This window comes from Peptoniphilus sp. oral taxon 386 str. F0131 (genome assembly GCF_000090945.1).
Taxonomy (GTDB): Bacteria; Bacillota; Clostridia; order Tissierellales; family Peptoniphilaceae; genus Anaerosphaera; species Anaerosphaera mikwangii.
The window spans coordinates 160701-218371 of the sequence record NZ_GL349422.1 but is presented as its reverse complement, the minus strand read 5'-3'; the positions used below and the strand labels follow the sequence as shown (position 1 = coordinate 218371).

Annotated in this window: 54 protein-coding genes, 2 tRNA genes, 1 other RNA gene, 1 pseudogene and 1 riboswitch; of the genes and pseudogenes, 45 read left to right on the top strand and 13 right to left on the bottom strand. The window is 31.2% G+C overall.

Annotation, left to right across the window (positions count from 1 at the left end):
- Positions 1-9: 9 nt before the first annotated feature.
- On the bottom strand, positions 10-1272 hold the full coding sequence (gene hutI, locus HMPREF0629_RS01075; RefSeq protein ID WP_009221527.1) for an imidazolonepropionase: 1263 nt from the start codon (positions 1270-1272) through the stop codon (positions 10-12).
- 236 nt (positions 1273-1508) lie between these two features.
- Between hutI and HMPREF0629_RS01070 the strand changes: the two genes are divergently transcribed.
- The 3 genes from HMPREF0629_RS01070 to HMPREF0629_RS01060 all read left to right on the top strand — a co-directional run bounded on the left by HMPREF0629_RS01070 (position 1509) and on the right by HMPREF0629_RS01060 (position 4987).
- Positions 1509-3536, top strand: a complete 2028-nt coding sequence (locus HMPREF0629_RS01070) for a urocanate hydratase (protein WP_009221526.1) — start codon at positions 1509-1511, stop codon at positions 3534-3536.
- A gap of 143 nt (positions 3537-3679) precedes the next feature.
- Positions 3680-4564 (top strand): DegV family protein, encoded by an 885-nt coding sequence (locus HMPREF0629_RS01065; RefSeq protein WP_009221525.1) that lies wholly within the window; start codon positions 3680-3682, stop codon positions 4562-4564.
- Positions 4565-4987, top strand: coding sequence for a DUF3887 domain-containing protein (locus HMPREF0629_RS01060; RefSeq protein WP_009221524.1), 423 nt, complete (start codon positions 4565-4567; stop codon positions 4985-4987). It begins immediately after the preceding gene.
- A gap of 139 nt (positions 4988-5126) precedes the next feature.
- Here HMPREF0629_RS01060 and HMPREF0629_RS01055 read toward each other — a convergent pair whose 3' ends face one another.
- Complete coding sequence (locus HMPREF0629_RS01055; protein WP_009221523.1) at positions 5127-6311, bottom strand: carboxylate--amine ligase; 1185 nt, start codon at positions 6309-6311, stop codon at positions 5127-5129.
- 156 nt (positions 6312-6467) lie between these two features.
- Here HMPREF0629_RS01055 and HMPREF0629_RS01050 point away from each other — a divergent pair, with 156 nt between their 5' ends.
- From HMPREF0629_RS01050 to HMPREF0629_RS01030, 5 genes are all read left to right on the top strand, one after another.
- On the top strand, positions 6468-7019 hold the full coding sequence (locus HMPREF0629_RS01050; RefSeq protein ID WP_009221522.1) for an isochorismatase family protein: 552 nt from the start codon (positions 6468-6470) through the stop codon (positions 7017-7019).
- Positions 7016-7495 (top strand): 23S rRNA (pseudouridine(1915)-N(3))-methyltransferase RlmH, encoded by a 480-nt coding sequence (rlmH, locus tag HMPREF0629_RS01045; protein WP_009221521.1) that lies wholly within the window; start codon positions 7016-7018, stop codon positions 7493-7495. Before HMPREF0629_RS01050 ends, rlmH begins: the two co-directional genes overlap by 4 nt.
- A 15-nt stretch (positions 7496-7510) precedes the next feature.
- Positions 7511-8020: a hypothetical protein gene (locus HMPREF0629_RS01040; RefSeq protein WP_009221520.1), complete on the top strand. Its 510-nt coding sequence runs from the start codon at positions 7511-7513 to the stop codon at positions 8018-8020.
- A gap of 52 nt (positions 8021-8072) precedes the next feature.
- Entirely contained in the window at positions 8073-8996 is a 924-nt protein-coding gene (locus tag HMPREF0629_RS01035; RefSeq protein ID WP_009221519.1) for a carbon-nitrogen hydrolase family protein, read from the top strand.
- A gap of 176 nt (positions 8997-9172) precedes the next feature.
- Positions 9173-9598 carry an EamA family transporter gene (locus HMPREF0629_RS01030; protein ID WP_009221518.1) on the top strand — a complete coding sequence of 142 codons (426 nt, stop codon included), beginning with the start codon at positions 9173-9175 and terminating at the stop codon, positions 9596-9598.
- Between the two features lie 245 nt (positions 9599-9843).
- Here the strand turns inward: HMPREF0629_RS01030 and HMPREF0629_RS01025 are convergent.
- Positions 9844-9920 (bottom strand) — tRNA-Pro (locus tag HMPREF0629_RS01025).
- 44 nt (positions 9921-9964) lie between these two features.
- Positions 9965-10041, bottom strand: a tRNA-Pro gene (locus tag HMPREF0629_RS01020).
- 217 nt (positions 10042-10258) lie between these two features.
- On the opposite strand from HMPREF0629_RS01020, the gene HMPREF0629_RS01015 reads away from it, so the two are divergent.
- The 11 genes from HMPREF0629_RS01015 to yihA all read left to right on the top strand — a co-directional run bounded on the left by HMPREF0629_RS01015 (position 10259) and on the right by yihA (position 21229).
- Entirely contained in the window at positions 10259-10897 is a 639-nt protein-coding gene (locus tag HMPREF0629_RS01015; protein ID WP_009221517.1) for an HAD family phosphatase, read from the top strand.
- A 20-nt stretch (positions 10898-10917) separates the two neighbouring features.
- On the top strand, positions 10918-11481 hold the full coding sequence (locus tag HMPREF0629_RS01010; RefSeq protein WP_255263786.1) for a VanZ family protein: 564 nt from the start codon (positions 10918-10920) through the stop codon (positions 11479-11481).
- A gap of 102 nt (positions 11482-11583) precedes the next feature.
- Positions 11584-11926, top strand: a transfer-messenger RNA (tmRNA) gene (ssrA, locus tag HMPREF0629_RS07730).
- A gap of 253 nt (positions 11927-12179) precedes the next feature.
- The gene (locus HMPREF0629_RS01005) at positions 12180-12791 is read left to right on the top strand and encodes a glycerol-3-phosphate acyltransferase (protein WP_039856387.1); all 612 of its coding nucleotides are present in this window, start codon (positions 12180-12182) and stop codon (positions 12789-12791) included.
- Between the two features lie 221 nt (positions 12792-13012).
- Positions 13013-14767 carry a proline--tRNA ligase gene (locus tag HMPREF0629_RS01000; RefSeq protein ID WP_009221514.1) on the top strand — a complete coding sequence of 585 codons (1755 nt, stop codon included), beginning with the start codon at positions 13013-13015 and terminating at the stop codon, positions 14765-14767.
- 37 nt (positions 14768-14804) lie between these two features.
- Complete coding sequence (locus HMPREF0629_RS00995; RefSeq protein WP_009221513.1) at positions 14805-15020, top strand: YdbC family protein; 216 nt, start codon at positions 14805-14807, stop codon at positions 15018-15020.
- A 77-nt stretch (positions 15021-15097) separates the two neighbouring features.
- Entirely contained in the window at positions 15098-16402 is a 1305-nt protein-coding gene (gene tig / locus HMPREF0629_RS00990; RefSeq protein ID WP_009221512.1) for a trigger factor, read from the top strand.
- Positions 16403-16441: 39 nt separating this feature from the next.
- Entirely contained in the window at positions 16442-17026 is a 585-nt protein-coding gene (clpP, locus tag HMPREF0629_RS00985) for an ATP-dependent Clp endopeptidase proteolytic subunit ClpP (RefSeq protein WP_009221511.1), read from the top strand.
- A gap of 8 nt (positions 17027-17034) precedes the next feature.
- Positions 17035-18252, top strand: a complete 1218-nt coding sequence (gene clpX / locus HMPREF0629_RS00980) for an ATP-dependent Clp protease ATP-binding subunit ClpX (protein ID WP_009221510.1) — start codon at positions 17035-17037, stop codon at positions 18250-18252.
- Between the two features lie 50 nt (positions 18253-18302).
- Positions 18303-20627, top strand: a complete 2325-nt coding sequence (gene lon / locus HMPREF0629_RS00975; RefSeq protein ID WP_039856385.1) for an endopeptidase La — start codon at positions 18303-18305, stop codon at positions 20625-20627.
- Positions 20624-21229 carry a ribosome biogenesis GTP-binding protein YihA/YsxC gene (gene yihA, locus HMPREF0629_RS00970; protein WP_009221508.1) on the top strand — a complete coding sequence of 202 codons (606 nt, stop codon included), beginning with the start codon at positions 20624-20626 and terminating at the stop codon, positions 21227-21229. Before lon ends, yihA begins: the two co-directional genes overlap by 4 nt.
- A 103-nt stretch (positions 21230-21332) precedes the next feature.
- Here the strand turns inward: yihA and HMPREF0629_RS07615 are convergent, their stop codons facing one another.
- Entirely contained in the window at positions 21333-22601 is a 1269-nt protein-coding gene (locus HMPREF0629_RS07615; RefSeq protein WP_009221507.1) for an S-layer homology domain-containing protein, read from the bottom strand.
- 184 nt (positions 22602-22785) lie between these two features.
- On the opposite strand from HMPREF0629_RS07615, the gene pta reads away from it, so the two are divergent.
- The gene (pta, locus tag HMPREF0629_RS00960) at positions 22786-23757 is read left to right on the top strand and encodes a phosphate acetyltransferase (RefSeq protein WP_009221506.1); all 972 of its coding nucleotides are present in this window, start codon (positions 22786-22788) and stop codon (positions 23755-23757) included.
- A gap of 36 nt (positions 23758-23793) precedes the next feature.
- Here pta and HMPREF0629_RS00955 read toward each other — a convergent pair whose 3' ends face one another.
- Positions 23794-24381, bottom strand: coding sequence for a hypothetical protein (locus HMPREF0629_RS00955; protein ID WP_009221505.1), 588 nt, complete (start codon positions 24379-24381; stop codon positions 23794-23796).
- A gap of 109 nt (positions 24382-24490) precedes the next feature.
- On the opposite strand from HMPREF0629_RS00955, the gene HMPREF0629_RS00950 reads away from it, so the two are divergent.
- Positions 24491-25240: a TIGR02206 family membrane protein gene (locus tag HMPREF0629_RS00950; RefSeq protein WP_009221504.1), complete on the top strand. Its 750-nt coding sequence runs from the start codon at positions 24491-24493 to the stop codon at positions 25238-25240.
- Between the two features lie 201 nt (positions 25241-25441).
- Here HMPREF0629_RS00950 and thiT read toward each other — a convergent pair whose 3' ends face one another.
- Both thiT and HMPREF0629_RS00940 read right to left on the bottom strand, forming a co-directional pair.
- Positions 25442-25960 carry an energy-coupled thiamine transporter ThiT gene (thiT, locus tag HMPREF0629_RS00945; RefSeq protein WP_009221503.1) on the bottom strand — a complete coding sequence of 173 codons (519 nt, stop codon included), beginning with the start codon at positions 25958-25960 and terminating at the stop codon, positions 25442-25444.
- Between the two features lie 26 nt (positions 25961-25986).
- Positions 25987-26083, bottom strand: a riboswitch (TPP riboswitch).
- 60 nt (positions 26084-26143) lie between these two features.
- Positions 26144-29170 carry an AAA family ATPase gene (locus HMPREF0629_RS00940; protein WP_009221502.1) on the bottom strand — a complete coding sequence of 1009 codons (3027 nt, stop codon included), beginning with the start codon at positions 29168-29170 and terminating at the stop codon, positions 26144-26146.
- 631 nt (positions 29171-29801) lie between these two features.
- Between HMPREF0629_RS00940 and hutH the strand changes: the two genes are divergently transcribed.
- The 5 genes from hutH (at position 29802) to HMPREF0629_RS00915 (ending at position 36409) form a co-directional block, all read left to right on the top strand.
- Positions 29802-31340 (top strand): histidine ammonia-lyase, encoded by a 1539-nt coding sequence (gene hutH / locus HMPREF0629_RS00935; protein WP_039856381.1) that lies wholly within the window; start codon positions 29802-29804, stop codon positions 31338-31340.
- Between the two features lie 126 nt (positions 31341-31466).
- Entirely contained in the window at positions 31467-32342 is an 876-nt protein-coding gene (locus tag HMPREF0629_RS00930; RefSeq protein ID WP_009221500.1) for a YitT family protein, read from the top strand.
- An 88-nt stretch (positions 32343-32430) separates the two neighbouring features.
- Positions 32431-32868: a DUF523 domain-containing protein gene (locus HMPREF0629_RS00925; RefSeq protein ID WP_009221499.1), complete on the top strand. Its 438-nt coding sequence runs from the start codon at positions 32431-32433 to the stop codon at positions 32866-32868.
- A gap of 111 nt (positions 32869-32979) precedes the next feature.
- On the top strand, positions 32980-34533 hold the full coding sequence (locus HMPREF0629_RS00920) for an ABC-F family ATP-binding cassette domain-containing protein (RefSeq protein WP_009221498.1): 1554 nt from the start codon (positions 32980-32982) through the stop codon (positions 34531-34533).
- Between the two features lie 85 nt (positions 34534-34618).
- The gene (locus HMPREF0629_RS00915) at positions 34619-36409 is read left to right on the top strand and encodes an LTA synthase family protein (RefSeq protein WP_039856379.1); all 1791 of its coding nucleotides are present in this window, start codon (positions 34619-34621) and stop codon (positions 36407-36409) included.
- A gap of 82 nt (positions 36410-36491) precedes the next feature.
- Here HMPREF0629_RS00915 and HMPREF0629_RS00910 read toward each other — a convergent pair whose 3' ends face one another.
- Positions 36492-36908: a zinc ribbon domain-containing protein gene (locus HMPREF0629_RS00910; RefSeq protein WP_009221496.1), complete on the bottom strand. Its 417-nt coding sequence runs from the start codon at positions 36906-36908 to the stop codon at positions 36492-36494.
- A 390-nt stretch (positions 36909-37298) separates the two neighbouring features.
- On the opposite strand from HMPREF0629_RS00910, the gene HMPREF0629_RS00905 reads away from it, so the two are divergent.
- The 4 genes from HMPREF0629_RS00905 to HMPREF0629_RS00890 all read left to right on the top strand — a co-directional run bounded on the left by HMPREF0629_RS00905 (position 37299) and on the right by HMPREF0629_RS00890 (position 41524).
- Positions 37299-38147 (top strand): tRNA 2-thiocytidine(32) synthetase TtcA, encoded by an 849-nt coding sequence (locus tag HMPREF0629_RS00905; protein ID WP_009221495.1) that lies wholly within the window; start codon positions 37299-37301, stop codon positions 38145-38147.
- Positions 38144-38896, top strand: a complete 753-nt coding sequence (locus tag HMPREF0629_RS00900) for an exodeoxyribonuclease III (RefSeq protein WP_009221494.1) — start codon at positions 38144-38146, stop codon at positions 38894-38896. Before HMPREF0629_RS00905 ends, HMPREF0629_RS00900 begins: the two co-directional genes overlap by 4 nt.
- 10 nt (positions 38897-38906) lie before the next feature.
- A complete protein-coding gene (locus HMPREF0629_RS00895; RefSeq protein ID WP_036730269.1) occupies positions 38907-40124 on the top strand; it encodes an FprA family A-type flavoprotein in 1218 nt (405 codons plus the stop codon).
- 89 nt (positions 40125-40213) lie between these two features.
- Positions 40214-41524, top strand: coding sequence for a D-alanyl-D-alanine carboxypeptidase family protein (locus tag HMPREF0629_RS00890; RefSeq protein ID WP_009221492.1), 1311 nt, complete (start codon positions 40214-40216; stop codon positions 41522-41524).
- A gap of 26 nt (positions 41525-41550) precedes the next feature.
- Here the strand turns inward: HMPREF0629_RS00890 and HMPREF0629_RS00885 are convergent, their stop codons facing one another.
- Entirely contained in the window at positions 41551-42141 is a 591-nt protein-coding gene (locus HMPREF0629_RS00885; protein ID WP_009221491.1) for a hypothetical protein, read from the bottom strand.
- Positions 42138-43178: a tRNA 2-selenouridine(34) synthase MnmH gene (gene mnmH / locus HMPREF0629_RS00880; protein WP_009221490.1), complete on the bottom strand. Its 1041-nt coding sequence runs from the start codon at positions 43176-43178 to the stop codon at positions 42138-42140. Before mnmH ends, HMPREF0629_RS00885 begins: the two co-directional genes overlap by 4 nt.
- Positions 43179-43326: 148 nt before the next feature.
- On the opposite strand from mnmH, the gene selD reads away from it, so the two are divergent.
- From selD to HMPREF0629_RS00835, 9 genes are all read left to right on the top strand, one after another.
- Positions 43327-44376, top strand: coding sequence for a selenide, water dikinase SelD (gene selD / locus HMPREF0629_RS00875; protein ID WP_255263785.1), 1050 nt, complete (start codon positions 43327-43329; stop codon positions 44374-44376).
- A gap of 4 nt (positions 44377-44380) precedes the next feature.
- Positions 44381-44968, top strand: a complete 588-nt coding sequence (gene yedF, locus HMPREF0629_RS00870) for a sulfurtransferase-like selenium metabolism protein YedF (RefSeq protein WP_009221488.1) — start codon at positions 44381-44383, stop codon at positions 44966-44968.
- The gene (locus HMPREF0629_RS00865) at positions 44962-45210 is read left to right on the top strand and encodes a DUF3343 domain-containing protein (protein WP_009221487.1); all 249 of its coding nucleotides are present in this window, start codon (positions 44962-44964) and stop codon (positions 45208-45210) included. Before yedF ends, HMPREF0629_RS00865 begins: the two co-directional genes overlap by 7 nt.
- Positions 45207-46343: an aminotransferase class V-fold PLP-dependent enzyme gene (locus tag HMPREF0629_RS00860; RefSeq protein ID WP_009221486.1), complete on the top strand. Its 1137-nt coding sequence runs from the start codon at positions 45207-45209 to the stop codon at positions 46341-46343. The genes HMPREF0629_RS00865 and HMPREF0629_RS00860 overlap by 4 nt, the downstream gene beginning before the upstream one ends.
- A gap of 168 nt (positions 46344-46511) precedes the next feature.
- A complete protein-coding gene (gene ftcD, locus HMPREF0629_RS00855; protein ID WP_009221485.1) occupies positions 46512-47405 on the top strand; it encodes a glutamate formimidoyltransferase in 894 nt (297 codons plus the stop codon).
- 29 nt (positions 47406-47434) lie between these two features.
- Positions 47435-49114: a formate--tetrahydrofolate ligase gene (locus HMPREF0629_RS00850; RefSeq protein ID WP_009221484.1), complete on the top strand. Its 1680-nt coding sequence runs from the start codon at positions 47435-47437 to the stop codon at positions 49112-49114.
- A gap of 101 nt (positions 49115-49215) precedes the next feature.
- Positions 49216-49842, top strand: coding sequence for a cyclodeaminase/cyclohydrolase family protein (locus tag HMPREF0629_RS00845; protein ID WP_009221483.1), 627 nt, complete (start codon positions 49216-49218; stop codon positions 49840-49842).
- A gap of 278 nt (positions 49843-50120) precedes the next feature.
- Positions 50121-51500 carry a methylaspartate mutase accessory protein GlmL gene (gene glmL, locus HMPREF0629_RS00840; RefSeq protein WP_009221482.1) on the top strand — a complete coding sequence of 460 codons (1380 nt, stop codon included), beginning with the start codon at positions 50121-50123 and terminating at the stop codon, positions 51498-51500.
- A 17-nt stretch (positions 51501-51517) separates the two neighbouring features.
- Positions 51518-52381 carry a hypothetical protein gene (locus HMPREF0629_RS00835; RefSeq protein ID WP_009221481.1) on the top strand — a complete coding sequence of 288 codons (864 nt, stop codon included), beginning with the start codon at positions 51518-51520 and terminating at the stop codon, positions 52379-52381.
- 114 nt (positions 52382-52495) lie between these two features.
- Here the strand turns inward: HMPREF0629_RS00835 and HMPREF0629_RS00830 are convergent, their stop codons facing one another.
- Together HMPREF0629_RS00830 and HMPREF0629_RS00825 are read right to left on the bottom strand one after the other, a co-directional pair.
- Entirely contained in the window at positions 52496-52942 is a 447-nt protein-coding gene (locus HMPREF0629_RS00830; protein ID WP_009221480.1) for a DUF3021 domain-containing protein, read from the bottom strand.
- 9 nt (positions 52943-52951) lie between these two features.
- A complete protein-coding gene (locus HMPREF0629_RS00825; RefSeq protein WP_009221479.1) occupies positions 52952-53392 on the bottom strand; it encodes a LytTR family DNA-binding domain-containing protein in 441 nt (146 codons plus the stop codon).
- A gap of 297 nt (positions 53393-53689) precedes the next feature.
- Here HMPREF0629_RS00825 and HMPREF0629_RS00820 point away from each other — a divergent pair, with 297 nt between their 5' ends.
- The 6 genes and pseudogenes from HMPREF0629_RS00820 (at position 53690) to HMPREF0629_RS00800 (ending at position 57557) form a co-directional block, all read left to right on the top strand.
- A complete protein-coding gene (locus HMPREF0629_RS00820; RefSeq protein WP_009221478.1) occupies positions 53690-54538 on the top strand; it encodes an AraC family transcriptional regulator in 849 nt (282 codons plus the stop codon).
- Between the two features lie 214 nt (positions 54539-54752).
- Positions 54753-54977 (top strand): annotated as a pseudogene (locus tag HMPREF0629_RS07760) (recombinase); the annotation flags it as partial.
- A 102-nt stretch (positions 54978-55079) separates the two neighbouring features.
- Positions 55080-55265: a transposon-encoded TnpW family protein gene (locus HMPREF0629_RS00815; RefSeq protein ID WP_009221476.1), complete on the top strand. Its 186-nt coding sequence runs from the start codon at positions 55080-55082 to the stop codon at positions 55263-55265.
- 99 nt (positions 55266-55364) lie between these two features.
- Positions 55365-56006, top strand: a complete 642-nt coding sequence (locus HMPREF0629_RS00810) for an L-2-amino-thiazoline-4-carboxylic acid hydrolase (protein ID WP_009221475.1) — start codon at positions 55365-55367, stop codon at positions 56004-56006.
- 406 nt (positions 56007-56412) lie between these two features.
- Positions 56413-57111 (top strand): DUF5301 domain-containing protein, encoded by a 699-nt coding sequence (locus tag HMPREF0629_RS07725; protein WP_009221474.1) that lies wholly within the window; start codon positions 56413-56415, stop codon positions 57109-57111.
- A 128-nt stretch (positions 57112-57239) separates the two neighbouring features.
- On the top strand, positions 57240-57557 hold the full coding sequence (locus HMPREF0629_RS00800; protein WP_009221473.1) for a DUF3847 domain-containing protein: 318 nt from the start codon (positions 57240-57242) through the stop codon (positions 57555-57557).
- Positions 57558-57671 lie beyond the last annotated feature (114 nt).

The window sequence follows — 57671 nt, the reverse complement described above, 5'->3', positions numbered from 1 at the left end:
TTTGATTTATTATACTCTTTGTCTGTTTTTAACCACAAGCTGTCCTTTTTTATAAACTTCAGTACATAGATTTGTTGCAAAGAAGTATAGAGTGTAATCAAGATTAGGTGCTTCAAATATTGCAATGTCTGCATATTTTCCGGCATCTAAGCTACCGATTTTATCTGCTCTTGCAACAGAATATGCTGCATTTATTGTAACCGCATTATATACTTCGATAGGTGTAAGTTTCATTGCAAGACAACCTAATTGCATTATGAATTGTAGATTTGCCATCGGGCATGAACCCGGATTTGAGTCTGTAGTTAAAGTGATTGCCATTCCGTTTTCAATCATTTTTCTTGCCGGTGCGAATCTGTCTGCCATTAATGAAAAAGTTGTTCCCGGTAGAAGATTTCCAATTACATTTGCATCTGCAAGTTTTTTGATATCTTCATCGGATATTACCATCAAGTGTTCTGCACTTGTTGTTTTTAAATCTGCCGCAACGTCACATCCGCCTATTGATTCAATTTCATCTGAATGGATTCTTGTTTTCAGTCCATGTTCTGCTGCTGCTTTTAAAAGTTTATAAGATTGTTTTGCCGTAAAGACTCCTTTTTCGCAGAAGACATCACAGAATTCTGCAAGATCTTCTTCTACAACTTTTGGGAGCATGTCGATTACTTCGTCAACAAATACATCTGAATTGTCTTTTAGTTCTTGAGGAATTGCATGTGCCGCCATAAATGTTGAAACTAAATCTATAGGAAGATCTTTGTCAAGTTTTTTAACTACTTCCATTTGTTTTTTTTCAGTTTCCCAATTTAAACCATATCCTGATTTTGCCTCCACTGTTGTAACTCCATGATACATCATGTGATTTAAAAGAGTTTCCGTTTTTTTATACAATTCTTCAAATGAAGAGTTTCTTGTTGCTTTTTGTGTGGATAGTATTCCACCGCCTGCAGCAAGAATTTCAAGGTAAGTTACACCGTTTAATTTTTTTGAGAATTCATTTTCACGACTTCCTCCATAAACAAGGTGTGTATGACAATCTATCAGTCCCGGTGCTGCGATATGACCGCTTAGATCCACCATTTCTGTATTCTCACCTTTTAAGTTTTCCGGTACGTCTCCTTCTCCAACTTCTAAAATTTTTTCGCCTGAAATTGCAATATAACCATTTTTAAGAATTTTGGCTTCATTCATTTCCGCTCCTCTTAGAGGATGACCTAAATCGTTGGGACAGAAGATTTCATTTAAGTTATAAAGTATTTTATCTGCTATCATAGTAAAACCTCCTAATTAATTAAATTAATTTTACGATATTTTAATCTAATTTGTGTCAAATTATCATCAAACTATTTTATATTATATCAATTAATAAATTTTTTAATAAATTTTTTAATAATTTATATATTGACACTTTAAAGACGATAAGCCTGTATAGTTTATTTATAACATAAGGTAAATACGGCATAAAGTAAGTGTTTTTATTTACATAGAATAAAGGAGGAAAAAAACAAATGATAAACAATAATGATATTGCAAATGCAATGAAAATTAAATTGGAATTTGACGAACTGCCTGAAATGCCAAAATTCCAAGAGGGAATTCGTAGAGCACCTGACAGAGGATTCAGATTATCTCAAGAACAAACTGAAATTGCTCTTAAAAATGCTTTAAGATATATTCCGGAAAAATTTCATGAAGAATTAATTCCTGAATTTTTAGAAGAGCTTACTACAACAGGAAGAATCTACGGTTACAGGTTTAGACCTGAAGGAAGAATTTACGGTAAGCCAATTGATGAATATAAGGGAAATTGCCTTGAAGGTAAAGCAATGCAAGTTATGATTGATAACAACCTTGATTTTGAAGTAGCTTTATATCCTTATGAATTAGTTACTTACGGTGAAACAGGTTCTGTATGCCATGACTGGATGCAATACAGATTAATTATGAAATATTTAGAAGAAATGACTGATGAACAAACTCTTGTTATGGAATCAGGACATCCTCTTGGACTTTTCAAATCAAGAAAGAATTCTCCGAGAGTAATAATTTCAAACGGTATAATGGTTGGTCTTTATGACAATCTTGAAGACTGGGAAATTGCTGAAGAAATGGGAGTTGCAAACTATGGTCAAATGACTGCCGGCGGTTGGATGTACATTGGACCTCAAGGTATTGTTCACGGAACATTTAATACAATTCTTAATGCAGGAAGATTAAAACTTGGTATTCCTGCTGAGGGAGATCTTTCAGGAAAATTATTCGTAACATCAGGTCTTGGCGGAATGAGTGGAGCTCAAGGTAAGGCCGGAGAAATTGCAAATGCAGTAGCTATTGTAGCTGAAGTTGATATTTCAAGAATTGAAACAAGACTTGAACAAGGTTGGATTTCTAAATTAGCTAAAACTCCTGAAGAAGCAGTTAAAATTGCTAAAGAATACTTAGAAAAGAAAGAAGCTATGAGTATTGCATATCATGGAAATATCGTAGATCTTCTTCACTATATGAATGAAAACAATATTCATATCGATTTACTTTCTGACCAAACTTCTTGCCATAATGTATATGACGGAGGATATTGCCCTGTAGGAATCAGTTTTGAAGAAAGAACAAGACTTCTTGCAGAAGATCAAGATAAATTTAGAAAACTTGTTGATATAACATTAAAACAACACTTTGAAGTTATAAAGGCTCTTACAGCTAAGGGAACTTATTTCTTTGACTACGGTAACTCATTTATGAAGGCTATCTATGATGCAGGCGTTAAAGAAATTTCTAAGAACGGAAAAGATGATAAAGACGGATTTATTTGGCCGAGCTATGTAGAAGATATCATGGGACCACTTCTATTTGACTATGGATATGGACCATTCAGATGGGTTTGCTTAAGCGGAAAGCATGAAGACTTAGTTGCTACTGACCGTGCAGCTATGGAAGCAATTGATCCTACAAGAAGATATCAAGATAGAGATAATTATAACTGGATAAGAGATGCTGAAAAGAATCAATTAGTAGTTGGTACTGAAGCAAGAATTCTTTATCAAGATGAAGAAGGAAGAGTAAACATTGCTCTTGCATTCAACAAACTTGTAAGAGAAGGAAAAGTAGGTCCTATAATGATGGGACGTGACCACCATGACGTAAGTGGTACTGACTCACCATTTAGAGAAACTTCAAATATAAAAGACGGTTCAAATGTAATGGCGGATATGGCTGTTCAATGTTATGCAGGTAATGCAGCAAGAGGAATGAGCTTAATAGCACTTCACAATGGTGGTGGAGTTGGTATCGGTAAGTCAATCAACGGAGGTTTCGGTTTAGTTCTTGACGGTTCAGAAAGAGTAGATGAAATAATTAAATTATCATTAAGCTGGGACGTTATGGGCGGAGTTGCAAGACGTAACTGGGCTAGAAATGAACATGCTATGGAAACATCTATTGAATTTAACGGAAAGCACGAAGACGGACACATCACAATTCCTTATTTAACAGATGAAAAACTTGTAAAATCAGCAGTAGCTAAAATTTTTAACAAGTAATATATAAATAAAAAGCTATCTTAGAGGATAATTCCTTTAAGATAGCTTTTTTGATGTTATAAATCAAAAAATTTAAAATAAATATTTTGAAAGGTGGAAAAAATTTTTTTATTAATGTAAAATGGAAGGGGTGAGGTAGAAAAATGACAAAAATAATAACAGACAGTGGTTGCGATTTAAGCAGTGATATAATAGAAGAACTTGGAATAGATATTTTAAGTATAATAGTTACAAATAATGGAACTGAATACAGAGATATTGTAGATATAAGTTCCGATAAGATGTTTGAAATGCAAAGAGCAGGAGAAAGTTTCAGTACATCCCAAATTCCATTATATGATTATTTAGTAAAATTTGAAGAATTGGCAAAGAATAATCAGGATTTTATTTACATTTCACTATCTTCCGGAGTTACAGGTTGCTACAATAATTCACTTCTTGCAATAGAAGAACTTGGGAAAAAATATCCAGGTGTAAAAATGAAGTCGGTAGATTCCCGGTGTGCTTCAGTTGGAAGTGGACTTATGAATTACTATGCCGCATTAGCAGCAAAAAATGGAGCAAGTTTCAATCAGATTTTAGAAATCATAGAATATTTAAAAGCTCATATAAAACATATTTTTACAGTTTTTGATATGGAACATCTCTATAGAGGAGGAAGAATTTCAAGAGCAAGTAATTGTGTAGGTAAGATTTTAAATATAAGGCCGTTAATTGAAGTTAGAGATGGGAAACTTGAAGTAAAAGAGCTTGTTAAAGGTAATAAAAAAACTTATAAGAGAATTACTGAAATAATAGAAAAATCTACAAATCGAAATAGTAAAAATGAGACAATATTTATAATTTGCGGAGAAAAATTAGAACCTGCTGAAGAACTTGAAGAAAATCTTGCAGGAAAGATAGATTCAAATATTAAGATGCAAAAGGTCGGTTGCACAATAGGAGCGCACACAGGACCGGATATAATAGGAGCTGCATATCTTGATGCAGATTTGCCGGATGAACTTTTAAAGTATTTGGAGGATTAAATGGATAGGAAAAAAATAATTTTTGCCGTAGTTGCAATAGCCTGTTTAGGTTTTTACTTTATGACAAGGCCGAAAGATAACAGTGTTGAGTTGCCAAACAGTTATGATGCTCAAAAAATAACTCAATTAAGTGATGAAATTGTTACAAGTTTACTTGTAAAAGACTATGAGAAAATTTCGGAATATGCGGAATCATCATTTAAAGATAAATTAAACAGCGATGAAACCGAAAGTGTAAGCAAGATAATTGACAAGGCGGAAAAATTTGAGAGTAAATCACAAGTAGGTATAAAAGGATATAAGAATGACAAAGGTAAAATACTTGCCATGTCGATAACAGAAGCAAAGTTCGAAAAAAAATCTATTGAATTCAGATTGTTTTTTAATGAAAAATATGAATTGGTTGCAATATATGTAAAATAAAGGTGGAAAAGCCACCTTTTTTGTTTACAAATATTTATAAAATTTTGAACTAAATTTTTAGTTTATATTCAGATTTATATGGAAATTCGAAATGCCATTGGAGTGAACAGAAGAATTTTTTATTTTTCAATATATTTTTTCAAATTTCAGCTTTTTTTAGTTTATGACCTATTGCCCATTTGAAAAATTGAATACCCGGTTTCGGGTCATCCCATGCCCAAGTGGAACTTACTTTAGAGAATCTGTAGTCTCTTATAATTTGACCTATTGTCATCTGCTTTGTTTTTAAATATGCTCTTATAGCTGAGATATCTTCATATTTATATTTCCAATATACTTCCATATCTTTTTCCACTTTAACACCGCTATATTCTTCTCCTATTGAGTCTAAAAAGTACATCATAGGAGTGTTCATACCCATGTGGCATTGCAACTCTGTAAAGTTTACAAATCGCACATTTACTTCTACAAGATAGATTGTGTTTGTCCTTTCATCACGTTTAAGTTCAACTTCTGCAAATCCTCTGTATTTTACAGATTTAAAAAGCGGGACACATATGTCATATAGTTCCGGAATATAGTGTTGTTTTGCGTAAGTACTTGCTCCAAAATTTATAGGCCATTGTCTTATTTTGTTTGTTGTCATATAGCTTACCGGATTTTGGTTTTTATCCATATAAACATCAAATGAATAGCAATTTGTTTCAGGACCTTTTACAATTCTCTGAACGAAAACTTCCTGACCGTCTCTTTTACAAAGTTCAATTTTTTCAATCAGCTCTTCTTTTGAATTTATAAAGAACACCTTGGATCTATATTGATTTACGAAAGGCATTGAATCCTTAGGCTTTACTATACAAGGATATCCGAGTTCTTCGGTAACTCTATCATATAAATTTTCGGCATTCATCGGGATAATCTCAGGTGTCTTAATTCCAAGCGGTTCGGTATATTGAAGCAGAGATTGTTTGTCCATAAGGCTTCGATAAAGACCTTTTTGTTCATTTGGCCACAAATAATATTCCTTTAACTTATCAAAGTTATCTTCCATAAATTCTACATATAAATCGGCTGTGGGGAATAACACAGGTTTGTGTGCCTGCTTTTTAGCATATTCAATTAAAAATTCAACACACTTTTCTTCTTCGTTTTTGTAATGCGGAGCAATGAGTCTTTCTTTTACATATTTTGAAACACCATAGTGAGAATTTTCATCATAGTCAACAGTTACAGCTTTAACTCCGCTCCTGCCGAGGTTTCTGACAACGGATAATCCTATGTAGTAATTTGTTCCCAGAACAACAGCTTTATTTTTATATTTCATATTTTTACTCCTAATCAATAATTTAGAATATTATATCATTTTTATTAAAAAAAGTTAATTATTTTGAGCTTTTACATATAGCTGTCTTGATAAAATAATAAAATTAGTGTATGTTGAATATAATAGATTATATGGAGATTTGAAAGGAGAATTATTTTGAAAACATTAATTGTGGTTGATTGTCAGAATGATTTTATTACAGGTACTCTTTCTTGCATAGGTGCAAAAGATGCAATTAAAAATATTGTAAATTTTATAAATTCAAATGAAGTGGGTGAGGTTTGTTATTCCACAGATTATCATAATAAGACTAATAAATCTTTTGAGATAAATGGAGGTATTTGGCCTGTACATTGTATTGCAGGAGAATTTGGAAGTGAAATTTCAAATGATTTTGATGAAGTTCAGAATAAATCGTTTAAACCTCTATCCGAAAATTTATATAGGAAGGGAATAGATGATGAAGTTGAAGAATATTCTGCATACTATGCAAAAAATGAAAATGGAAAAACAATAGCGGATATTGTTTCAGATGAATTTATAGTTTGCGGTCTTGCAAGTGAGTATTGTGTCAGAGAAACTGTTCTTGAATTTTTGAATAACGGTAAAAATGTAAAACTCTTTTTAAATGGTGTCGGATATGTAAATGAAGATGACCATATAAAAAATATAGCAGAACTTAGAAAACTGGGTGTTGAAATTGTATGAACATAAACATTATTGCAGTTGGTCGTGTTAGGGAAAAATATATAAGAGACGGTATAGATGAATTTAAAAAAAGGCTTTCTGCTCATGCGGTTGTAAAAATAGTGGAGGTTTCAGATGAATCTGCTCCGGAAAAACTTTCAGATAATGAGATTAAGCAGATAAAGGAAAAAGAAGCGGAACGAATTTTAAAAAACATAAGAGAAACAGATTACGTAATAACACTTGAAATTAAGGGAGAAAAGGTAAGCTCCGAAAAGTTTGCAGACAAACTTCAAAAAATTCAACTCTCAGGGAATTCAACTATTGATTTTATAATAGGAGGTTCGCTTGGACTTGCAGAAAATATATCGAAGAGAGCAAATTATAAGCTTTCTTTTTCAGATATGACATTTCCTCACCAACTTATGAGATTAATATTGCTTGAACAGATATATCGTGCATTTAGAATAGCAAATGGATTTCCGTATCATAAATAGTTAAGGAGATATGTTATGTATATTAATATGAAAAATGTAAACAAAGCTAGACGTACATCAAAAATAGAAATTACAATTGGTGTAATTATTCTATTATTTTGGTCTGCCGGATGTATAACTACAAGTGATTTAAAAGTAGTTTTGACTATAATACTTATGATGTTGCCGGGAGTTTGGCTGATATATAGCGGAAATAAAAAAAGAGTATTGTGCAATTATGCAAATGAATATTCAAAATATATCAGAGGTGATTCCGATGGGGAAGTTTTAATCTCTACTATGGCAAAAAGCTTTAAAATTGATGATGAAAAACTTATAAAGATAATAAAAAAACTTATACAAAAAGATTATGTAATGAATTTTCATCTTGATCTTAACGAAAAACCGAAACTTATTCTTTATACCGATAATGAAAAAGTTGAGTTTGTAGAAGTGTATTGTACGCATTGCGGCGCGACTAACAAAGTCAAAAAAGGTTTTGTGGGAAATTGCAGTTATTGTAATTCGGTAATAGGTAAAAAATAATATTGTAAAGACATTTGGCATTTTATAAAAAATTGTGTGAGAGGAATTTTTGATGAAGAATTTGAAAGAAATATGCAAAATTGCAGTTGTGCAAGCTGAACCTGCTTTATTTGACAAGAATGCTTGTCTTGATAAAGCTGTAAAATTAATTGAAGAGGCTGCAAAAAAAGAAGCCGAGTTTGTGGTTTTTCCGGAGCTTTTTATTCCGGGTTATCCGTATGGAATGACATTCGGTTTTACAGTTGGGAGTAGAAATGCAGACGGCAGATGTGATTGGAAATTATATTATGACAATTCGATATTGGTTCCGGGCGAGGAAACTGAAATTTTGTCAAAGGTCGCAAAGAGTGCCGGAGTATATTTAAGTATTGGAGTTTCTGAAAGAGATTCCATATCCGATACACTTTATAATTCAAATTTAATTTTTTCTCCTGTGGGAAAGCTCTTATCAGTACATAGAAAGTTAAAGCCTACGGGTTCTGAAAGAGTTGTTTGGGGAGATGCGAACAAGGGATATTTTCCTGTTGCGGGTACTCCTTGGGGACCTGTCGGAAGTATGATATGCTGGGAAAGTTATATGCCGCTTGCAAGAGTTGCACTTTATGAGAAGGGAATAACCATCTATATTTCTCCAAATACAAATGACAACGCGGAATGGCAATCTACAATTCAGCACATTGCAATTGAAGGACATTGCTATTTTATAAATTGCGATATGATAATTAAAAAGTCATCTTATCCGAAGAGTTTAAAATCTCAAGATGAAATTTTAAAGCTTTCAGAAATTGTATGCAGAGGCGGAAGCAGTATAGTAGATCCATATGGACATTATGTAGTGGAACCGGTTTGGGACAGAGAAGAAATTTTATATGCCGATTTGGATATGTCCAAGGTTTCTATGAGCAGAATGGAATTTGATGTATGCGGACATTATTCGAGACCTGATGTTTTAAAATTGAGCGTTGATGACAGGTAGAATATTATTAAAAAAATTATTTACTATAAATAATAAAAAATTAAAGCTGTTTTTACTTCTGCGCAGTATTGATTATAGCATAGCTTTTTGATATAATCATGTTGTGAGAAGTCAGAACGTATAGTTTGAGATTGCCACTTGTATAGTCAAGTGGTTTATTTTTTTAAGGAGTTTATATGTGGACTATGCTATGGCCACTTTTAGTGGTAATTTTATCAAATACGTTTTATAACATAAGTCAGAAATCAATACCTCAAAATGCAAATACATTTGGGACATTGATGATTACTTATATTGTTGCGGCAGTGTGTACGGGCATTGCGTTTATTACAACAACAAAACCGCAAAATGCCATTCCTGAACTCTCCAAAATAAATTGGACGGCATTTGCACTTGGACTTGCGATAGTCGGACTTGAAATAGGATACTTGTTTATATATCGTGCAGGATGGAAGATAAGTACGGCAACTGCAGTGGCAAATATTTTGGTTTCGTGTCTTTTAATTGTTGTAGGTGCAATGATATATAAAGAAGTAATAACACCGAGACAACTTGCCGGAATGGTAGTATGCGTTATAGGAATTGCACTTATAACAAAATAAAAGTAAGCGGATTTATAAAAAAATCTGATTCTAATAAATTGGAAATAAAAAATAAAATTTTAGAGCATCTTATATATTTATTATTTGATATTTAACTCTTAATATATGAGATTTAAAAAGATAATTTATTTTACTTATGATATGAGAATTGATAAGTATAGCATTTGTAGTAAAAAATTGAAATATTGTTGATATTAAAGAAAAAATGGCAGGATCAGTCCTGCCATTTTTATCTATATAAAATTTGGTCGGAGTGAAAGGATTTGAACCTTCGGCCCCGTGGTCCCGAACCACGTGCGCTACCAAACTGCGCTACACCCCGAAACTAAGTTATAAAAAAAGACTAAGCCGATAAAGCTCAGTCTGTGGTCGGGGTGAGAGGATTTGAACCCCCGGCCCCATGGTCCCAAACCACGTGCGCTACCAAACTGCGCTACACCCCGAAATGATTACCAATTAATTATATTGTATAGTATTATAACTTTCAAGATATTTTTATAAGCAAATATATATTAAAAAACATTTTATACACTAAAATTCTTTAAATACTTATTTTTTTATAGTTTATCTCAAATTTACTCTTATTTTCTATTCAATATACTTTAATTGACATAAATTTTCTTAAAATATATAATAGTAAAACGGAATGAGGGAAGAAAAATGAAAGCAGTAATTTTTGATTTAGATGGAACATTAATAGATTCAATGCCTATGTGGAGAGATCTCGGAAGAGATTATTTAGAGAGTCTAAATATAGAATTAGAAGATAAAGTTGCACAAAAGATAGCGACATTAAGCCTTAAAATGAATTCAGTATTTTTGAAGGAATACTATAATTTAAAAGATAGTGCCGAAAAAATTTATGATGACTTTAAAGATTTAGTTATGCATTTTTATCTCAATGAAGTAAAACCAAAGGACGATGCATTTAGAGTTCTTGAGGATTTTAAAAAAAGCGGATATGATATCGTACTGGGTACTGCAACAAGTACTGAATTTATAGAGCCGTTATTTAACAGATTTAATATAAGAGAATATTTTAATTTCGTTCAAACTTGTGACATGGTTGGAATTGCTAAAAATGACAGTGAGTATTTTAAACTTATTTCAAAAAGATTGAATCATTCTCCTGATGAAATATTTCTATTTGATGATGCTCCTTTTGCACTAAAAGCTGCAAAAAAGGCAGGTCTTGTGACAGTTGGAGTATATGAGCAGACTTGCAGCGAGCATTGGGATGAAATAAAAGCAAAAAATGATTATCATATAAATAGCTTTAGAGAGTGGGAAGTAAGATGAAACTCTTGTTATTTTTTTCTATGATAGGAATTTTGGTATTTGTATTTACATTTATATTATTTTCTTTAATACGAACAAACTTTTTCAAGAGTTTAAAGAGAAAATCAAATCCTAAAAGAGAGCTTATACTGAGTATTTTTGTTGCATATATTGCCGTAATGTGCTTACTTTTGTTTTTACCTAATGTATTTATGTCAAATCATGGAATAGATTTGACATCACAAAATTTTGATTTTGTAGGCGATTTTAAAGATAGAATAAGTGCAGGTTCATGGGGAGTTAATATAATACCGTTTAGAACTATGAAAAGTTATATAAAATACTCCGGAGTTTTTCATGTGTTTTTAAATATAGCAGGAAACATTTTAATATTTATTCCGTTCGGAACCATGTTGCCCATGCTATATGATGATATGAGAAAATTTTATAGAGTTGCAGTTTTGTCTGCAACATTTAGCTTTTTAGTTGAAATAGTTCAATTTTTTGTAGGAAGATCTGTTGATATTGACGATTTTATATTAAATACTATAGGTGGAATGATAGGATATTTCGTATTTAAGATGATTCAAAATAAATATAATTAATAAAATGAGGAAAATGCAATATATTACCCTCATTTTTATTAATTAAGGCTTAAGTTTAAAAGAATTGACTGATAAATAAAATTACCATATAATATGTCATATGGGGGCGAAATTGGCTTCGACGGGGGTTTGGAGCTTTTAGTAGCGAGCTGTTGTGAGGAACAACATAAAAAGTCTCAAACAAAATAAACGAAAACAATAATTTAGCTTACGCAGCATAAATAGCGTCATCTGTTTAGAGAACCCCACGGCTTTAAATCAGGTGTCAAATCAGTGGGAAACAAAGCTCTGTAATTTATCATAGCAGAGGGGGTATTTATGATAATATAGTTTAAAAATCCTGTTTGTCGGAGTTTTAGATCGAATAAAAAAAGATAAACTGCGCTCGGAGAATCTAACTGTAAAGAGCTTTCGGACGCGGGTTCAACTCCCGCCGCCTCCACCATAAAAGTGTAGGTACAGTTTTAATCTTACTTAAAAATGATTAATTTTTTTAAAACAGAAAATTTGATTTAATAAATTAAGTTTTGAGAAAAGTTAATATTAATTATGACTATAAAATATAAATTGGAACTTTTAATTGTAAAAGTTCTTTTTTGTTTCAATGAATAAATTATTTATATGCTATACACATATATTATTAGATGGTATAATCTAAAAAATTAAATTATTTATTAGGATATTGATTGGGAGATTTTATGATAGCTTTTTATTTTATAGTAGGATATCTTTTCGGTAATTTTCAAACGGCATATTTAATGTCAAGGTATTTAAAGCATGAAGATATTAGAGAAAAAGGCCACGGTAACAGCGGAGCATCAAATGCTGTTGTAAATTATGGATGGAAATTCGGATTTGTGGTTGCTCTTGTGGATATTTTAAAGGTATATGTTGCGGTTAAATTGTCGAAATATTTAATGGGTGTCTATCTTCCGAGTAGTGAATATATGCTTCATTTATGCGGACTTGGTGTTTTTTTAGGACATAGTCATCCGTTTTATATGGGATTTAGAGGAGGAAAAGGAACAGCCTGCATAGTCGGAATACTTCTTTCTATGGGAACAGTTCCTTTAATAGCAGGAGTTTTCGGGATCTCAATAGTAACATTTTTAACTGATTATATTGTAATAGGAACATTTTTTTTAAATATAATATTCATATTTTTTACAGTTAATTTGGGGTATGGAAATGTTTCTGTGGCAATTTCAGTTTTAATTTTCTCGATAAGTTTGATTTATCATTTAAAAAATTATAGAAGAATTTTAAATGGAACAGAGAAAAGATTAAGCGGCAGTTTAAAGAAAAAATAAGCTGTTACATGCTGAATTGATTTATAAATATAAAAAATAGAAGGTATATTTATCTTCTATTTTTTATTTTAGTAGAGTAGTATTTTTAAGTTTTCTGTATTTTTATCATTATTAGATAAGTTTTAAAGCAAAAAACATATAAATAAGGTAGAATACTTGAAAAATAGAGATTTAAAGATTATAATATTATGGCGAATTGTAATATAAAATTGGAGGAATTTATGAAATTATCTAAATTATATATGCCAACACTTAGAGAAGTGCCGGCAGATGCTGAAATTGCATCTCATCAACTTCTTCTTAGAGGAGCCTTCATCAGAAAATCTGCCAGTGGAATTTATACTTATTTACCTCTTGGATATAAGGTTATAAAAAAGGTGGAAAAAATTGTTCGTGAAGAGATGGATAGAGCAGGCTCTCAAGAAATTTTAATGAGTGCTATTCAGCCAAAAGAAATTTGGGAAGCAAGTGACCGTTGGGATAGATTTGGTCCGGAAATGTTTAAGCTTAGAGATAGAAATGACAGGGAGTTTTGTCTCGGACCTACTGCTGAGGAATATTTTACAACACTTATCAAAGATGAAGTTAAATCTTATAAACAGCTTCCTCTAAATTTATATCAAATCCAAACAAAGTACAGAGATGAAAAAAGACCGCGTTTTGGAATTAACAGAGCAAGAGAATTTTCAATGAAGGATGCTTATTCTTTTGATACAACTCCTGAGACTATGCAAGTTTCTTATATGGAAATGTATAGAGCTTATGAAAAGATTTTTGACAGATTGGGTTTGGATTATAAAATTGTAGAGGGAGATAATGGAGCCATGGGAGGAAAAAAATCTCATGAATTTATAGCTCTTTCTGAAACAGGGGAAGGCGTAATAGCATATTCTCCAACCGGAAAATATGCCGCAACTCAAGAAAAGGCGAAAGTTGTATATGAGCTTCCTGAAAGATGTGAAAGACTTGAGCTTGAAGAGGTATATACTCCTGATTCTACAACAATTGAAGCTGTAGCTTCATTTTTAGGACTTAAATCTCAAAATTGCATCAAAGCTATTGATTTAATGGTTAGCGGAAATCCTGTTATAGTATTCATTCCGGGAGACAGAGAACTTAATATGGCAAAACTTGAAGGATATTTGATGACACCCGAACATGAAATTGAAATGATGAATGATGAACAGATACTATCTATTAATTCGGCACCCGGATATACAGGACCGATAGGGCTTTCGGAAGATGTAAGATTGATTTTTGACAAGTCTATAACTCAAATGGATAATTTAGTTGTAGGAGCTAATAAAGTTGGCTATCATATAAAAAATGCAAATTATGACAGAGATTTTAAAGGTGAAATTTGTGAAGACCTTCTTGAGGTGAGAGAAGGAGATATCATTGAAGGAACTAATGAAAAATTTAAGTTTGCAAGAGGGATTGAAGTAGGAAATATATTCCAGCTCGGAACAAAATATTCAGAGGCTTTAAATGCAACATATCTTGATGAAAACGGAAAAGAACAGCTTATTTGGATGGGTTCCTATGGGGTAGGTGTTACAAGAACCGTAACGGCTATCGTAGAACAAAATTACGATGAGAATGGGATTATTTGGCCTATGTCAGTTGCACCTTATCATGTAATTGTAACTGTGGTAAATCCTAAAGATGAAATTCAGCTTGAGCTTGGCGAAAAGATTTATAATTCTTTGGTTGAGTTAGGTCATGAAGTTTTACTTGATGATAGAAATGAAAGAGCAGGAGTAAAATTTAAGGATAGAGATTTAATCGGAATACCTATCAGAATAACAGTTGGAAAGCGTGCAGCAGAAGAAATAGTTGAATATTCACTCAGAAGAGAAACAGAAAAGACAGAGATTTTTGCTAAGGAAGCTATTGAAAAAGTATCCGGCGAGATTTTTAATTCATCAGTTAAAGATAATCTTAGCAAAGCCCTTTTAGATCTTTTTGAAAACTAATTGGGTATAATTAATATAGCTTGAAACGGAGATAAAAATGGCTGAATTTAAATTTGAAATAACAAAGCATATTGCTACCATGTCTACAAATGTAAAGGGATGGAGCAAGGAACTAAATATGGTGTCTTGGAATGGAAGAACACCTAAGTATGATATAAGAGAATGGAGCGAAGATCATCAGATGATGTCAAAGGGAATTACTCTTTCTGAAGAAGAAATTGAAATTTTAAAAAATGCTCTTGAAGAATTATAAAAATTTGTACTCTAAATTGTCTATATGGTATAATTAGATAATTGTAAAAATATTTATTTAAGTAAATGGAGGATAATATGACTGAAATAAAAAGTAGAGAAAAAAACACTGTAAAATTTGACATGATATTAAAAGCGGAAGATGTAAAAAAGGCAGAAACAGAAGTATATAACAAGAATAAAAAATATTTTCAAATCCCCGGATTTAGAAAGGGACATGCACCAAGAAAAATAATTGAAAATGTATATGGCAAGGGAGTCTTTTTAGAAGATGCTGTTAATGAGTTATTGCCAAAATATTATGAAGAAACTGTTAAGGAACTCGGCATTGAAGTTGTTGACCAACCTGAAATAAACATTGAAGAGGCAAATTCAGGAGAAGATATTAAAGTTGAGGTTTCAGTAACAGTTAAGCCTGAAGTTGTACTTGGTGAATATAAAAATATTGAAGTTGAAGATGTTAAATATGAAGTAACTGAAGAACTTATAAATTCAGAACTTGATAATCAAAGACATATGAATGCAAGACTTGTAAATATTGATGATAGAGCTGCAAAAATTGGGGATAAAGTAAACATTGATTTCAAAGGTTTTGTAGGAGATGAAACTTTTGAAGGAGGAGCAGCGGAAGGACATGAATTGGAGCTTGGTTCAAATACATTCATTCCGGGATTTGAAGATCAAATAGTAGGCAAAAATATCGGAGATGAATTTGATGTAAATGTAACTTTCCCTGAAGAATATTTTTCTGAAGAACTTAAGGGAAAAGAAGCGAGATTTGAAGTTAAGCTTAATTCAATAAGTTTTGAAGAACTTCCTGAACTTGATGATGAATTTATAAAAGATATTTCAGATTTTGATACAGTTGATGAATATAAAGCGGATATAAAAGAAAAGAAAGAAAAAGAATTTGAAGAAAGAGAAAAGAGAGAAAAAGAAGAAAAAGTTCTTGAAAAAGTCGTTGAAACAATGGAAGTTGAAGTTCCTGATGCAATGGTAAATTCTCAAATAGATTCTCAAGTTCAAAATTTTGACAGAAATTTAAAAGCTCAAGGAATGAGTCTTGAAGATTATATAAAAATGCTTGGAACAACAATGGAAGCATTTAGAGAAAATTTAAGAGCGGATGCGTTAAAGCAAGTAAAAACTTCTCTTGCTATTGAAGCTGTTGCAAAGGCAGAAAACTTTGAAGTAAGCGAAGAAGAAGTTGAATCAGAAATTGATAAAATGGTTAAAGATTATTTTAAAGATGACGAAGAACAACAAAAGAAAATGAAAGAATATATGCTTGAAAACAATAAAGAAGGCTTTAAAGAAAATTTAATCAGCAAAAAAACTGTAGATTTCTTATTTGAAAATGCAAAGTTTGTAGAAAAAAACTAATAAAATAATAAACATAGTTTAGAAGGAAATGGTGATTGTATGGCTCTTGTACCTATGGTAGTTGAACAAACAAATCATGGCGAAAGAAGCTATGATATCTATTCAAGATTACTAAAAGAGAGAATTATATTTTTAAGTGGAGAAATAAATGATGTAACAGCAGATTTAGTGGTTGCACAACTTTTATTTTTAGAGGCTGAAGATCAAAATAAGGATATTCAAATTTATATAAACAGTCCCGGAGGTTCGGTGAGTGCAGGTTTTGCAATATATGATACTATTAAATATATTAAATGTGATGTATCAACTATGGTAATAGGCCTTGCAGCATCAATGGGTGCATTTTTACTTGCAGCTGGAACTAAGGGAAAGAGATTTGCACTTCCGAATGCAGATATAATGATTCATCAACCGCTTGGAGGAGCTCAGGGACAAGCATCAGATATAAAAATCCATGCAGAAAAAATTCTTGAAATAAGAGAGAGAATTAATAAAATATTATCTGAAGAAACAGGTCAACCGTTAGAAAAGGTTGAAAGAGATACAGATAGGGATTATTATCTTTCAGCTAAGGAAGCTGTTGAATATGGTTTAATTGACAAAGTAATTGAAAAGAGAGATTGAGGTGTTAAATGTCAAAATCTGATGAAATACTGAGATGTTCTTTTTGCGGGAAGACTCAAAATCAGGTAAAGAAACTTATTGCAGGACCTGATGTTTATATTTGTGATGAGTGTATAGGGCTTTGTTCAGATATTTTAAATGAAGAGAAAGTTAATACTAAAGATGAAAAATTAGATTTAAAAATACCTGAAGAAATAAAAAGTGTTTTAGATTCTTATGTTATAAAGCAGGATAAAGCAAAGAAAGCTCTTGCAGTTGCGGTCTATAATCATTATAAGAGAATAAATTCTTCTATAAGAAATCCTGAGATTGAACTTCAAAAGTCAAATATATTAATGATTGGACCGACAGGAAGCGGAAAAACTCTTCTTGCACAAACTCTTGCGAGAATATTGAATGTTCCATTTGCAATAGCAGATGCGACTACTTTAACAGAAGCGGGATATGTCGGTGAAGATGTTGAAAATATTATATTAAAACTTATTCAAGCTGCAGATTATGATATAGAAAAGGCTGAAAAGGGTATTATCTATATAGATGAAATAGATAAAATTGCAAGAAAATCAGAAAATGTATCTATCACAAGAGATGTAAGCGGTGAAGGTGTTCAACAGGCACTTCTAAAAATAATTGAGGGTACTGTTGCAAACGTACCTCCTCAAGGAGGCAGGAAGCATCCTAACCAAGAGTTTATACAGATAGATACTACCAATATATTGTTTATAGTTGGCGGAGCATTTGATGGACTTGATAAGATAATTGAATCAAGGATAGGAAAAACGTCAATGGGTTTCGGTTCTGAACTTGTTGATAAGAAGAAACAGAGAGAAAATATATTGGATAAAATTGAAACGGGAGATTTGTTGAAGTTTGGATTGATACCTGAATTGATAGGCAGACTTCCGCTTACAGTAACATTGGAATCTCTTGATGAGGCTGCGTTAGTTGAAATTTTAACTAAACCTAAGAATGCTCTTGTCAAACAGTATAAAGAGCTTTTAAAGCTTGATAATGTTGAGCTTGAATTTGAAACCAATGCTCTAAAGCAAATAGCAAAAATAGCGATTGATAAAAAAGCCGGAGCAAGAGGACTTAGGGGAGTTATTGAGCATATAATTATGGATATAATGTATGAAATTCCGTCGAGAAAAGATGTTGAAAAAGTAATTGTTACAAAAGATTCTGTTATAGGTAAGAAAAGACCTAAATTAATTTTAAAGAAATAAAAAATTAAGACTCACATAGTGAGTCTAATTTTTGATAGGTGGGTGAGAAAATGGATAAAAAAACCAAATTATCAACAATAGCTCTTAGAGATTTGATAGTGTTTCCAAGAATGGTAACTCATTTTGATTGTGGAAGACCTAAGAGTATTGCTGCAATTGAGGCTGCAGAAATGACAGGTTCTCATGTTTTTTTAATAACACAGAAAAATCCTAATGTCATGGATCCTAAGAGAGAAGATTTATATGATTATGGAACAGTTGCGATAATAAAACAAATACTAAAATTGCCTGGCGGTGTTGTAAGAGTACTTGTTGAAGGATTAAATCGTGCAAAAATTTTAGAATTTTCCTTGGGAGATGAATATTTAGAAGCTGTTGTAGAAAATTTTGAGGAAGAAGTAAAAGAAGATAAGGAAGAAAGTGCGGAAATCACTGCTGCTATGAGATTAGTAGAGGCGGATCTTGAAAAGTACAGTGATTTAGATTCACGATTAATTCCGGGCTTACTTCAGTCTGTGGTTGATAATTCAACTGCATCGGCTCTTGTAGATACATCGGCGGCATATATAAATTTAAAAATTGAAGAGAGCCAAAAAATTTTGGAAACATTAAATTCATATGATAGACTTTTATTATTTCATGGAATATTACAAAGAGAAATTGAAGTATTATCAATAGAGAAGAATATTGATAAAAAAGTCAAATCAAATATGAATAAAGTTCAGAGAGAATATTATTTAAAAGAACAGCTCAAGGTAATTCGTGAAGAGCTTGGAGATGAAAGTGAAGAAGATACATCTCTGAGTTATGAAGATAAAATAGAAAAGAAAAAATTACCTAAAATAGTCAAAGAAAAGGCGTTAAAAGAAGTATCGAAGCTGTCAAAGGTAAATTCCGCTTCTCCGGAATATACAGTAATATTAAATTATTTAGACTGGATATTAGATTTACCTTGGCTTGAGAGTTCGTCAGATGATGCAAATCTGAATGAAGCAAGAAAAATTTTAAATGATGAGCATTATGGACTTAAAAAAGTAAAAGAGAGAATTTTGGAGTTTATTGCGGTAAGAAAACTTTCAGATTCTACAAAAGGACCTATATTATGTCTTGTAGGACCTCCGGGAGTAGGAAAAACTTCTATTGCTACATCAATTGCACATGCTCTTAATAAGGAATTTGTAAGGATGAGTCTTGGAGGAGTAACTGATGAAGCGGAGATAAGAGGACATAGAAGAACCTATGTAGGAGCTTTACCGGGAAGTATAATTTCTCTTATAAAAAAGGCGAAAGAAAATAATCCGGTGTTTTTATTTGATGAAATTGATAAAGTTGGGAATAACTATAGAGGAGATCCTGCAAGCGGACTTTTAGAAGTGCTTGATCCTGAGCAAAATAAGACATTTACCGATCATTATTTAGAACTTCCGTTTGATTTGTCAAATGTATTTTTTATAGCAACGGCAAATACAACTCAGACAATTCCAAGACCGTTACTTGACAGAATGGAAGTCATAAGACTTGAAGGGTATACACCTGAAGAAAAATTTAACATCGCTAAGAGTCATTTACTTCCAAAGCAAATAAAAGAAAATGGACTTACAAAATCACAGTTTAAAATTTCTGATACTGCATTAAAAGATATAATAGATTATTATACAAGAGAAGCCGGAGTGAGAGGACTTGAAAAAGAAATTTCAAGGTGTGCAAGAAAAGCCTCTCTTCAAATTATTGAAGAAGATAAAAAGATTGTTTCTGTAACTTCAAGAAATTTAAGTAAATATATCGGTGAAAGGAAATTTTTATTTGATACTGTCGAAAAGTCCGATCAAGTTGGAATTGTAAACGGACTTGCATGGACAGAAGTAGGAGGGGAAACTCTTCAAATAGAAACTACAATAATGCCGGGAAGTGGTAAGCTGACTCTTACAGGACAACTCGGTGATGTTATGAAAGAATCTGCAATGGCTGCAATTTCTTATATAGCAAGTAATAGTGAATATTATGAAGTGGATGCAGATTTCAGAACTAAAAAGGATATTCATATTCATGTTCCGGAGGGAGCAGTGCCAAAGGATGGACCTTCAGCAGGAGTTACAATGGTGACAAGTGTGTTGTCCGCTCTTACTGAAAGACCTGTTGCAAAAGATGTTGCAATGACAGGAGAAATAACTTTAAGAGGAAGAGTTCTCGCCATAGGAGGACTTAAAGAAAAACTTCTTGCAGCTCAGAGAATGGGCATAAAGAAAGTTATTATACCTTTTGAAAACAAGAGAGACCTTGTAGAAATAGAGTCAAATGTTCTTAATTCTCTTAAGATAATTCCGGTTAAGGAAATAAAAGAAGTTGAAAAATTTGCTTTGAAGGAGAAAAAATGAAAGTATTAAAATCTGACCTTGAAAAGGTTGCAGTTCATAAAAATCAATATCCTGAAATGGATTTATTTGAATTTGCCTTTGCAGGAAGATCGAATGTAGGTAAATCATCTTTTATAAATTCCATGCTCGGAAGAAAAAATCTTGCAAGGACTTCATCAACTCCCGGAAAGACAAGAACTATAAACTTTTATAGAGTTAATGACGATTTAAGGCTTGTAGATCTTCCCGGATATGGATATGCCCGTGTATCTAAAACTGAAAAAAGCTCATGGTCTAAAATTATAAATGAATATTTAGACGATAGAGAAAATTTGCTTGAAGTAGTTCTTCTTGTTGATATAAGACATGAGCCTACAGAGCAAGATCTTCAAATGTATGAATATATTTTGAGCAAGGGTTATAGTGGTATAGTAATTGCAACTAAGGCGGATAAAATTTCAAGAGGACAGTATGCAGGTCATATCTCGAAAATAGCAAAAAAGTTAAGTATCAAAAATAGAGATATGATAATTCCATTTTCGTCTGTTGATAAAAATATGGTAGATGAAATGTGGTTTATATTTGAGGATATAGTTAAACATTTTAGTGAAGAAGAGGAGTAATATTATTACTCCTTTTTTTTGATGGAAATTTTGCTCAGTAAGACACAATGAATAATACTGTACTGGTTGTTATAAATATAAAAAAAGAAGACCTGAGTCTTCTTTAATAAATTGGTTTGAAAGTAACTTCAATGTGTGTATTTGTAGTTATTAAAAATCTAAACTCATTATCTAAAACTTTTTTTGGACTTCCGTTTACGGTGAATGTATCTATTTGCATTCCTGCCGGAATTAAGATTTTTATTAGGACTCTCTCATTTTTATAGAAACTATATCCCATTGGAGATTCAAGCCCTTCCGAAAGTGTAAGATTAAATTTTTGAGTAGCTGAATTAGTTAGATATACTGTAATATTTTTATCTTCATTGTCTATTGTTACATAGGTATTTGTACTGTTCATATTTGGAGAACTGATTTTAACAAGATACTTTCCTGGTTTTAGGTGTCCTCCGTTTTCAAATGGCATATCATTTATAAGTAATGATACGGGAAGAATGTTATTTGAGTTATCCAATGCTGTTATTGTAAGAGTAGGTTCCTTTATTATCAGTACTAATGATTTTATTGCATCATTTACATATTTTATCGCAATGTTTAATTGTTCCTCTGTAGCTTCGCCGTCTCTCAGTATTCTATTTGCAGACAAAGTTATAGATTTTAGATTCTCTACTGATTCTTTCGTATAGTTTGATGAATTAATAGACTCCGCTTGCGATATAGAATCCATGAGCTTTGCTCTTAATACGTTTTTATTATCTTGTTGAATTGCTATATTTTTAGAGATATTTCGTCCGTAAACTTTAATACACATTGATATTATCTTAGAAAATTCTGCTCTTGAAATTTTTTCATTAGGTTTAAATTCGTAGTTTTCATATCCTTTTACAATTCCGCTTTTGACTAAAGCACCTATTGAAGTCTTTTCTTCATCCGATAAATTTGAAATGTCTTTAAAAAAATTATAATTTTTTTCGTTGTCTTTCAAATTGTATAAGTATCCTAAAATTTTTGTTACCTCACTTCTTTTTATAGGTTCATTGTAAAAAAAGTTTCCATCTTTTAAATATCCTGCGCTGACAGCTTTTTGAATATCAAAATAGTACCAATCTTTAGATGATACATTTTTAAAACTTAGATTTTTTGTTTCCTTTAAGTCAAAAATTCTGTTTATTATCGCATAGGCTTCAGATTTTAAAATTTCTCTATCGGGTTTGAAAGTTCCATCATTATATCCGAGTATTATGTTTTGTTGCGATATATCTTCAATATATTCCCTTGCCCAATGGTTATTTATATCTTTAAAGCTCTTTTGAGCATATACATTTTTTGAAATTAAAAGCAGTATCAATGTAAAAATAAAAATTTTTTTCATAAATAAATCACTTCCTAATATATATTATACAATATGTAACTTAAAAATAAATCAAATTTTGTTTTAATAAGTTTGAATATGGTATTACATTATTATAAAAAATAGAGAAAGTTTTATTAAATATTTGAATACAATATAGTATTTGTTATATAATAAATTAAGAGATAAAAATGGAGGTAATATAATGGCTTTAATAGAAAATTTAAAAATTCGTGTTAGTGAAAAAATGCCGGTAATAGTATTCCCTGAAGGAGAAGATGAAAGAATATTAAAAGCGGCAAAAAAATTAAATGAAGATAAAGTTTTAAAACCTATTTTGCTTGGAAATAGATCTGAAGTTGAAGAATCTGCTGATAAGAACGGAATAGATCTTTCAAAATTGGAATTTATTGATCCGAGTGAATATAAGGAAATTGACATGCTTGTTGAAAAACTTGTTGAAAGACGCAAAGGAAAGCTTGATGAAGATGGAGCAAGAAAATTATTAATGGATCCTAATTATTTTGGAACTATGCTTGTATATACAGGATATGCACATGGTATGGTATCGGGAGCCGTTCATACGACAGGTGAAACTGTAAGACCTGCACTTCAAATTATTAAAACAAGACCGGGATTTAGTAGGACAAGCGGTTCATTTATAATGCTTAGAGATGAAGAAATGTATTTGATGGCAGATTGTGCTATAAATATTGAACTTGATGAAGACGGTCTTGCCGAAGTTGCAGTTCTTTCCGAAGAAACTGCAAAAAAATTCGGAATAGATCCTAAGGTTGCAATGTTATCTTTTTCAACTAAAGGGTCAGCATCTCATGATCTTGTAACAAAAGTTGCAAATGCAACAGAAAAAGCTAAGAAATTAAATCCGGATATGGCAATAGACGGAGAACTTCAATTTGATGCGGCATTTGTTCCGGAAGTGGGCGCTAAAAAAGCTCCAAATTCAAATGTTGCAGGATATGCTAATGTATTTATATTCCCAAGCCTTGAAGCGGGCAATATAGGATATAAAATAGCACAAAGATTTGGCGGTTTTGAGGCAATAGGACCTATTCTTCAAGGGCTTAATGCTCCTGTGAACGACCTTTCAAGAGGATGTAATGCGGATGAAGTTTATTCTCTTGCAATAATTACAGCAGCTCAGGCAGTTTTATAAAAATTAGGGTATTTCAATTTTGAAATACCCTAATTTTTATTTTGAATTTTCAAGTTCAATATTAAAATTTATTATGTTGTTTTTAGAGCTGTTTGCCTCCAGTTTAAAATGTGAATTTTCATCAGGAATTATATTTCTTTCTTTGTCATTATAGATGAAATATAATTCACTGATATTTTTTTTGCCTTGAAGAGCACCTATAATATCCTTTTCTGAATTCAGTTCATATGTTGAAATTTTTTCGTTGTTACAAGAGAGGGTAACACTTAACATTTCTTCATCTTGTATATTTTCAATGCCTTCTCCTGTATAAAGTACATAGGTTTTTGCAATATATTCAGGTCTATCATCAGATAAACTTAAATATGTGTCGGAATTTTCTCCGTAAGTTTCTTTAATTTCTTGAATATCTTCATCAGTGAATTTTGAAATTGTAATTTTTGCGGAATAATCTCCGTCAGTTCCTTCATAAGTATAAGTTGTACTTTCATTTTCATTTATTGTTGAATTGGATTCAGTTGTATTTGTATTATCATTTTTATTTATAGAGTTATTTTGATTTGTTTCCTTTTTACAACCTACAAGCAGTAAAAGCAGACAAAGCATAATTGAAATTTTTTTCATAATCTACCTCCTTAGTTACTTATATTTTACCCGAAAAACATAAAATTTAATAGAATATTTTTATTTTTGATAAAAAGATGATATAATTTACTATTATAAGGAGTGAATTATGATACTGAAAAAATTATTTACACATGAAGAACAATTGAATAATTTTATAAAGTATGGAAAATTTCATATTTTTGTTATAATTTTTATGTTTGCATTTATGTACTATTGCCATAAGAGGAAAAAAGACGATAAGTTTGAAAAGGCAATGATATATATAATTTTTGCCACTCAAATTTTATTATATGGTTGGTATGCGACAGGTGAATTGTTTTTAATTGATGGTTTGCCGTTATATACTTGTAGAATTGCAGGTGTTGCACTTGTAATAGCATACTTTTTTAAAAGTAGTTTACTTAAATCTCTTGGTGTATATTTGGGAATTGTAGGAGGAATAGTTGCATTATTTACACCGGCACTATATCCATATAGGATGTATCATTTTACAAATATTAATTTTTTTGTATTTCATTTGCTTTTGCTCGGACTTAGTACTTATCACTTATCTAATGATGAGGGAGAGGTTATTTATAAAAACAGAAGAAGAGTTCAAGCTTTGACCGGAGTTATTTTGATAGGAGTTGCACTTGTTAACCATTTTGTGGGTTCTAATTATTCATATACTGCAAGTCCTCCGATTTTTACAACGGTTGCTCAAAATATAAAATGGATAATTTATTTTATAGTGTTGTTATTTTTATATGAACTTTCAATTTATTTGGAGAGTGTTGTAATAAGAATAATTGCAAAGAGAAAAAAAGCGGAAGAGGAAGAGGAAATACACGAATACTTTTATAAAGATAATTTTTAATATTATATAAAAAGGTTACTTTAATTTTATAAAGAGCTTGGCAAAAATTTATATGTTTCTAATTAGCTCTATTGTATTTGAAAATCTTAATTTAATAACGCTGATTTCTGCAGTTATAATATTATACTAAATATAAAAAATTTGAGAATTTAGAAACTCGAAAAATTAAATAGCAAAAAAAATAAGTAGGAAATTTCCTACTTATTTTAATTTATTTATTAACGGTTTATAAATTATTGTTATAACCACTACGCTTATAACAAGTTCAACTAACATATAGGAATTGTAGCTCAAAGAATATATCCAAGGAGCTACTCCTTCAGGAGCGTACATATAAAATACAAGCCATCCGCTTAAAAAGTGGAAGAAGTATCTAAGAAGTACGGCAACGGAAGTTCCTGTGATTGCTCCGGTTATGTTTTTCGGGAAGAAACCTGCTACACCAAGCACACCGAATGCAAGCAAATAATCAAGTAAAATTGAAAGAGGATTTAGAATGCCTTCTCCTCCAAGTGCAAATTGAAGTATTCCATAGGTTACTGATGCCAAAATTCCCTTTTTGCCACCCCAAATCAGTGAAAAGAATATAATCGGTACCATACTTGCTATGGTTATTGAACCGCCTTGGGGCATTTGAAATACCTTTACATAACTTAGGATTTGTGATAATGCAATCATAACTCCTGCTTCTGCCAACATTTTTGATTTTTCATTTCTCATAATATCACCTCATAGTAACAGGTGCTGAATGAGTGGATAGAATTCACTACGCCGGTATTATCCGGATCAGCTAAAGGGTCGAATATTAATTCCTCTCAGCAAAACGCTCCCCTATTCCTGTAATAATTTAATTACGATATATTATATCATTTATTTTGTTAGTTGTTAATGGTCAACTGTTAATTATTTTGTTATTATTCTGTTTATTTCATATGCATCTCTGTAAGCGTCCAAATAGTTTAGAGATTTATCCTTGTATGAGTCCGCAGTTTCTTTTAAAATATCTTTGTATATTTCGAAAAGTACAGTATCTTTTTGTGCCATTTTTGAAATCATATAATGTGCAAAATATACAGTGCCGAGATCTCTCGGATCTTTTAATTTTTCTGCAAATTCTAAGGCGCTCTTTATATGAAGTACGGAATCTGAATATTTCTTTAGTCTGATTTCAGTAAGAGCCATGTAAGAATCAAGTACAGGACGTTTCCAGAATGAGTCAAACTGACCATATAGGTTGTATGCAAAATAAAAATATTCTTCCGCTTTTTTCACATTATCAAGTGCAAAATATGCTTTACCCATATTTATATAGAAAATTGAAAGGCTTGATAGTGCATTTTTATTTTTTGAAAGGTCTATTGCCGCCTTAAATTGTTCGGTTGCATCCTCATAGTCTCCGGTTGCAAATCTTAATTCTCCTATATAGTTGTAGGCTGCCGCAATATTAATTGCATATCTGTTTGCAACTTCATCTGTAACCTTAAAAGTGTTTATAGATTCTGTTAAAAGTTTTTCGGCGATAAAATAATTTCCTATCATTATGTTATATAGACCTTTAAGTCTTAATAGAATACCAATCTCTTTATGATAATTACATTTAACGGCAAGGTCCAGAGCAAGTTCGATATATTCTATCATATCGTGTGAGTTGTTAGTTTGAATGTTATAGAATATCATTTGTTTATATCCGTCAAGGACATAGTCTCTATTTCCGATTTCACCGGCTTTTTGAATTACATAGCGAATGTCGTCAAGTCCTTCGCCGTAATTTCCGTCTCTTATCATATAGCGACCTTTCATATAGAAAAATTCAACTTCAAGAGTTTTAAGTTCTTCAGATCTTTCCTTATTCATAAGTTCTGCAAAATTTTCAGACAGTTTTTCGAACATATCTTGTATTTTATCTCTTGAAATGTAAATTTTTTCATCCTGTTCTAACTCGGAGAAGTTTAAAATAGGGAATAGCTCGTGAGAAAAATTCAAATAATAATTAAGAGTTTCTATCTTATATTTAAGTGCCTTTAAATCTTCGCCTGCAGAGCTGTAATGATATACAAGTTTTGAATATATATACGGATCTTTTTTCTTTTGTTCAAGTTTGGCTTCAAGTATCTCTCCGATTCTTTTGTGAACTATTTTTTTCTTGGAGTTTGGTTGAATCATGTATACATATTCTCTTAATTTAGTATGAGTAAAAATTAATCCTATATGATTTTTATGGACAACTTCTGTTAAAATATTTCTTTTTTCTAGTTCTTCGAGCAGTCCTATTATATCAAATTCTCCTTGACCTGTTATTTCACAAATTGTTTCAATAGGAGCTTCATCATAGAAGAAACTTACTATATCCAAAAGATCTTTTTCTGATTTTGACAAATATAAAAATCTTGATTTTATTGCATCTACCATTTTGGAAGTCATAAGATCTGTCTGGTCGTCAGACTTGATTAAATTTACATATTCACTTAGGAAAAATGAATTGCCTTCAGTTTCAAGGTATATTTTTTCTAAAGTTTCTGTTTGAATTTCTCTATCCGGTAATGATTTTAATATGAATTCTAAAGATTCTTCGTGATTAAATCTTTCAAGCTCTATTGTTTCTATTTTATCGTATCTTTCAAGAGAGGTAAGCAGATCATCGACATCTAAATTAAATTGCTTTCTTGCGGTTAGTATAAAAATTGCCTCATCTTTAAGATGCAGCATTACAGATGTTAAAAGTTTTAACGAAGTTTGGTCCATCCACTGTATGTCCTCAAAAACAATTAAGAGTTTTTTCTTTTCGTTTATTTTTTTTGCCGCCTCCACTATTACTTGAGTTAGCAAATCGAATTTCAGCGGTTCTTTTGACTCTAAAAGTTTAATATCATGTGAAGATTCATCAAAACTTGGGAATAATTTTGACATTGTAGTACCCCAAAACGTAGGAAGAGGTATTTTGAATTCTTTTAAAACCTTGCTCATTTTGTCAATAATTATTCCAAACGGTCTGAGAGCATAGTTTTCCTCTGCTTGATAGCAAAAAGATTCAAGTATTATAAAATTTTCTTCCTTATTTTCCAAGATCTTTCTCTTCAAGGAACTTTTTCCGATACCTGCTTCGCCTCTTATGAAGATGGACTTTGCAGGTTTATTATCCGAAAATGATTTTAATGTATCCTCTATTTTTGCTATCTCATTATAACGACCATAGAAAAAATAATCTACAATCTTTGGCCTTGAATTATTAATATTTATTTGCTTGATTGATTCCTCGTAGATTTTTTTTGTCTCTCTGTCAGGTTCAACTCCGAGTTCGTTTTGTAACAGTTTTGATAAGTCATAATAAGTTTCAACTACTTTTCCGTTTCTTCCTGTCTTTTGATAAAATTTCATCAAAAGCCTAAAATTTCTCTCATCAAATTCATCTATTTGTGTAAGAGCATTTATATCCTTTTCTACATTTTCATATATGCCGTTTTCTATGTTTGATTCTATTTTTTTGTAGGATATATTTGTAAATTTGTCTTGATAGAGATTTCTCATTTTTGTAATCCAATATTCATATGATTCAGCTTCTTTTAAGAAAAATCCCTGAAGGAAATCTCCATCATATAAATTTGAATTTTTTATCGGATCTTCAATGAATAAATTTACATCACATTCAATATTAAGGTCATCATTTAAAACGAGAATTGATTTTTTGGGAGATATTATAAAGTCCATATCAAGACTTTTTTTAGATTGATATAATGCATTTCTCAAATTTTTCTTTGCGATTTTTTCATTTTCATCCGGCCAAAGCAGACCTGCGATTTCATCTCTTGATACAACTTTATTAATAAGTATGTAATAAATCAGAGCATTGATTTTTGCATAAGGGAAGAACACTTTTTCGCCATCTTTGAGTATTTGAGGAACTCCGAATAATTTAGCATATATTTTGCTCATATTATACCTCTCTTTAAAAATTTTCTATCTGTAACTTACGTTTATTTTACTATATATAAGTATAATTCAACAAACATAAGGTGTCAATAAATCATAAAAAAATTAGACGTATGATAGATGTAGTATTTGTTTAACAAGATAAAGAGATATCTCAAAACTATGATAAATACTAAGATTTTACAGGTATAAAAAATAAGAATCAAAAAAAATTAAAAATATTTTATTTGAAAAATTTGACTGTCGAAAAATGAAAATCAAAAATTATAGACGTAAATTTGACGTTAATACACATGAAAACTTAATAATTTGATAATAAAGTTTAGAAAGGCTTATAAATTTTACTCTGATAAAATTCAACTCATATTATAAAAATTAAAAATTTTTTAAATTTTTGACCTATATTTGATGATGGTTATATAAAATAAACTTAGTAAGAAAATATTATTATGTTTCTTTTTTCATTAAAGAAAGTTTTTAAAGACGTTTTTATTTTTAATAATATAGTGGAAAGGTGTTATTGAATTATAACAACAAATTACATAACATTATATTGTAAAAATAAAATGATTTTAAATTATGTACCATACTTTCTTAAATGTTGAAGGTGTTTCAAAGAGAACGGAGGAAAAAAATGAATAAAGTTGTATTGACAGGAAATAGTTTAAAACTTGAAGATGTAGTAGCAGTAGCAAGAGATCATGTTGAAGTTGCAATTTCTGATGAAAAAATTGAAGCTGTTAAAGCATCAAGAAAAATAGTTGATGACATAATTGAAGAAGAAAGAGTAGTATATGGTGTAACAACAGGATTCGGTTCACTATGTAAAGTAAGTATATCCAGAGAAGATTGTTCTCAACTTCAAGAAAACTTAATTCGTACACACTCAAGCGGATTCGGTAATCCATTAAGAGAAGATGAAGTAAGAGCTATTATGCTTATCAGAATTAATTCTCTTGTAAAGGGATATTCAGGAATTAGAATGGAAACTGTTAAAGTAATTCTTGATATGCTTAATAAAAATGTAATTCCATTTATTCCGGAAAAAGGTTCACTTGGAGCATCAGGAGACCTTGCTCCACTTGCTCATATGGTTCTTCCTATGCTTGGCCTTGGACGTGCATATTACAACGGAGAACTTTTATCAGGAAAAGAAGCTATGGATAGAGCGGGTATAGACATCATTACATTGCAAGCTAAAGAAGGTCTTGCTTTAATTAACGGTACAACAGTTTTAACTGCAGTAGGTGCTCTTGCAACATATGATGCAATTGAATTATTAAAACTTTCTGACATTGCAGGTGCTCTTTCACTTGAAGCACATAGAGGAATTGTTGATGCTTTCTATGAAAAACTTCATACAATTCGTCCACACAAAGGATGCCTTGCAACAGCAAAGAATATGTTAGATTTAGTTGAAGGTTCAACATATACAACTCATACAGCACAAATTAGAGTACAAGATCCATATACACTTCGTTGTATTCCACAAATTCATGGAGCAAGTAAGGATTCAATAGCTTATGTAAAAGAAAAAGTTGAAATTGAAATTAATTCAGGAACTGATAATCCAATTATAACTCCGGATGGAGATGTAATTTCAGGAGGTAACTTCCACGGAGAACCAATGGCTCAACCATTTGACTTTTTGGGAATAGCTGCATCTGAAATAGGAAATGTATCTGAAAGACGTATTGAAAGATTAGTAAATCATCAATTATCAGAATTCCCATCATTCCTTGTAAAATATCCGGGACTTAACTCAGGATTCATGATTACACAATACGCTGCTGCAGCTCTTGCATCAGAAAATAAAGTTCTTGCTCATCCAGCAAGTGTAGATTCAATTCCTTCATGTGAAAACCAAGAAGACTTTGTATCTATGGGAACAATAGCTGCAAGAAAAGCAAGAGATATAATTGACAATTCAAGAAGAATTGTTGCAACAGAAATCATGGCTGCTTGTCAAGCTATTGACTTCAGAGCTGAAGAAAACTTTAAGCTTGGAGTAGGAACTGAAGCTGCTTACAAGGCTGTAAGATCAGAACTTAAATTCCTTGAAAATGATAAGGATATTGAAATCTATGATGAGCTTGAAAAAGCAACTGAACTTTTAAAGAACGGCAAGATTGTAAAAGCTGTTGAAGAAAAAGTTAAACTTAACATTCAATAATTTTAAATATGAAGCTGCTCGGGAAACTGAGCAGTTTTTTTATTTTTAATAATATACTTTGACTTTACTGTTTTTTTTATAATATAATATTTATAGATTACATTATGAGTATTTGGAGAGACAGATATGAAATTTAATTTAAGCTTAAATATAAGTAAAGAAATATTTATTAAAAAATTATTTAGCGTAATTTTCGGAACTTTTGCATCTTCGATAGCATTAGTTTATATATTGAAACCAAACGGTATGATTTCGGGAGGAATAAGCGGACTTAGCGTACTTATTGAAAATGTAACGGGGATTCCTTTAGGACTTCTTGTATTTTTATTAAACCTTCCGATTATGATCCTCGGATTGTTTTTGCTCAGCAGAGAATTTATGTTTTTTTCGGTTGTGTCGATATTTTTGTTGTCGATTTATATATCATTGCTTGAAAAGATAAATCCGAATTATATTTTAACTGAAAATATTATACTTGCTTGTGTATATGGGGGAGTTATAAATGGAATCGGAGGAGGCATTACCTTTAGGAACGGAACATCAACGGGAGGTTTTGATATAATTGCAGCCATATTAAAAAAATACTTTAATATTTCAATAGGCAGCGTACTCATGATGTTAAATATTGTCATTATAGGAATAAGTTCATTTGTATATTCAACAGATAAAGCACTGTTTACATTAATATCACTTTTTATATGTTATCAAGTTATAGATAAAATTCAGCTTGGCGTAGGAAAACAAAAGCAAGTTTTTATAATAAGTAATAATCATGAGCAGATAACAAGAACAATTCAAAGTCAATTGGACAGAGGGGTAACTTATATAAACGGGAAAGGTGCATATAGCAGTAATGAAATAACAATAATTTATTTGATATGCTCTTCAAGACAGATAGTTAAAGTTAAAAATATTGTAAAAGAGTTAGATCCGAAAGCATTTATGGCAGTAAGTGATACTGCTGAAATTCAGGGAAGCGGATTTAAAACAATAGAAATATAATTCAAATCACCTTTAAAGGTGATTTTTTGTTGTTATAAAAGCTTAATATTGTATAATGAAAATAGTATTAACTTAAAAGAGGGATATCATGGAAAATTTACTTATAAGCGCATGTCTTTGCGGAGAAAATTGTCGTTATGACGGTAAAAATAATTTGATAGTTCAAATAGATGAACTTAGGAAAAAATATAATTTAATAATAGTCTGCCCGGAAATTCTTGGGGGACTTAGCACTCCAAGAGTACCTGCAGAAATAATAGGCGGAAAGGTTATAAACAAAATTGGAAAAGACGTTACATATGAATTTGAATTAGGGGCAAAAAAATCGCTGGAACTTGCAAAAAAGTATAACTGTAAAATTGCACTTCTGAAAGATAAAAGTCCAAGCTGCGGAAGCAAAAAAATATATGACGGTACTCATAGAGGAAAACTTATAAATGGTAGAGGATTTACTGCAAAAATATTACTTGAAAATAATATAAAGATATACGGAGAAGAAAATGTGAATGAACTTCTTAAAAATTGAAAAAATTATAAAATTGATATATATAATTTAAAATAGGTAAAAAGACTAATTAATTAGTCTTTTTTTTATTTATTGTTGTATAATTATATTAATTAAAATTGAGGAGATAACATGAGTATATTAACTGTAAAAAATTTGAGCCACAGCTATGGCGGAAGAGAAATTTTAAAAGATGTAAATTTTAGATTGCTTGCAGGGGAGCATGTAGGTCTTGTTGGTCCGAATGGAGAGGGAAAATCTTCATTTATGGATATAATCACAGGCAAGTTGATTCCGGAAGAGGGAGAAATTTCGTGGGCAAAGTATGTAAGAGCAGGTTACCTTGATCAACATGCAACATATAATGGAGATTATACGGTAAGAGATGTATTAAAAGATGCTTTTTCACATCTTTTTGAAATTGAAAACGAAATTTCAAATTTGTATATGAAAATGGGAGAAGTAGATGAAAAAGAGCTTGATGCTTTGATGGATGAAGTTGGAATTTTGCAGAGTCTTCTTGAAAATCATGACTTTTATATGATTGATTCCAAGATAGATGAAGTATCAAGAGCTATGGGAGTATCACAGATTGGACTTGAAAAGAAGTTTAAAGAACTTTCGGGAGGTCAGAGATCTAAGGTATTACTCTGCAAGTTGCTTCTTGAAAAACCGGATATACTTTTACTTGACGAGCCTACGAATTACTTAGATGAAGAACATATACAGTGGCTTAAAAGATATTTACAGGAATATGAAAATGCATTTATATTAATTTCTCATGACATACCGTTTTTAAATTCGGTTATAAATTTAATTTATCATGTAGAAAATATGGAGTTAAATAGATATGTGGGAGATTATTCTGAATTTGAAAGACTAAGAGAAGCTAAACTAAAACAAATAGAGGCGGCATATAAAAAACAGCAACAGGAAATTGCAGATCTTGAAGATTTTGTGGCAAGAAATAAGGCGAGAGTCGCAACAAGAAATATGGCAATGTCAAGGCAGAAAAAGCTTGATAAGATGGAGAGAATAGAGCTTGTAAAGGAAAAACCGCAACCTGAATTTCAGTTTAAGGAGACAGGTGCACCAAGCAGACTTATTTTTGAGACTAAGGATCTTGTTATAGGATATGATAAGCCGATTTCAAAACCTTTAAATCTTAGGATGGAAAGGGGCTCAAGAATTGCAATTGTCGGAGCTAACGGACTTGGAAAAACAACTCTTGTAAAAACATTGCTTGGAGAAATAAATGCCATCAGCGGAAGAATAGAAAACGGACAAAATTTAAAAGTCGGTTATTTTTGTCAGGAAGAATTTTATGATGACAAGAGAACTCCGATAGATGAAATTTGGGATGCATTTCCAAGCTGGGAGCAGTTTCATATAAGGGCTGCGCTTGCAAAATGTGGACTTATGACCGAACAGATAGAGTCACTTATAAAAGTTTTAAGTGGAGGAGAACAGGCAAAAGTTAGACTTTGTAAAATTTTAAATACTTCGACTAATGTACTTATGCTCGATGAACCGACAAATCACTTAGACCCCATGGCAAAAGATGAACTTAAACGAGCATTAAAGGAATACAAAGGCGGGATATTTTTAATAAGTCATGAAAAAGATTTTTACGAGGAAATTGCAACTGAAATTTGGAGAATGGAAGATTATTCTCTGCTTGGATAATTTTTTTTGTAGATAGAGCATAATAGTGTTATAATATTCACTGTGAATTTATTTTGAAATTAGATTTCAGTTGGGGGAAGGCATAATGGAAAAGAAAAAGATGAATATATTCTTATGTTCATTTTTATTGGCAATTTTAATTACGGCAACATCAATATTCATAAGTAGTTATGGATACTGTGATGGCATAATAAATAATTTTTTTGTTGAGTATAAAATTTTATTATTTAACTTTATACCTGCATTTTTAATAGTTTTAGCTTTAGCATATCTTCTAAAATCACTCAGCTTTTCATTTTTGATAAGTTCTTTGGTTATAAATTTAGGAGCGTTTGCAAATTATATAAAGATAGTTTACAGAGAAGAACCTCTTTTTGCAAGAGACATAACTCTTATTAGAGAAGCATTTACAATGTCTCAAAAATATGATTTGAATTTTAAATCACCCAATGCAATTGTGCTGTTTAGTTCTATGTTACTCAGCATAGTAATATTTTTTATATTAAGAAGGTTTGAATATGGATATAAATTTAGGGCAATAGGTTTTATAGCATCGGTAATAATACTTGCATTTTTTTCTAAGCAGTATCTATTCGATTATAGTGTATATCATTTACTTGGTGCAAAGACAAATTTGAATATGTGGATAGAAATTGACAGTTATAAGACTAAGGGTTTTTTATATCCGTTCATATATTCTATAAAATCGTCAAGACCTTATAAATACAGTAAGTATAATAAAATTAAGGCAGTTGAGGATTATAACAAGTATATTGGAGAAGATATTCCGGAAGATCAAAAAGTAAATATAGTTTGTATAATGCTTGAATCATTTAAAGATTTTTATAAATATCAAAATCCAAAAATGGAGTTTGAAAGAAACCCGTATGAATATTTTCACAAGTTGCAAAATGAATCAATTCACGGTCAAATATTAGTTAATTCTTTTGGTGGAGGAACATTCTTAACAGAGTCGAATTTTATGACAGGATATAAAGATAACCCGCCATTTAACAGGACAACTCAATCTTATGTAAGGTATTTTAAAGAACAGGGATATAGCTGTTTTGGATTTCATCCGTTTGTAGGTAGCTTTTATAATAGAAACAATGCATATAGAAACTTGGGATTTGATAAATTTTTTGAGTATAATAATACATTTAAAGCTATTGATGAGAATATTTTAATGGATGTTGATTTTTATCCGTTTATCCTTAAAAAGTATGATGAACAAACAGAAAAAGGACCATATTTTTCATTTGCGGTAACATATCAAAATCATGGACCATATTCCAAAGATGTATTAATAAATAAAGAACCCGCTATAAAATGGCAAGAACAGTATGATAGAGAATGGTACAATTATTTTAATAATTATCTTGAGGGAATTGAGTGGGCATCAGATACAATGAAAATGCTGACAGAGCATTTCAGAAAGAACGATAAGCCGACAATACTTATAATGTTTGGCGATCATTGCCCATCAATGGGAGATAATAAAATAGTATTTGATATGTTTGGAATAAATGATTCAGCGGATAACAGCGAAGGATTGCGAAATTTATATGAAACACCATATATAATTTGGGCAAATGATGCTGCAAAAAAAGTGTTTGATAAAGATTTTACAGGAGAAGGCAGAGATGTAGAACCTGCTTTCTTAATGAACGAGCTGTTTAGTTATGTCGGCTGGAAGGGAAGTCCTTATAATCAATGTATTGACGAACTTACCAAACATGTTACGGTGCTTAAACAAAATTGGTATTGTATAGACGGAGAATTTTCAAATAAAACAAGTGAATATGAAGATACTTTAATAGATAAATATAGAAATGTAGAATATTATGTATCACATATGTTAGATAAACAAAAATAAAAAGCTACTTAATAGTAGCTTTTTTTGCTAAGATAAATGATTTAAATTTTTTCATATATCCTCTAAAACTATAATACTTAAATTATAATTTCTTTCCACAGTCAGGGCAAAAATTATAACTTTCATTAAGTTTTTCTCCACAATAGGGACAGTATTTAAACGGTTTTGATTTTATCTTAATAATCCTATCGGTGTCATATTTTGAATTTTCAGAGTTTTTAAATTGGAAGTTACCGAGTGAGTCTTTTTCATCATCTGTTATATCATATTCTGAAAATTTTTCTTTTGACGAAAAGTTTTTAAAATTATATATTGCATGAAAAATACCCATTAGGATACCGATTATTCCGAGTAGGGGAAATGCAAGACTCGTCGGAAATTCTAAGTATTTATATGTGTTTAGAGCTATTATTGTCCACAAAGAGCAAAATAAAATTATACATATTGAACCGATAAAGTTCATAAATGACGGACCGCGTCCGCGTTTGATTTGCTTCATAATAAGCCTCCTAAATGTTGTTTTACATTAAGTATAATAAAAAAACTTTTGTTTTTCAATGTATTCATATTTTGTAAAATATAATGCAGGCAAACATTAAGCTATAAATAAAACAGTCAATGATATACATAGACTGTTGTGTGATTAGCAGTTTTTATTTCAATCTAAATATAATTAATAATTTTTATTTTTAATCATATATTGATTTAAAAATAAATTTTTTGATTTTGGTAAAGAAGTTATTAAGTATGAATAGACATATTGCATTTTGAAAAAGATTATATTGTAATTTGATTTTTACTTTTAAGAATAAGAAGAGTTAGTTATGACAATAATTATCGAGTTATGATATAATTAAGCAGTAAACGAATATAGATTGGAGAATAATAGTTGGACGGTAATATACAAATAAAAACTGTTAGAGAAATAGAAAGGTCTTTAATTAAAAGTTATAGAAAAGACATCTGGGTTAAGTTTGTAAGGGCAATAAATGAATTTGAAATGATTTCTGAAGGGGACAGGATTGCAGTTGCAATTTCAGGCGGGAAAGATTCACTTACGCTTGCAAAATTATTTCAGGAATTAAAGAGACATGGCAAGATGAATTTTGAACTTGAATTTATTGCGATGGATCCCGGATATAGAAAAGAAAACAGACAAGTTCTTGAGTATAATTGTGAAAAAATGGGTATTCCGGTTAAAATTCACAACTCGGATGTATTTGAAGTTGCAAATAGAGTTGCACAAAATAATCCATGCTATATGTGTGCGAGAATGAGAAGGGGAAATTTATATTCAAAAGCACAGGAACTTGGTTGTAATAAGCTTGCATTGGGACATCACTTTAATGATGTTATTGAAACGGTAATGTTAAATGTAATATTTGCAGGAAATTTTAAAACGATGATGCCGAAACTTCACTCCGATAATTTTGAAGGACTTGAATTAATTAGACCTATGTATTATGTTGAAGAAGAGGCAATAAAAAGATTTATGAGATCGACCGGGCTTCATGCACTTGATTGTGCCTGTGCTATTGCAGAGAAAAAAGAAGGAAACATGAGGTTTTATATTAAAGATTTAATAGCAGACATAAAAAAAGTTCACAAAAATGCCGATATAAATATTTTAAGATCTGCTGAAAATGTAAATATGGGTGCAATAGTAGGTTGGAAGAACAGAACTGAAAAGCATTTGTTTTTAGAAAAGTATAATGATAGAGAGGGGATGGATGTTTGAAACTTGTTTCGTGGAATGTAAACGGACTGAGAGCCGTAATAAAAAAAGGTTTTGTGGATAGCTTTAATGAAATTAATGCAGATGTGTTTGCTCTTCAAGAGATAAAACTTTCTGAAGGACAACTTGATTTTGAGCTTGAAGGATATAAAATGTATTATAATTACGCGCAACGTAAGGGATATTCGGGGACTGCAATTTTCACAAGGATAGAGCCTATAAGCGTAAGCTATGGAATCGGGATGGAAGAGCATGATACTGAAGGAAGAGTAATAACTGCGGAATTTGAAAAGTTTTATTTTGTAACATGTTATACTCCGAATTCAAAAAGAGGACTTGAAAGATTAGAGTATAGAATGGTTTGGGAAGATGTATTCAGAAACTATCTAAATAAACTTAGAGAAACTAAGCCGGTAGTTCTTTGTGGCGATTTAAATGTTGCACATGAAGAAATTGACCTTGCAAATCCTGCCACAAATCATAAAAATGCCGGGTTTACAAATGAAGAGCGTTCAAAATTTACGGAACTTTTAAAGAGTGGATATATTGATACTTTCAGATATTTTTATCCTGACAGAAAGGATGAATATTCATGGTGGAGCAATTTCGCAAAATCGAGAGAGAGAAATATAGGTTGGAGAATTGATTATTTTGTAGTTTCTGAGGAATTAAAGGGAAATTTATCAGATGCGAAAATTCATCAATCGGTTATGGGTTCAGATCATTGTCCGGTTGAGTTAGTTTTAGAATAAAGGAGAAACTATGGAAAATTTATTGACTGAAAAAATAAATGACCATTTATACTACATGGGTGTAAATGATCGTCAAACACAATTATTTGAAAATATGTGGCCACTTCCGGACGGAGTAGCATATAATTCGTACTTGATGACAGGGGAAAAAAATATAGCTCTTGATCTTGTAAAGGTTAATACATTCGGGATATTTATTGAGAAACTTCAAGAAATATTAAATGGAGGAAAATTGGATTATATTGTAATTCATCATGCAGAGCCGGATCACTCCTCAAGTTTAAAGAATTTACTTGAAATATATCCGGATGTGAAAATAATCTGTAATAAAAAGACACTTCCATTCTTAAAAAACTTTTATAATATAGAAGAAAACATAATTTTAGTTTCAGATGGAGAAACTCTTGAACTTGGAAACAGAAAACTTACATTTTATATGACACCTATGGTTCACTGGCCTGAATCTATGGTTTCCTATGAAGAAGAAACAAAAATATTATTTTCTCAAGATATATTTGGAGGGTTTGGAACATTAAATGGCGCAATATTTGATGACCAGGTTAGATTTAATGACTATTACTACTCTGAGGTGACAAGATATTTTATAAATATAGTTGGTAAATATGCAACTCAAGCATTAAAGGCATTGAATAAATTGGAATCGCTTGAAATAAAGGGAATATGTCCTGTTCACGGTTGTGTGTGGCGTTCAAATCCGCAAAAAATTTTAGAAATATATACAAATCTTGCTAAACAAAAAGTTGAAGATGGAGTAGTAATAATTTACGGCTCTATGTATGGAAATACAGAAAGAATGGCGGAAGCTGTTGCAAGAGGAGTTGCAAGAGGCGGAATAACAAATATAAGGATAAGAGATATAGCTACAACATCATTGTCATACTTGCTTGCAGATACGTGGAGATACAGGGGAATAATTTTAGGATCTTGCACATACAATAACAACATCTTTCCTCCAATGCAATTTTTAATGGATGAATTAAAACATCAAAAGATGAAAAATAATATATGGGGAATTTTCGGTTCATATTCCTGGAATGGCGGAGCACTTAAAAAGCTGAAAGAATTTACTGAAGAATCTAAACTTGAAGTTATAGAAAGGCAAATTGAAATTCAAGGAGCTGCAACAGAAGAAGAACTTGAAGAATTAATTAAGCTTGGTGAAGATATGGCAAGAGCCATAATAAATAAGAGCTGTGAAATTAAATAATAGTCAAAAGAACTCATCACATAGATGAGGTCTTTTTATTTCTTTATAAATTCAAATAAATTTGGTAGAATATAGTTTGAGGTGGACTAATGAAAAAGTTTTTAAGTTTGGTTGTAGTAGCATTTTTGTTATTAACACCTATTACTTCATTTGCAAATGAAATAACTGAAAATACAGAGCAGCAAATAGAAACTGAAATAAGAGATCAGAATATTTTTGTTCCGACTAAAAACGGAGTTCAAAGAGCAACTTATGAAGAGGCCTTAAAAATTGCAGAATTAAATAAGCATCCTCTAACTGATTTGTGTGATGCATATATACTTGGAGATTATAGAAGCGGGAAGATTTTAGAATCATATAATATTGATGAAGTAAAAGCCATGGCTTCCACTTCTAAACTTGTAAGTATTTTTGTAGTCATGGACAAAATAAAAGACGGAACTATAAAGAAAAATGATATGGTAATCATAGATCATGAATCGTCACTTTTAACAGGCTCAAGTTATAAGCTTAAGGAAAATGATCAAAAAACTGTGTGGCAGCTTATAAAAGCAGCTTTGGTAGTTTCGGGCAATGATGCTATAACGGCGCTTGCTAAGCATATATCAGGTTCAAAAGAGGCGTTTGTATCTTTGATGAATAAGAAATGTCAAGAGCTCGGACTTAAGAATGCACATATGGTTAATCCCACAGGTCTTACGGATTACATGGTAGAGGATTATAATAAGATGACTACCAGAGAAATGTTTATTCTTGCAAGGGAACTTATAAAAGCGTATCCGGAATTACTTGAAATAACATCTCTTACAGAAATTGCCGAACCTGATAGAAATTATTTAGAGTATAATACGAACCCTGCCCTTGGAATAATAAAGGGAGTAGACGGGCTGAAAACAGGATATACAAATGCAGCCGGAAGATGTTTAATTGTGACGGGATTTAGAAAAGGCGATAATACACATACCAAAGATACAAGACTTATAGGAGTAATTATAGGTTCAAGAACCGATTGGCAAAGATATGTTTCAGCTACAAAGCTGATAGGAGAAGGGCTTGACAAATATAAATATACAGTGATTGGGAATCCTGATGAGCCTGTAACACAGATTGAAGTTGAGAATGCAGCCAAGAAAAGTATAGATGTGTATGAAAAATCAAATGGAACTGTTTTATGGGACGGGAAAAGTGAAATCAGCAGAAGCTTTGAAATCAAACCTAATTTAAAGGCACCTTTATCGGAGGGTGAGTTTGTAGGTGTAGTTAAATATACCATGAATGGAGAAGAAATATTGAAGCAGGATTTGATTTTAAATGAAAGAGTAAGCCAAAAAGGGTTAATAAATATAATAATGAACATGTATAGAGAAATTTTTATCAATATAAAAAAGGAAATGGCATAAAATAACCACCGAAGTCGGTGGTTATTTTAATTTTCATATAGGTATTCTGTTTTGAGTTTATTTATAAATTCTTTGCTTAAATTTTTAAATCCTAAATTTTCGAGAATTTCATCATTTATTTTAAAAGGTTCACCGTTTTTTGCGTTATTTGTTGCAAGTTCGGACAGTTTTTCAATAATAGACTCGAATTCTTCCCTACTCATATCCTTAAGTATACTTTTTTCGCTCAGTTGAGAATATACTTTTGCTTTAATTAACTTACCGAACGGCAATAGAGTTTTAGAACTTATATTAATTTTAAGTTTGTCAAGATTGTCAAAATTTATTTTCTCTATACCGATGCTTTTTAAATTTTTTTCATTTAATGAAAAGCTTTGTGAACTTAAAAATTCTTTTTTAACGAGTGATGCCATTTTTTCGAGCATTACTTCAATTTCCACATCAGTTAAATCATCAAAAATGTCTTTTTTGTAGATTGAGGCATAGTCTATACTTACAGATATATCTTCGTTTGGAATATTGGCTTCTTTAATTGCCATATCATCTCTATAACAGCTGCAAGTTATAAGCATAACTAAGATTAAGACTGAATAAATTAATATTTTTGATATTTTCACAGTATACCTCCGTATTCATTGCAGAAGTTAAATATTTTTTCAGCACACTCTTTGGAGTTTGAATTATCTATTCTAAGTGCAAAATCAGTCTTCTTTATTGAGTAGTTTTGATCATAATATTTTTCTATCAGTTCTCTGATAATTGTATCATAGTCCTCATCTTTAATACATTGTTTATATTTTATAAGTCTTTTTTCACTTATATATCTGCTTAGATTATCAAGAGCATCATTGATTTCAGTTTTGAAATTTTTATTTTCAGATGAGATATATTCGTCTTTTATATTTTTAATTCTAAAGTTAATAGATGATGTTATTAAAATTTGGTTGCTTGATTTTGAATAAGCATCGTATAAATATTTTGGGACTGTAATACTTCCAATTTTTGTGCTTTCACTTTCAATAAAAATATTTGTGCCATTCATGTTTCTGAGTTCATCAAATAAAAAGCTTTCAAACATTTTTTGAGACGGTTGTCTGTTAAGACCTATATGCCCAAGAAGTGAACCTCTGTGGTTTGCAAGTTTTTCAAGATCCAATACATCAGCACCGAGTTTTTTGAGTTCATAGAGTATTTGTGTCTTACCGCAACCGGTATAGCCATTTAGATTTATAAAATTAAATTTTGAAACTAATTTGGGAAGTTCATTCATAATGTATTTTCGATATCCCTTATATCCAAAATTCAATTTATAAACCGGTTCATCAAGAGTCTTTAACAGATTAAATAAAACTGTACTTCTATAACCTCCCCTTGAACAGTATAAGACTGTTTCTCTGTTTCTGCAGTTATTTGCAATATAATTGTAGTAATCTGTGAGTTTATGAGATGCAAATTTAACAGCCTTACTTTTCGCTTCTTCAACGTTTCCGTTTACATATAGTATTCCTACGATTTTTCTTTCTTCATTATTTAAAATCGGTAGATTAATGCTATCGGGAATTGTTTCATTTGAAAATTCTTCTTCACTTCTAAGATCTATGTAGAGTGGATTTTTAAACTCAAGCGTTTCAAAAAATTCTGTTGCTTTAAACATAATTACCTCCAATAAAATAATTATACTACATTGATTTTAATTTTAGGTATGTAAAATAAAAAGCCGACATTAAAAATTCATCCTTAATATAAATGATTATCTCAAGTTGCAAATAAGATAAAATTAAATTTATGATTAATGGTAGTTAATGGAAACTTATAGTGCTAAAATAGAAGAAGGTGATAATATGAAACTTGAAGTTTGCGGAGGCTGCAATGCGAAAATAGGGGCAGGCTCTTTGGATAAGATTTTAAAAAATATAGAAATTTTAAAAAGACCGGAAATTTTGGTGGGATTTGACGGCAATGAGGATGCTTCCGTAATATCTCTCGGTAATGATTTAGGAATTGTTTTTACTGTAGATTTTTTTCCACCGATGGTGGAAGATCCGTACAGTTTCGGAAAAATTGCAGCCGCAAATGCACTGAGCGATTGTTATGCAATGGGAGCGGAGCCTGTTAGCTGTTTAAATATAGTTTGTTTTCCTGAAGAGGAAGATGTAAAAATACTTGAGGAAATTTTAAGAGGCGGAGCTGATAAAGTAAAAGAGGCAGGAGCAACATTGTGCGGAGGTCATTCAATTCATGATCCGAAAATAAAATATGGTCTTTGTGTAATAGGCAAGTTATCTTTAAACAAAATGTATAGAAACAATACTCCAAAACTTGGAGATAAATTAATTTTGACAAAACCTCTCGGTGTTTCTCTGATTTCAAGCGGATATTCTGTAGGTGAAGTTAAAGAAGAACATTTTAAAGAGGGAGTTAAGAGTATGGAACTGTTAAACAAGTACAGTTTTGAAATTTTAAAAGATTATGAAGTAAATGCACTTACAGATGTAACGGGATTTGGACTTTTAGGTCACCTTTGTGAAATGGTTTCGGGAAATTATTCTGCAATTATAAATTCAAAGGATATAAAGATATTGCCGGGTGCAAAAAAAGCTGCCGAAGATTTTTTGTTTACTGCAGGAGGACAGAGAAATAGAAATGCCTATGGCAAAAAGATTGAATTTGAAATAGATGATTTTGCGATGGAGGAAGTTTTATTTGATCCTCAAACATCAGGAGGGCTTTTAATAAGCGTATCTCAAAAGGATTATAAAAAGCTTTTAAATGAACTTTTAGAAAATAATATAGATGCAAGTATTGTGGGTGAGATAATGATGCCCAAAGAAAAAAAGATATACGTGAGGTAGAAAAATGAAAGTTTTAGATGCTAGGGGGATTGCCTGCCCAAGGCCTGTTATAATGGCAAAAAAGGCTATTAATGATGAAAAGTTGCTTGAAATTATGGTGTATGTTGACAATGAAATAGCAACTCAAAACTTAAGTAAAATGGGTCAGCAACTTGGATTTATCTCTGAGGTAAAAATGATTTCGGACGGAAATTATGAGGTTGTATTAAAAAAGTCCGATAATCTCGAATGTGAGCTTATGGATTTGGAGGATGATTCAGAATATATAGTTGTCATATCTTCAGATTATATGGGAAGAGGAGATGAGGATTTTTCTAAAAAGCTTCTTGAGGGCTTTATATATGCACTCAGAGAGCAGGATGTTCTTCCGAAGTTTGTTGTATTTTATAATACGGGTATTCGACTTACTACAATTAATACAAAGACAATTGAAGATTTAAAATTTATGGAATTAAAAGGAACAACTATATTATCTTGCGGATTATGTCTTGATAATTATAATTTGAAGGAAAAACTTGCAGTTGGTGAAGCTACAAATATGTATAGAATTTGTGAATTGCAAAGAATGTATAAGACTGTAACGCCATGTTGAAATATTATTTATTTACATTTGAATCATCAAATCGTGCAATGAAAGCGGAACTTGCAGTTAATGATATGGATGGAGTAAGATTAATTCCGTTATTACCGAAAATATCTGCAGGATGTGGACTTATGATGAAATGTGAAGTAGAAAAGTTTGATGAAGTAAAAAATATTTTTATAAAAAATAATATAGAAATAGCAGGTATATATTCTGTAGGAGAAGATAGCGAGGTATTAAGGATAATATGATTTATTTTGACAATAGTGCGACTACGCTTCAAAAGCCGATTGAAGTTGCAAATGCAGTATATAACAGTATATCATCACAAAAATACGGGAATCCTTCAAGAGGATCACATGATTTTTCGATAAATGCACTTCGCGGATTATATAAAACGAGATTTGAGATAGCCAAATTGTTTTCAATTGATGAACCGTTAAATATTGCTCTTACTTCAAATGTTACGACAGGACTTAATCTTGTTATAAGAAGTCTTTTAAATAATACTGATCACGTGATTTCTACTGATTCGGAACATAATTCTGTACTTAGACCGCTATATCAATTTCAAAGTCGCGGAGGACAAGTTTCATTTTTAAAAATTGATTTAAAAGGGAATATAATTTTAGATGAATTAAAGAAAAGTTTGAAAAAAAATACAAAGGCACTTATAATTACACAAGCGTCCAATGTTTCGGGTATAGCTACAGATATAGAAAGAGTTTTTGATTTTTGCTTAGAAAATAATTTGATTTTAATAATTGACGGCGCTCAAGGTGCAGGAAATTTAAGTTTAAAATTTAAAGGAAGAGAATTTCCGAGAACAGTTTATGCATTTACAGGGCATAAATCTCTCTATGGACCTCAAGGGACAGGAGGACTTATTTTTGTTGGAGATATTGTATTAAAATCGGTATTTTCAGGTGGGAGCGGAATAAATTCATTTAGCAGGACTCAGCCGGATATATTACCTGATATTTTTGAATATGGAACACAAAATGTACATTCTAATGCAGGTCTTTTTGAGGGAGTTAAATATATAAATGAAACAGGAATAGAAAACATCGAGAGAAATTTATATAAACTTACAAAATATTTTTACGACAGTGTTAAAAATATTGATGGGGTTATTTTGTATAATGATTTTTCAAGTAGAATGGCACCGATAGTTTCTTTAAATTTTAAACATTATTCATCATCCGAACTAAGTGATATACTTTGGAATAAATATGAAATCGCAACAAGACCCGGGTCACATTGTGCTCCTAAATATCATGAGAGTATGGGTACAAGAGAAAGAGGTATGGTCAGATTTTCATTTTCCACATTTAATACATTTGAAGAAGTTGATGAGGCTGTAAATATTTTAAGAAGACTGTAGGAAAAAAGTTTTATATATTTTGAAAATAGGTTTGATATATACTTAAATTACATTTTTTTAAAACATAAAAAATTTTAAAAAATGTAATTTTTTTTGACGTTTTATAGATTAAGCTCTGATATGATTTGTCCGAAAGTTATTACATAGTCAATATATTAGGAGGTAAAGATGAAGAGAGTAATGTGTATTCCTAACTATTCTGAAGGAAGAGATTTAGGAAAAATAGACAAGATTGTAGAATGTTTTAGAGCAAAGGAAAATGTTAAATTAGTCGACTACCAACCGGATAAAGACCACAATAGATTAGTAGTAGAAGTTATCGGAGAACCTGAAGCAGTTATAAAGGCTGTTGTAGAATCAGTTAAAGTTGCATCAGAAGTTATTGATATGACTAAGCATGAAGGTGCTCATCCAAGAATGGGAGCAGTTGACGTTGTTCCTTTTGTACCTGTAACTGAATGTACTACTGAAGATTGCGTTGGATATGCAAAAGAAGTAGGTAAGGCAATCGGAGAAATGGGAATTCCTGTATATCTATATGAAGATGCTGCAACAACTCCTGAAAGACAAAATCTTGCAAAAGTTCGTAAAGGACAATATGAAGGATTCTTTGAAAAAATTGAACAACCTGAATGGAAACCTGATTTCGGTCCACAAAAGATGAATGCAAAGAGTGGAGCAACTGCAGTAGGAGCAAGATTCCATTTAATAGCATTTAATGTAAACTTAAATACAGATAAAGTTGAAATTGCAGATGCAATAGCTAAGAAAATTCGTCATATAGGCGGAGGACTTAGATTTGTTAAAGCTATCGGACTTCCACTTGAAGAGAGAGGACAAGTTCAAGTTTCAATGAACCTTGTAAATTTTGAAAAAACAAGAATTTATCAAGCAATTGAAATGGTTAAATCAGAAGCAAAAAGATACGGTGTTACAGTTTACGGAACAGAACTTATTGGTATGATTCCGCTACAAGCACTTATTGATTCCGCTCAATACTATATGCAAATTGAAGAATTTAAGTATGATCAAGTACTTGAAACACTTTTAATTGCTGAATAATTAATTATATAAAATAGGAGAAAAATAAAATGGCAGAATTTAAAACTGATATAGAAATTGCAGAAGAATGTGTAATGGAACCTATAGTTGAGGTTGCTAAAAGACTTGGTCTTAAAGAAGATGAATTAGAAAATTACGGAAAATACAAAGCAAAAATATCTTTTGATGCTATTGAAAGATTTAGCAAAAATGAAGATGGAAAATTAATTCTTGTAACAGCTATAACTCCAACACCGGCAGGAGAAGGAAAGTCAACAGTTTCAATCGGACTTACTCAAGGATTAAATAAAATAGGAAAAAACTCTGTAGTAGCACTTAGAGAACCATCTCTTGGACCTGTATTCGGTGTAAAGGGCGGAGCTGCAGGTGGAGGATATTCTCAAGTAGTACCTATGGAAGATATTAACCTTCACTTCACAGGAGATCTTCATGCTATGACAGCTGCTAATAATTTACTTGCAGCTTTAATAGACAATCATATTCACCAAGGAAATGCTTTAAGAATTGATTCAAGAAACATTGTTTGGAAGAGAGTTCTTGACATGAATGACAGATCACTTAGAAATATAGTAATCGGTCTTGGTGGAAAAGCTTGTGGATTTACAAGAGAAGATCATTTCATGATTACAGTAGCTTCTGAAATCATGGCAGCACTTTGCTTAGCAAGTGATCTTGAAGACTTAAAAGTAAGACTATCAAAGATGATAGTTGCATATAATTTAGAAGGAGCTCCTGTAACAGCAGGGGATTTAGAAGCACAAGGTGCTATGGCTATGCTTTTAAAAGATGCTATCAAACCAAACCTTGTTCAAACATTAGAACATACTCCTGCTCTAATTCATGGTGGACCATTTGCAAATATTGCTCACGGATGTAACTCATTAATCGCAACAAGACTTGGTCTTAAAATGAGCGACTATCTTGTAACTGAAGCAGGATTCGGTGCTGACCTTGGAGCAGAAAAATTTCTTGATATTAAGTGTAGACTTGGCGGCTTAAAACCGGACGCAGTTGTAATTGTAGCAACAATAAAAGCTCTTAAGATGCACGGCGGAGTAGCTAAGACAGAACTTAAGGAAGAAAATGTAGAAGCATTAGAAAACGGATTTGCAAATCTTGGACGTCACATTGAAAATGTAAAAAAATTCGGACTTCCTGTTGTAGTTGCAGTAAATAGATTTGCTCAAGATACAGAAGCTGAAGTTGAAATGCTAATCAAAAAATGTGAAGAATATGGTGTTGAAGTATCACTTTGCGAATGTTGGGCAAAGGGTGGAGAAGGTACATTAGACCTTGCAGAAAAGGTAGTAAACTTAATTGAAAAACAACCTTCAAACTACAAACCGCTATATGATGTAGAACTATCAATTGAAGAAAAATTAAACGTAATTGTAAAAGAAATTTACAGAGGAGCAAAAGTAACTCTTACTTCTTCTGCTAAGTCTCAAGTTAAGAAATTAAAAGAACTTGGATTGGATAAGATGCCTATTTGTATGGCAAAGACTCAATTCTCATTCTCTGATGATGCTAAAGCTGTAGGAGCACCTACTGATTTTGAAATTACAGTTCAAAACGTAAGAGTATCTGCAGGAGCAGGATTCATAGTTTGTGAAACATCAAATATTATGGTAATGCCGGGTCTTCCAAAAATACCTGCAGCAAATAATATGGATGTAACAGCTGATGGTCATATGAAGGGATTATTCTAAGAAAAATTAAGTTTTAAAACTTAACTTAAGAAGTTTTTAGAAAATACGTCAGAAAATATAAATTATAATTTTATTTGTTATATTTCTAAGGAGGAAATATTTTGTTAAGAGATTTAACTGTAAAGGGATTTGTTGAAGAAACTTATTCAGATTCACCGGCTCCGGGTGGCGGATCTGTAGCAGCTCTTGCAGCGGCACAAGCTGCAGCATTACTTGGAATGGTTGCAAATTTGACTATAAAGAGCAAAAAGTATGAAGCAGTTCATGAAGAAATGAAAAGTATTGCGGAAGAATGTAAAAAATATCAAGATGACTTCGTAGAAGATATAGATAGAGATTCAAATTCATTTAACGGAGTAATGGCTGCGTTTAAAATGCCTAAAGACACAGATGAAGAAAAAGCGGCAAGAAGTGCAAAAATTCAAGAAGAATATAAAAATGCAGCAAATGTTCCGCTAAGTGTTGGACTAAAGACTTTGAATTTACTTTCAATAGCTGAAGTTTTAGTTGAAAAGGGAAACAGCAATGCAATAACAGATGTAGGAGTTGGACTTCTTAACCTAAAGCTTGCAGCAACAGGAGCTTTCTACAATGTTAAGATAAACCTCGGTTCAATTAAGGATGAAGCTTATGTTGAAGAACTAAAGAAAAAAATGAGAGATGCTCTTAAAGAAATTGATGAAAAGACAGCTCCATTATTAGAAAAAGTTGAATCAATGATTGAATAAATTTTTAAAACTAATAGGGACTTATGTCCCTATTTTTTACATATATTTCATCAGAGTTATTTGATATTTTCATATAGATTTGAAAACTTAGTTTCAAGTTTAAAATAGATAGCACAGACAAAATAAAGAAAGTTGCGGAGAATTCATTTGTTATTTGTGATTAAAAAGGATTTTATTTTAAATTATAAATTATTATGTCGACGGGAAGTATAATATATGGTAAATAAAGAGTGCCGGTGGATTCATCAGCACTTTTTATTGCAATAAGGAGATTAAAGATGAATTATTATTTATTATTGGACTTTGGTTCAACATACACTAAGTTAACGGCAGTAGATATAGAAAAAGAAGAAATTATTGCTACTGCAAAAGATATTACGACAGTAACAAGTGGAGTTATGAACGGTTTTAGGAATGCGCTTAAAAAGCTTAGAGAAAAGCTTCCAAGCGATGTAGTATTTGAAAAAACTCTTGCATGCTCTTCAGCGGCGGGTGGGCTTAAGATGATTGCAATAGGACTTAGCAGAAATTTGACGGCGGAAGCTGCTAAAAGATCTGCTCTTGGAGCAGGAGCGAGAATTTTAGAGACATATAGCTACGAACTTTCAGATGATGATATAAACGAAATAGTAAATTCTGATTGCGACATAATTCTTTTGTCCGGAGGAACTGATTTTGGAAATAAAAGAACTATAATTTATAACGCAAAAAAGCTTGCTGATGCAAAATTGAATATTCCGATAGTAGTTGCAGGAAATATTGGAGCAATAGATGAAATAAAATGTATTTTTGATGCTTCAGCTATTGATTATATATGTACTGAAAATGTGATGCCGAAGGTAAATACATTAAATGCAGAGCCTGCAAGAGAAGTAATAAGAAAAATTTTTATGGATAGAATTGTAACGGCAAAGGGTATGAATGATGTAGAAGGTGAAATTGACGGAGTTTTAATGCCTACACCGGCAGCTGTTATTAAAGGAGCGGAACTTTTATCTACCGGTACCGAAAATGAAGAAGGTATGGGTGACTTGATAGTCGTGGACGTCGGAGGAGCAACTACTGATGTTCATTCTATAGGGGTAGGATTTCCAAGTGACAGTGATATAAGATTTGAAGGATTGAGAGAACCATTTGCTAAAAGAACGGTTGAGGGAGATTTAGGTATGCGATATTCAGCTCTAAGTCTTTATGAAGCAGTTGGAGAAGAAAGACTCAGGTCATATTTTTCAGAAGAAATAGATATTTTAGAAAATTGTAAATATAGAGCTGAAAATATTATGATGGTTCCAAACTCACAGTTGGATTATAAATTTGATGAGGCTATGGCGGGATGTGCGGTAGAGGCTGCAGTAATAAGACATGCAGGAAGCATAAGAAAAGAGTATTCTTATAGCAGGTACATTTATTATCAAAGAGGAAAAGATTTGACTAATGTAAAAGTTGTTATAGGAACAGGAGGAGTAATAGTACATTCTAAAAATCCGGTAAAAATATTAGACAATGTAAAATCTTATGACAGTAACATATTGACACCGGCAGATGCAAATTTTTATGTAGACAGTGAGTATATTCTTTCGGCAATTGGACTTTTGGGAATGATTTTACCTGACAAGGCAGTAAAGATAATGAAGAAATATTTAAAAAAAGTAAGCTGAGAAGAGAGGAAATTAAAATGGAAAAGACATTTGATTATTTTAAAGCTAATCCTGCCGGAAATATAACGGGATTTGTAGTATGGCCTGTATATCCGGGATATAGAGTTGCATATGCAAAGGCAATCATGGAGCAAATAGACAGTGATGTTGAACAAGTTGCATTTATAAGCCCGAGTTATGACGGACCGCCACTCAGAATGGATATGATGGGCGGAGAATTTTGCGGGAATGCAACGAGAACTTATGGACTTTATGCAGCTACATTTTTAGAAGAAAAAGGAGATGTAGAAGTTGAAGTATATGTAAGCGGAGTTAATAAACCTTTGAATGTTTTAGCTAATGTTGAAAAATCTTATGCATCAGTAGAAGTACCTCCGGCTAAAAAAATATCTCAAATTGAAATAGACGGAAGAAACTATATGGTTGTAGAATTTGACGGAATAACTCATACAATTATAGATGACAAATCTGAGGATAAAGAATTTGTAGAGAGAGCAATAGATATTGTCAGAAAAGAATTTGATTCAAGTGCTTATGGAATTTTGTTTTTAAATGAAAAAAATTTTGAATTGATTCCATATGTCTATGTTGTAGGTTCTGATACTATATTTAGAGAAGGATCTTGCGGCTCAGGTTCTATAGCGGCAGGATATTACCTGAATAAAAATAGTCAAGATGAAAATTTTAAAGTAGATATAAAACAACCTAAGGGTTCTATTGAAGTTAAAGCAAGAAAATCAGAAGATGGGCAACTTTTATATTCAATAGGCGGAAAGATTGAGCTGGGAGAAAAGAAAAAAGTTACAATAACAATTTCTCCGGAGCAAGTAAAGAAAATTACTCAGGCACATAAAGAAGCTGTAAAAGAAGGAAGAGAATAAAAAGACTTAAGCAAAATGTACCGACCTACAATTGTTAGATTTTTCGGTCTAACTTTTTGAGGTCGGTAATTTTTACTGTATCTTTTATTTAGGAAACGTTATGTTTTTATAAAATTAATTTAAATTTTTTTCATTAAGTTTTTTATTTAAAAGTTCAACATCTTTTTTTATTTCTCTATATATTGAAATCCAAATTATAATATATATTGCAAAGAATAAAAAACTTGAAGCTATAACTGTTGCCATATTTATAAACCAGTGTAATGTATATCCGGTAAATATGAAATAACAAAATATTACACTGAGATTTAAAATTGTTCTTAGAAGAAGAGAAAATTTTTCATTTCTGTAAATATAACCTGCAATAACAGACACTACTCCAAATAGTGCATATAATATTGTTTCTTTAGTTACTGCACTTAAAACTGAGTTTTGTGTTGCTATATAACTTGGAACTCCGGGCGAATATGTGCCGGCTAATATGCAAAATAATAAATTTATTGAATTTCCGATTCCAATTCCGATTAGACAACTGTTGATAAAATTTTTAAATGTTTTCATAATTACCTCCTATAATCCTAAAGCTTTTTTAAAAGAACTTAAATTTCTTCTGGAAATATAACTTACATCTCCGTTTTTAAATTGAATTGCAATTGTTCCTTTAAAGCTTAGATCTAATTTTTTAATATAGTCCAAATTAACTATTTCTCCACGGGAAACTTTGATAAAATTTGAGTTTTTAAATTTCTCTTCAATTTCATAAATTCTGAGTCGACAGAGGAATTTATCTTTTTCGGTTTGAATAAAAGTATTTTTATCTTCGGTAAAAAATCTTACTATATCATCTGCATCTATAATAAAAGCCTCATCGTCTTTAAAACCTATAATTTTTGGAGTATTTGTCTCGTAAAAAAAATTCTCAATCATTCTTACATCTTCATTTATTGAAGAAGAAAAAACTTTAAGCAACGTTTCTTTATAAATTTCATCGATTATTATTTCTAATTTCATTTTTTCCCTCCTTATAGTTTTAGTATAAATTATAAGAATATTTTTTCAACAAATATCAGATATTCGGTATTTAATTTAGGATAAACGGAAAACCATATATGATAAATTATTTATATTCTTGAAAACTGCTTGAAAAATTCTCATATTGAAAACCGTACAACATATTAAAAAAATAGTTTTATAATAAGCAGATAATTATGGTAAAATATGCTATTAAATCAGCATATATTTTTTGTACGGAAAATATAGAGAAAGATTTTTTTATAGTGGTATATTAATAATGTAAGGAGGGATACAATGAATATTATTGAATCATTTAACAGGTCTATGAATTATATAGAATCTGTACTTGATGATGAACTTAATGAAAAAGAGATTGTACATTTATCCGGATATTCTTTTTCTATGTTCAGTCGAATTTTTTCAATTTTAACCGAAACTACATTGACAGAATATATCAGGAGCAGAAAACTTACACAGGCAGCTATTGAACTTCGTGAAACAAAGTGTAAGGTGATAGATATTGCTGTTAAATACGGATATGAATCAACTGATTCATTTGGAAATGCATTTAAAAAATTTCATGGGTATACTCCTACAGAAGTTAGAAGAGGAAAACCGTTTAGAATTGTTTCTCGTGTACAACTTGCACTTAGTATAAGGGGAGGAAAAGCAATGAATATTAGAATTCAAAAAAAACCTGTATTCAAAGTTGCGGGTAAGAGTATAAGAAATATAGAATCTGCACTATGTCCTAAAGCCTGGGAAGAATTATATTCTAAGTACAGTCATGAAGTATTGTCCGAATTTGGTAGCGGTCAAAGCTTTGGGATGTGCTTTGATGTAGATAATATAAATAATATAAATTATATGGCTTGTTATGATGTTGTAGATGTAAATAAGGCAAAAGAAAAGGGACTTGAAGTTTTTGAAATTGAGGAAGGAGATTATGTGGTTGTAAATCTTAAGGGGAAAGTTCCTGATTGTATACACGAAGGCTGGAAATATTTAATGGAAGTATTTTTCCCTGAGCATGGATATATGCATTCCGGAAAACCTGATTTCGAAGTTTACAGTGAAGGTGATATGGATAGTGAAAATTATGAAATGGAGCTTTGGGTTCCTGTAGTAAAGGATAATGAATAATTTAGTGCTTATAATATTGTTTAAATTTTCAGATTAATTAAAAATTAGAAAATATTATAAAAAGGCGGATTCGCCTTAATATATTGATTAATAATTACAAAGTTATTACTTGGGTTGCATAATATTAACTGTAAGGAAATGTATATAGACACAAAAAAGGAGAATAACGCACCGGGAAATATCGAAAACGCTATGAACAGTTATCGGGGAAATATTAGGTAGATTTGAAAATGAACTGACAAGACTGATAGAGCTGGCAGAACAGGAAATTATACAGATGAGAGAAGAAATCGAAGAAGCCAAGAAAGAAAAATCAAGAGCTTACCATAGGGCATATTCCAAAGAATACAGAGCTAAAAATCTTGAAAAGTTCAGAGAGTATGAACGAATAAAAGCAAGGAAATACAGAGCAAGAAAGAAGTTACAAGTTACAACCTAAAGTCAATACTTAAAACTAAATAACAACCAATACGAAAAGAGGTTTCCTAAGTACAGGAAATCTTTTTTTGTGTAAGTCGAAAGGAGGACTAAATGGCAGAAAATGAAAAATATAGATAATAAAGAAATACAGACAGAAGAACAACCACAACATCAAAAGCTTGATGGTATTCTAACAAAAAAGATAAACGGAAAGACCTTTGTAACACAGATATATTTTGACCCAAACAGTAAGGATACATTTCAAGAGAAGTTATTAAAAGTAGTACAGTCGGAACATAAAGAATGAAAGAACAGAACACAGTGGGCGGCAAATATAGTAATGGTAAAATTAACCTAAATTCGTTATAATACTATATATTGAAAGATTTAGAAAGGTAGGGAAATCATGAAAAATTCGTTATGCGAAAAGATAATATGGTATGCCTTATCGCCTACCATATTTCAATTTATAAAACAATATTGGAAAGATATTGATATAAAGAATGTAAAAAGGATTTCTAAAAACAATTATAAGGATATAATCAAACGGACACCGGATATAGGCAGCCTTAGAAAAAATCCTCTGAGAGTGTGTCTTACAAGCGGGATCCTGTGGTTGTCCATATATGAAGCGATGGAAGGAAAAATGAATCAAGAACAGTTTGAAGAAATGGTCAGCGCTACAATAGAAGCTCCTATGTTAAAGAAAAACTTCCAAAAACAAAAGGCTTTTGATATAAAAACGCAGAAAAAGAAAACAGAAAAAAACAAGATTGCAAATGCAGCTTCTGACAGTGAGTTTAATTGGAATACAGAACTCATTTTAGGTAGAGATGAAAACGAATATACAATAATATATCATAGATGCGGGCTTTGCGCCTTAGGCAAACAGGAACATCATGAGGAATTGATACCATATATGTGTAAGATGGATTATGAGACTATAACTATGATGGGCGGTGTACTAAAAAGAAAAGGAACAATAGCTACAGGTGCAGATTGTTGTGATTTTTATATATGTAAAAAAGGTTCAAAGTGGGATAAGTAAAAGATCTTATGATTGGAAGTTTTTATAGCGTAGTTAACAAATAACACGATATACCATAGTAATTCACGAAGCAGTAAATCAAAAATGGTTTACTGTTTTTTCTTGCTCAAATTTAGAAAGAGAGGAAAACAGAAAATGAAAAAACAGATAATAAAGAAATACAGACAGAAGAACAACTACAACATCAAAAGCCTGATGGTATTCTAACAAAAAAGATAAACGTAAAAACCTTTGTAATATAGATATATTTTGATAAAAATAGTAAGGAAACATTTCAAGATAAATTGTTTAGCGTAATTCATTCTAAGAGGAAATAGTAGCGAGTGAGTAGGAAATTTGGCAATAGAAAAAATACTTAAAAAATTCTATTATACTAAATAATATGGAAGTGGGAGGAGAACCAAAATTGAAAAAATATATTAGAATAGTTCTAGTTTTGAGTTGTATATTAGTTTTAACTGCTTGTGGAAATAAAAAAGAAATAGTGTTACCAGAAACTAAAAATATAACAGAAATTGAAATCATGGATAATGTTTCTGAGACTGCTAACAAAATTATTGATGAAAAAGAAATATCAAAGCTGATTAGTGATATAAAAGATAATTCAAAAGGTACTAATGCTAAGAGTGTAAATGACCAACCTACGAACATTGAAAACTATATCATAGTAAAATTTTATCATAAAGGTGCAGAAAAAAGTCCAAGTGTAGCATATTTATATCAGAAAAATGGGAATAGTTATGTTGAACAGCCATATCAGAGGATTTGGGATTTAAAAGAAGAAATCTTTAATAATATTATAGGGTTGATTAGTGAAAGCGATAATATAAAAGCTGGAACAGAAGCATCTTATAAACCTATGGTTAAAATAAACGATGAAATTTATGGTTGGGTTAGAGATTTGGGAGCAGTTAAATTAGGTGATATGAAATTTTTAGGAGAAATTAAAGGTTCGAAAGGCTCTTTATCAAAAACTTTAAATGATGAAGATGAAAATTTCACGAGCAACATTTATCCAATAGGAGCAAAAATATACAAATGGGATGAAAAAAGTATATTGATTGAATCTAATGATGTTTTTAGCGTTTGTGAAATTATTGAATAAAAATATTAAAGTAGACAAATCCTAACTTGCTGAATTAACAATTTAATAAAAACTAACACAGGAACAGTAAATCAAAAAAGGTTTACTGTTTTTTCTTTGCTCAAAACATAAAGAGAGGAAAACAGAAAATGAAAAATATAGACGAAAAAATTTTAATGGAAGAAGAAATCAAGCAATTACAAAATAAAAGAAAAAAGCTCATCAGTCAACAGAAACAGGAAGAACGAAAAAAGAGAGATAGACGGATATATGAAAAAGGAGCAGTCTTTGAAAGTATATTTACCGAAAGTAAAAACTTCACCAAAGATGAATTTTATCAGCTAATCACATCTCTAATTCGTAAAGAAGAAGCCAATCTTAAAATACTAAAAATCATTGAAAGCAGAGAAGAAACAGAAAGTAAAAATATAGAAAACCAAGAGACTGTAACGGACATCGAGGAATAGTCCCTTGTTTACAAGGGCGCACATATACACCTTAACAGGTGCGTGCGTTCTCCGAAGGCTCTTAGCAGAGGGCATATCGGCTAACGCTGATACAGGGGAGCTACACTCCCCTAC

Coding starts and splice junctions, on each gene's coding strand:
- HMPREF0629_RS00940 (WP_009221502.1), bottom strand. CDS start 29,170: ATGAGCAAAATATATGCTAAATTATTCGGAGTTCCTCAAATACTCAAA.
- HMPREF0629_RS01015 (WP_009221517.1), top strand. CDS start 10,259: ATGAAAGCAGTAATTTTTGATTTAGATGGAACATTAATAGATTCAATG.
- HMPREF0629_RS01030 (WP_009221518.1), top strand. CDS start 9,173: ATGTGGACTATGCTATGGCCACTTTTAGTGGTAATTTTATCAAATACG.
- ftcD (WP_009221485.1), top strand. CDS start 46,512: ATGAAGAGAGTAATGTGTATTCCTAACTATTCTGAAGGAAGAGATTTA.
- selD (WP_255263785.1), top strand. CDS start 43,327: ATGGAAACTTATAGTGCTAAAATAGAAGAAGGTGATAATATGAAACTT.
- thiT (WP_009221503.1), bottom strand. CDS start 25,960: ATGAGAAATGAAAAATCAAAAATGTTGGCAGAAGCAGGAGTTATGATT.
- rlmH (WP_009221521.1), top strand. CDS start 7,016: ATGAACATAAACATTATTGCAGTTGGTCGTGTTAGGGAAAAATATATA.
- HMPREF0629_RS00825 (WP_009221479.1), bottom strand. CDS start 53,392: ATGAAATTAGAAATAATAATCGATGAAATTTATAAAGAAACGTTGCTT.
- HMPREF0629_RS00820 (WP_009221478.1), top strand. CDS start 53,690: ATGAATATTATTGAATCATTTAACAGGTCTATGAATTATATAGAATCT.
- yihA (WP_009221508.1), top strand. CDS start 20,624: ATGAAAGTATTAAAATCTGACCTTGAAAAGGTTGCAGTTCATAAAAAT.
- HMPREF0629_RS00955 (WP_009221505.1), bottom strand. CDS start 24,381: ATGAAAAAAATTTCAATTATGCTTTGTCTGCTTTTACTGCTTGTAGGT.
- HMPREF0629_RS00865 (WP_009221487.1), top strand. CDS start 44,962: ATGTTGAAATATTATTTATTTACATTTGAATCATCAAATCGTGCAATG.
- glmL (WP_009221482.1), top strand. CDS start 50,121: ATGAATTATTATTTATTATTGGACTTTGGTTCAACATACACTAAGTTA.
- HMPREF0629_RS01010 (WP_255263786.1), top strand. CDS start 10,918: ATGATAGGAATTTTGGTATTTGTATTTACATTTATATTATTTTCTTTA.
- HMPREF0629_RS00930 (WP_009221500.1), top strand. CDS start 31,467: ATGAAATTTAATTTAAGCTTAAATATAAGTAAAGAAATATTTATTAAA.
- HMPREF0629_RS00925 (WP_009221499.1), top strand. CDS start 32,431: ATGGAAAATTTACTTATAAGCGCATGTCTTTGCGGAGAAAATTGTCGT.
- lon (WP_039856385.1), top strand. CDS start 18,303: ATGGATAAAAAAACCAAATTATCAACAATAGCTCTTAGAGATTTGATA.
- HMPREF0629_RS07615 (WP_009221507.1), bottom strand. CDS start 22,601: ATGAAAAAAATTTTTATTTTTACATTGATACTGCTTTTAATTTCAAAA.
- hutI (WP_009221527.1), bottom strand. CDS start 1,272: ATGATAGCAGATAAAATACTTTATAACTTAAATGAAATCTTCTGTCCC.
- HMPREF0629_RS00995 (WP_009221513.1), top strand. CDS start 14,805: ATGGCTGAATTTAAATTTGAAATAACAAAGCATATTGCTACCATGTCT.
- HMPREF0629_RS01055 (WP_009221523.1), bottom strand. CDS start 6,311: ATGAAATATAAAAATAAAGCTGTTGTTCTGGGAACAAATTACTACATA.
- HMPREF0629_RS00815 (WP_009221476.1), top strand. CDS start 55,080: ATGAAAAATATAGATAATAAAGAAATACAGACAGAAGAACAACCACAA.
- HMPREF0629_RS00915 (WP_039856379.1), top strand. CDS start 34,619: ATGGAAAAGAAAAAGATGAATATATTCTTATGTTCATTTTTATTGGCA.
- HMPREF0629_RS00860 (WP_009221486.1), top strand. CDS start 45,207: ATGATTTATTTTGACAATAGTGCGACTACGCTTCAAAAGCCGATTGAA.
- HMPREF0629_RS00830 (WP_009221480.1), bottom strand. CDS start 52,942: ATGAAAACATTTAAAAATTTTATCAACAGTTGTCTAATCGGAATTGGA.
- HMPREF0629_RS00810 (WP_009221475.1), top strand. CDS start 55,365: ATGAAAAATTCGTTATGCGAAAAGATAATATGGTATGCCTTATCGCCT.
- pta (WP_009221506.1), top strand. CDS start 22,786: ATGGCTTTAATAGAAAATTTAAAAATTCGTGTTAGTGAAAAAATGCCG.
- clpX (WP_009221510.1), top strand. CDS start 17,035: ATGTCAAAATCTGATGAAATACTGAGATGTTCTTTTTGCGGGAAGACT.
- HMPREF0629_RS00950 (WP_009221504.1), top strand. CDS start 24,491: ATGATACTGAAAAAATTATTTACACATGAAGAACAATTGAATAATTTT.
- HMPREF0629_RS00895 (WP_036730269.1), top strand. CDS start 38,907: ATGGAAAATTTATTGACTGAAAAAATAAATGACCATTTATACTACATG.
- HMPREF0629_RS00920 (WP_009221498.1), top strand. CDS start 32,980: ATGAGTATATTAACTGTAAAAAATTTGAGCCACAGCTATGGCGGAAGA.
- HMPREF0629_RS00800 (WP_009221473.1), top strand. CDS start 57,240: ATGAAAAATATAGACGAAAAAATTTTAATGGAAGAAGAAATCAAGCAA.
- HMPREF0629_RS00910 (WP_009221496.1), bottom strand. CDS start 36,908: ATGAAGCAAATCAAACGCGGACGCGGTCCGTCATTTATGAACTTTATC.
- HMPREF0629_RS00890 (WP_009221492.1), top strand. CDS start 40,214: ATGAAAAAGTTTTTAAGTTTGGTTGTAGTAGCATTTTTGTTATTAACA.
- yedF (WP_009221488.1), top strand. CDS start 44,381: ATGAAAGTTTTAGATGCTAGGGGGATTGCCTGCCCAAGGCCTGTTATA.
- HMPREF0629_RS01005 (WP_039856387.1), top strand. CDS start 12,180: ATGATAGCTTTTTATTTTATAGTAGGATATCTTTTCGGTAATTTTCAA.
- HMPREF0629_RS01040 (WP_009221520.1), top strand. CDS start 7,511: ATGTATATTAATATGAAAAATGTAAACAAAGCTAGACGTACATCAAAA.
- HMPREF0629_RS00835 (WP_009221481.1), top strand. CDS start 51,518: ATGGAAAAGACATTTGATTATTTTAAAGCTAATCCTGCCGGAAATATA.
- tig (WP_009221512.1), top strand. CDS start 15,098: ATGACTGAAATAAAAAGTAGAGAAAAAAACACTGTAAAATTTGACATG.
- HMPREF0629_RS01000 (WP_009221514.1), top strand. CDS start 13,013: ATGAAATTATCTAAATTATATATGCCAACACTTAGAGAAGTGCCGGCA.
- HMPREF0629_RS01060 (WP_009221524.1), top strand. CDS start 4,565: ATGGATAGGAAAAAAATAATTTTTGCCGTAGTTGCAATAGCCTGTTTA.
- mnmH (WP_009221490.1), bottom strand. CDS start 43,178: ATGTTTAAAGCAACAGAATTTTTTGAAACGCTTGAGTTTAAAAATCCA.
- HMPREF0629_RS01035 (WP_009221519.1), top strand. CDS start 8,073: ATGAAGAATTTGAAAGAAATATGCAAAATTGCAGTTGTGCAAGCTGAA.
- hutH (WP_039856381.1), top strand. CDS start 29,802: ATGAATAAAGTTGTATTGACAGGAAATAGTTTAAAACTTGAAGATGTA.
- HMPREF0629_RS01065 (WP_009221525.1), top strand. CDS start 3,680: ATGACAAAAATAATAACAGACAGTGGTTGCGATTTAAGCAGTGATATA.
- clpP (WP_009221511.1), top strand. CDS start 16,442: ATGGCTCTTGTACCTATGGTAGTTGAACAAACAAATCATGGCGAAAGA.
- HMPREF0629_RS00850 (WP_009221484.1), top strand. CDS start 47,435: ATGGCAGAATTTAAAACTGATATAGAAATTGCAGAAGAATGTGTAATG.
- HMPREF0629_RS01070 (WP_009221526.1), top strand. CDS start 1,509: ATGATAAACAATAATGATATTGCAAATGCAATGAAAATTAAATTGGAA.